This is a genomic window from Williamsia sp. (genome assembly GCF_036566845.1).
Classification (GTDB): domain Bacteria; phylum Actinomycetota; class Actinomycetes; order Mycobacteriales; family Mycobacteriaceae; genus Williamsia.
Window position 1 is genome coordinate 1 of sequence record NZ_DATCVM010000097.1, and the last position, 47,696, is coordinate 47,696.

Here is a 47,696-nt window from a genome sequence, read left to right on the forward strand (position 1 = left end):
CCGCAGTGGGTCGGGCCGGCCGCTGCCCTCGGGGTGGCGCAACCTCGCATCGCGCTCGCAGTCCAAGAGTTACTTCTACGGCGAGCGTGAGATCCCGGTGAACTACCGCCACACCCGCGACGGCGTCGTCCTGCCGGACGACCCGGATGTCGCGGTGGCCCGAGTCGGCAGCGATGCAGTGACCCTCACCGTCTCCGGTGTGGATCGGAAGTACACCGTCGTCCGCAGTGGTGAGAACCGGTGGTCCGATTTCGCCGGTGGCTCGGTGGCGCTGGTCCGTAAGGCCAGGTTTGTCGACCCCGCCGAGATCAATGCACCGGGCTCGTTGCTGGCGCCGATGCCGGGTTCGGTGATCCGCGTCGCGGTGACACTCGGCCAACAGGTCACCCGCGGCGAGCCGCTGATGTGGCTCGAGGCGATGAAGATGGAACACACGATCGCCGCGTCCGCGGACGGGATCGTGGAAGCACTCCCGGTCGCGCCGGGACAACAGGTGTCGGTGGGCGAAATCCTTGCCGTCATCGCCGAAAGTAACTGAGGGAGAAGACGTCGTGAGTTTCGTGGAGACAGACGAGCAGAAGGCGCTGCGTAGTTCGGTGGCCGCACTCGGAGGCCGGTTCGGGCATGAGTACTTCCTGGATTGTGCCCGCAATGGCCGCAAGACGGACGAACTGTGGTCCGAGGCGGGCAAGCTCGGCTTCATCGGTGTGAACCTTCCCGAGGAATACGGCGGTGGTGGTGCCGGGATGTACGAACTCGCGATCGTGATGGAGGAGCTCGCAGCGATCGGGAGCGGTCTGCTGATGATGGTGGTGTCACCGGCCATCTGCGGCAACGTGATCGCCCGGTTCGGCACCGACGAGCAGAAGCAGACGTGGCTGCCGGGGCTGGCCGACGGATCGATCACGATGGCGTTCGGGATCACCGAACCCGACGCCGGTTCGAACTCACACAACATCACGACCACCGCCCGCCGTGATGGTGGCGATTGGTTGCTGTCGGGACGCAAGATCTACGTGTCGGGCGTCGATCAGGCGCAGGCCGTGCTCATCGTGGCGCGCACCGACGACGCCAAGACCGGACGACTCAAGCCGGCCCTGTTCATCCTTCCGACCGATGCACCGAACTTCGAGTTCAATCAGATCGAGATGGATCTGGTCAACCCGGAGAAGCAGTTCCTGCTGTTCCTCGATGACGTCCGGCTCCCCGCCGATGCCCTGGTCGGATCCGAGGACGCGGCGCTCAGTCAACTGTTCGCCGGTCTCAATCCGGAACGCATCATGGCGGCGGCGAGCGCGGTCGGCATGGGCCGGTACGCACTCGGCCGTGCGGTGGAATACGTCAACGAGCGGACCGTCTGGAAGACACCGATCGGCGCGCATCAGGCCATCGCGCATCCGTTGGCAGTGGGCAAGATCGAGATGGAACTGGCCAAGCTCATGATGCAGAAGGCCGCGACGTTGTACGACGCCGGAGACGATTGGGGCGCCGCCGAGCCGGCGAACATGGCCAAGTACGCCGCTGCCGAGGCGTGTGTGAAGATCGTCGATCAGGCAGTGCATTCGCTGGGAGGCAACGGATTGTCGACCGAGTACGGGCTGGCGCCGCTGCTGAATCTCTGCCGTATCGCGCGGGTTGCGCCGGTGAGCCGGGAGATGATCCTGAACTTCGTGGCACAGAACAGCCTCGGCCTCCCCAAGTCGTACTGACGCCGATGAGTCCCACAAACGAGGTTGTGCGGTACCGGGTCGATTCCGCGATCGCCACCATCACGCTGGATTCGCCCGCCAACCGCAACGCCATCTCCGCGGTACTGACGGAGCAGTTGGGCAGCCGGTTGCGCGATGCGGCCTCAGATCCGCAGGTTCGGGCCGTCGTCCTGACGCACACCGGTGGAACATTCTGCGCCGGAGCAGATCTCAGCGAAGCGGGCACAGCTCGTCCCGAGGTGATGATCGACCTGATGCGGTCGATCCTGGAACTGCCCAAGCCCGTGATCGGCCGGATCGACGGGCATGTGCGAGCCGGAGGATTCGGATTCGTCGGTTCTTGTGATCTGGTCGTCGCGGGGCCGGCGAGCACGTTTGCACTGACCGAGGCCCGCATCGGCGTGGCACCTTCGATGATCTCGCTGACCGTTCTCCCGCGCCTGACCTCGCGGGCCGCCGGGCGCTACTTCCTCACCGGTGAGAAGTTCGACGCGGGCACCGCGAAGGAGATCGGACTGATCACCGTCGCCGCCACAGATCCTGCCGCCGTCGATCAGGTGGTGGGGCAGTGGTGTGCCGAGCTGCGCAAGGGGTCACCGCAGGGTCTGGCGGCGAGTAAGGCATTGACGACTCGCAGCATCCTGGCCGGATTCGATGCGGATGCCCAGAGGTTGGCGTCGGAGTCTGCCGCGCTGTTCGGTTCGGACGAGGCCAGGGAGGGTATGACGGCGTTTCTGAACAAGCAACCGCCACCGTGGATGGTGGACCAATGACCCGGGGCGCCACGCGGTCGCCGCAGCAGGATCGCAGCCGTGCCACCCGTCAGCGGCTTCTCGATGCGACCATCGATGTACTGGCGACCGATGGATGGGCCGCCTGCAGTGTGGGTGTGGTGGCCTCGCGCGCCGGGGTCTCTCGTGGTGCGGCCCAACACCATTTCCCCACCCGGGAATCCCTGATCACCGCGGCGCTCGAGCATGCCTTCGAACTGCTCACGCTGCGCGCCGGCGAGGAGACCAATCGGCTACCTCAGGGTGAGGGGCGGATCGAGGTCGCGGTGTCGACCGCGGTCGAGTTCTACACGGGTGTGGAGTTCAAGGCGGCACTCCAGGTGTGGTGCGCGGCGGCATCGGACCAGGCTCTCAAGGAGCTGATCCTTCCGCTGGAGGGCAGATTCGGTGTTGCGGCACATCGGATGACGGTGCAGATGCTCGGCGTCGACGGGAGTGATCCACGCATACACCGCCTGGTGCAGGCCACCCTCGACTTCGCGCGCGGCCTGGGGCTCGCCGACACACTGTCCGATGACTCGGCCCGACGCAAACAGGTGGTGGCCACCTGGGCTCAGGTGTTGCACGAATCGTTGTCGTGAGCGGGGCCGTACCGACGACATGCAACCTATCGGTTGCAGGGCCGCGGTTCCATATGCAATCATTGGGTTGCAGTAAAAACACCGTCGAACCCGAGGAAGCCATGACTGTAGAACTTGATCGCATCGAAAAGCGGATCGACATCAATGCACCGGCCGGGCGCGTGTGGGCGCTGATCTCCGAACCGGGCTGGTTCATCAACGACGAACACATCACCGAACACCGCATCGAGAGGTCGGGGGACGTCAGCATCGTCCACGATCCGAAGCACGGCGCGTTCGCCTTCCGGACCGTGACACTCGACCCGCCGAAGTACGCGGCATTCCGCTGGCTGGCGGACGTGGACGACGCCGCCAGTGCATCGACCCTCGTCGAATTCTGGATCGACGAGACATCAACCGATTCGGTGACTCTCAGGGTTCTCGAGAGCGGCTTCGCCTCGCTGCCCGGTGATGCCGCCGAGCGACGCAAGAGGCTCGACGAGAACACCGAGGGCTGGAACTTCGAGCTCCGTGTCGCGAAAGAGCACGTCGAGAGTGTGCACGCCGATGCCAATGGCTGACGCTGCTCTGCCAGTTGTTTTCGCGGCCCTGGCCGATGACACCCGCTGGAACCTGTTGGTGCGGTTGGGCAGATCGTCCGCGTCGGCCTCCGCGCTGGCGGCGGAGTTTCCGGTGTCGCGGCAAGCGATCGCCAAACACCTTGCGGTACTGGAGGAAACCGGTCTCGTGTCATCGGGCAAGGTGGGCCGCGAAGTACGGTTCACCGCAGTCGGTGCCCGGCTGAGTACCGTTGCCCGCGAGCTGGAGGGAATCGCGTCGGGCTGGGATCGCCGACTGGCAGCGATCAAGGAACAAGCCGAAAACCCCTGACCGTGCCGACAACACCGCCGATCGTGCCGACAACACCGTCGATCGTGCCGACAACACCGTCGATCGTGCCGAACGGACCGTTGACCGTGCCCTGGTTGCACATCGAGGGTCGTGCCGTTGCTTCTTTGGCACGCTCGCCGGTGTTGTCGGCACGCTCGACGGCTTCTGGCCGGGACGGTCCGTTCGGCACGCTCGCGGGTGATGTGGGCACGCTCGACGGTTGGTTCGGCACGCTCGACGGCTGGTAAGCGTGCTGGTCTGGTAGGAACGATTCATGACGCAAACCCCGAACGCACAAGCCTTGGTGACCTGCGACGTGAATGATGGGGTCGCGCAGGTGCGGCTCAATCGCCCGGAGAAGATGAATGCGCTCAACGGGGCGATGTTCGAGCAGCTCGCAGCGGTGGGTCAGGATCTGATCGGTCGGACCGACATCTCGGCGGTGGTGCTCGCCGGTGAAGGTCGAGCATTCTGCGCCGGGCTGGACACGGCGGAGTTCGAGCGGATGGCATCGGGAGCAGATGCCGTGGTGATCGATCGCCCACGGCTCGGAGCGGCCGCCGCGCTGGGCCAGCAAGCGGTGCATGTCTGGTCGCTGGTCCCGGTTCCGGTGATAGCCGCCGTGCACGGTGTGGCTTTCGGCGGTGGATTGCAGCTGGCCCTCGGAGCCGACATCAGGATCGTCGGGCCGGAAACCAAACTTTCGGTGATGGAGATCGTCTGGGGATTGATCCCGGACATGACCGGAACCCAGATCCTCCCCGAACTCGTCGGCCGGGATGTGGCGAAGGAACTGGTCTTCACCGGACGCCAGATTTCCGGAACCGAATCTGTGACACTGGGTTTGGCCACCCGGACGAATGCGAACCCCGTGGTCGCGGCAACCGCCCTGGCCACCGAGATCGCCGGCAACTCTCGGAACGCCTTGGTGCATGCCAAAGCGCTGCTGGACCTGGCCGGGCGTACCGATCTCGCGTCGGGGTTCGACGCGGAGCAGGTCGCGATCCGGGAACTCATCGGCTCCCCGGAGCAGGTCGCCGTGGTCCGCGAACGCCAAGAAAGCCTGGCCCGCAACAGGTAGTGACCAGGCCCGCAACCCCCACCGAGCTCCGAGGGGTGAGAGCTGATGGGGGTTGTCGGCGGCCCGTAGGGGCCCGGCTATGCGGCGTGGTGGATCACACCGCGAATGTTCTTGCCGTCACGCAGATCCTGATAGCCCTCGTTGACCTCTTCGAGGGTGTAGGTCTTGGTGATCAGCTCGTCGAGCTTGAGCTGACCGGCGTCGTACATCCGGAGCAGTTTCACGATGTCGTACTGCGGGTTCATCGATCCGAACAGGCTGCCCTTGATGGTCTTCTGATTGAGGGTGAGGTCTGTACCCGAGACCTGCACGGTCAGTTTCGTCGGATCGGCCAGACCGGTGATGACCACCGTGCCGCCCTTTCCGATGACCGCGGTCGCGGCGGACACGACTTCCTGATCCACCGTTCCGACCAGGATCAGCGCGGCATCCGCTCCCTGGCCCCAGGTCAGCTCGTTCACCTTCTCGGCGGCGCTGGCCGCGTCGGCAAACGCATGTGTCGCACCGAACTTCAACGCGGTCTCCCGCTTCAGCGGAACCGGATCGACCACCACCACGTACTTGCAGCCGGCGCCGACGGCGCCCTGGACGGCGTTGATGCCGAGTCCGCCGATTCCGTAGATGACCGCGGTGTCACCGTTGCGCAGATTGCCCGCGTTCACAGCGGTACCCCAGCCCGAGGGGACGCCACACCCGACGAGGACCGCGGTCTCCAGGGGTAGCCAGTCATCGACCTTGACCACGGAGTGCTGCGATATGGTGGCGCGTTCGGCGAAGGTGCCAAGCATGCACATTGCGCCGAAATCCTTTCCGCCGCCATGGAATCGGAACGATCCGTCGGGCATCGAACCCTCCAGGATGGTGGCGCCCATGTCGCAGAGATTCTGGCGGCCGGTGGAACAGTAGCGGCAGGTGCCACAGTTCGGGATGAAGCTGCAGACGACGTGGTCGCCGGGCTTGACCTTGGTCACTCCGGGCCCGACCTCCTCGATGATGCCCGAACCCTCGTGCCCACCGACGATCGGATAGCGCGGTGGCAGGTCCCCGTCGGTCAGGTGTAGGTCGGAATGGCACAGACCTGCGGCGGTGTACTTGATGAGGACCTCACCAGCGCCCGGACCGTCGAGTTCGAGTTCCATGATCTCGAAGGGCTTGCCGGCTTCGAGTAATACTGCTGCTTTGGTTTTCATTGTTCTTACCCTCTCGTGGAAGTGATCAGCCGAATGTGAAACTCTGTGTCAGAGAGCGATGTTGACGGCTTTGGTCTCGGTGTAGAGATCGATCGCCGAGCTGCCGAGCTCGCGTCCCCACCCGGATTGCTTGTAGCCGCCGAAGGGCATCGCGGTGTCGAAGCCGTTGTACTGGTTGACCCAGACCGACCCGGCCTTGACGGCCCGCGCGGTCTTGTGCGCCTTGGACAGGTCTGTGGTCCAGATGCCGGCGGCAAGACCGTAGATCGAATTGTTGGCGGCAGCCACGACGTTGTCGCCGTCGAAAGGCATCGCTGCCACGACAGGCCCGAAGATCTCCTCTTCGACAATCGAGAAGCTTGGGTCGACATCCACGAACACGGTCGGTTCGACGAAGTAGCCCTCTGTGCCGTGGCGCTTTCCGCCGGTGAGTGCCCGTGCGCCATCGGCGAGGCCCTGCGCCAGGTAGCCGCTCACCTTGTCGAACTGTTCTTGTGAGATCAGCGGTCCGAGTTCGGTGGTCGGATCGAGGCCCGGCCCGATCTTTGCCTTCGAAGCGGCTTCGGCCACAGCGGCGGTGAAGTCGTCGAAGATGGGACGTTCCACGAACAGTCGGGTGCCGGCCACACAGCACTGGCCGTGATTGAACATCCAGGCCGCCACCGAACCGGCCACGGCCTTGTCGAAGTCGGCGTCGGCGAACACGATGTTGGGGCTCTTCCCACCCAGTTCGAGCGACACCTTCTTCAGATTGCCCTGCGCCGCCGCGACAATCTTCTTGCCCACCTCGGTCGACCCGGTGAAAGCGATCTTGTCGACGTCGGGATGCGCGGAGAGCGCGGCGCCCGCGTCACCGAACCCTGTGACGATGTTGACCACACCCGGCGGGAACCCGGCCTCTTCGAAGACCTCACCGAGCAAGAGTGCGGTCAATGGTGTCTGCTCGGCCGGTTTGAGGACCACGGTGTTGCCGGCGGCCAGCGCCGGGGCCAATTTGAACGTGGCCATCAGCAGCGGGAAGTTCCACGGCACGATCAGACCGCAGACACCCAGCGGATCGCGAAGTGTGTACGCGTGGAACTCGCCGCCCGGGACGAAGGGCATCGACACATTGACCGTCGAGCCGGTGATCTTGGTGCACAGTCCCGCGTTGTACCGGAAGATGTCGGCCGACCACTGCGTGTCGACGGCGGCTGCGATCCCGGCTGATTTGCCGTTGTCGAGCGCTTCGAGCTGACCGAACTCCTCTGCGCGCTCAGAGAGGATGTCACCGACGCGCCAGATCAGACGTTCACGTTCGTTCGGCTTCATCCGCGCCCACGGACCGGAGTCGAAGGCCTTTCGGGCGGCCCGGACTGCTCGGTCCACGTCGGTGGCGTCGCCGTGGGCGACATCGGTGATCGGGGCAGCGGTCGCCGGATCGTAGGTGGTGAACGTCTTGCCGGACGCGGCGCCGGTCCATTCACCACCGATCAGCATCTGGCGATCGCGCGATACGAAGTCCCTGACCTCGGGCCGCAGACGGGGGTCGGCTGTTCGGGCTTCGGTACTGGCGGTCATACACCCTCCTCGTTGAACATGCGCTGTCACGAATATGTGACTGCCGTCATAGTCCCAACAATTTGTGGTGCCTAACTGTCCGGAATTTGAACACCGCCCCGGACACCCGGAAGTGGTGGGTTCTGGCGAGGCTGACCTGGGGAAATGGTCGCCAAAAGCCACCAGTTTCGGGGGTGGGGATCAGATGTCGAGCGCTCGCAGGCGGGTGTAGAGCGTGCTGCGGCTGATGCCCAGCATCTTGGCGGCATGGACCTTGTTGCCGCCCGCGGCATTCATCGCCTCGACGATCGCCTGCCGCTCGGCGCGGTCGCGGCCGGACAGCCGATGGGCGCGGGTGGTGGTCTGATAGTGCTCGGGCAGATCGGCCATCGAAATCAGCTGATCGGCACGCCGCGCGGCATTGTCGGCGGCCGTTTGCAGGACCATCGTCAGCTCACTGAGGTTGCCCGGCCAGTCGCAGGCGAGCAGTGCCTCACCGGCCGCGGCGCCGAGGGTGGCCCGCGGCGCCACCCGGGACAGGACGTCACCGGCGAGTGCCGGTAGTTCGATGGTCCGGTGACGCAGGGGAGCGATATCGATCCGGTTCGGGCACAACGAGATCAGTGCGGCCACCGGGCCGGGCACCTCGGACAGCGGGGGAGCCGTCAGGACAACGGGGACAGAGCTTTTCAGCACCGCCGACCGTAGAGCCGACAGACTCACCGGATCGAGGAGGTGGACGTTTTCGATCAGCAGGGCCTTCTGGTCTGGCTCGGCGAGGATGCCGGCCAGGGCGGCCCCGCCCGAGCCGGTCAGCAAGGCGGCGGCGTCGACGGTTCGTACCGGCCGGCCGGCGATGAGCGCGGCGGCGGCGGTGGTCCGTCCCGTGCCGGGCTCTCCGGTGATCGCCGTGTTCTGCCACGTGGTGTGTGCTGCGGCCGGCCTGTCGTCGGCGGGCGTGGTCCGAGGTTTCCGCGGTATCGCCACGCGGGGCAGATCGATCGGGCGGACCCGGAACAGCGCCCCTCCGCAACTGCCGGGCACCTGGTGGCCGATGGCATCGACGATGTTGCCCGAGACCAGGGTGAGCTGCGTGTGACGTTCTTGTTCACCGAGATCGGCCGCCAGCGCCCGCAGCGTGCCGAAATCGGCGGATGTGAGGATGTCCGACGCCAGCGCATTGGTCAGCAGCAGATCGTCCCCGACCGCCACCACCGCCACATCACGCCTGGGCGCCACTCTCTGGAACGCCTCGACCACCGCCCGCTGTCGCGCGCGGGAGTTGTCGAGCAAACGCTGCTCGATGTCTCCGGCGATCCGGTCGACAAAGGGCGCGAACAGGGGATTGACCGTCTGCTCGAGGTTGCTCATGCAGATGATGCCCTCGAGTCGGCGCGACACCGGATGGAGGATCGGCCTGCCGTAGCAGCTGATCGCCCGGAACTGTTCGAGGAAGTGGTCCGGGGCGTTGATGACGATGCCGCCACGGATCTCCAGCGGGGTGCCCAGCGCGGTCGTCCCCATCAGATCTTCGGTGAACTGCGCACCGGTCACCGCACCCACCGATTCCAGAATGTGTTCGACCCGGACACCGCCGAACGTCCGCGAGATCAGTCGGGCGTTGGCGTCGACAAGCAAGATGGCGGTGTCGGACTCGGACAGCTGGTGCGCGACCTGGTCGAGGACCGGATCAGCGGCACGGAGCAGTGGATGGTCGCGGGCCGAGATCGCGACCGGTCGCACATCCGGCGAATCGTCCGGGCGCAGGCCGCTGCGGACCGACCGTTGCCATGATTGTGCGATGACGGGACGGTCGATCGGATACTCGGATCTGGGGTTCACTGCCTTCCGACGCTACCCCCGCCGGGGTGTGGGATCCATGGACATCGTCGTCTCGGCCCCGACCCGCTGCGATCTAATCGCGAAATCGCGCTCCGCCAGGCGGGTTCGGGTGAGAATGAGCGAACGACCCGACCGGGTCTGAAGCCATCGGACGTTCGGGGACAGAGCCTTGCGAAATATAGTGACGGACGGCCTTGCGCGGTTACCAGGAATCGCGACCGCACGAGCGTACAAACGGGAATGGCTGCGCCCGGACATCACCGCCGGCCTGGTTCTGACCGCACTCCTCATCCCCGCCGGGATGGGTTATGCAGAAGCGGCCGGATTGCCCGCATACGCGGGCCTGTACGCCACCATCGTCCCCTTGCTGGCGTATGCATTGGTGGGTCCGTCGAAAATCCTTGTGCTGGGGCCTGACTCGTCGCTCGCGCCGCTCATCGCCGCGGCCGTCCTGCCGTTGGCGCTGACCGATGATCCCGAGGACGCACTGGCGCTCGCCGGCGTGCTCGGTGTCCTGGTCGGTCTCATCCTCCTTCTCGGCGGCTTCCTTCGCCTCGGATTTGTCACCGACCTCCTGTCCAAACCCATCCGCCTCGGCTACCTCAACGCGATCGCGCTGATCGTGGTGGTCGGCCAGCTGCCCAAATTGCTCGGCTTCTCGGTCGACGCGGACAGCCTGATCGGCGAGATCCGGGAGACGGTGAAGGCCATCGCGAACGGCGACATCGACCTCACCGCCGCCGCAATCGGTTTCGGCTCGCTGGCCATCATCATCGCGTTCCGGGTCTGGATACCGAAGGTCCCCGGAGTTCTTGTCGCGGTGGTCGTTGCGATCATCGTCTCGGCGGCACTGGGTTTGACCGATGACATCGGGATGGTCGGTGCCCTTCCGGAAGGTATGCCGCTGCCGTCGTTCGGCGGCGTCGACTGGGGGGACGTTGCCGAACTCATCGGACCCGCGGCCGGTATCGCGTTGATCGCGTTTGCCGACACCGGTGTTCTCTCCCGCACCTTCGCCGCCCGCCACGGCGAGGACGTGAACGGCAGTACCGAGATGAAAGCGATCGGCTTCGCCAACATCGCCGGCGGAATGTTCAGCGGATTCCCCATCTCCGCGAGTGGATCCCGGACGCCGGTGGCAGAACAGAGCGGTGCCAAGACCCAGCTCGCCGGCGTGGTGGGTGCACTCGCGGTGCTGGTGTTCATCCTGGTCGCACCGGGTGTCACCGAATACCTGCCCGACGCGACGCTGGGAGCCGTGGTGATCGTGGCCGCCACCGCCCTGGTGGACGTCAGCGGGATGATCCGGATGTGGCGGATGAGCCGGATCGAATTCGGTCTGGCCGCGGCAGCATTCCTCGGAGTCGCGCTGGTGGGTGTCCTGCAGGGCGTCCTCGTTGCCATCGGGCTGTCCTTCGTCGCTGTTGTTGCCCGGGCCTGGCAGCCCTACCGCACCGAACTCGTCCAGACGTCCGACCGCCCCGGGTTCCACGACATCGAACGCCATCCGGACGGACAACGCATCCCGGGTCTGGTGCTGGTCCGGTTCGACGCCCCGCTGTTCTTCGCCAACGGCGACATCTTCGACAACTACGTGCGATCGGTGGTCGCGGCCTCCGAGACTCCCGTGGAATGGGTGGTGATAGCCGCCGAAGCGCTCACCGGGCTCGACACCACCGCGGTCGACGAAGTCGTCGACCTCGACACCTATCTGGACGGCAAGGGCATCCACCTGGTGTTCGCCGAGATGAAGGGGCCCATCAAGGACCGCCTCATCCGGTTCGGACTGAGCGAACGATTCGACGCCCGACACTTCTACCCGACCATCGAGGCGGCCGTGGCCGCCTTCCGCAGCCGGGACCGCGACTGAGCGGACTGGCGGAGGTCAGCCCAGGACCACGTCGGATGTGGGCGTCGGTGGATCCGGCTGCCTGATCATCCGCACCGAGTTGAGCAGGCCGAGCAAGCCGGCGATGATCGGGACCAGCAGGGCGATCTGGAGGGCGATGGGCCGGGCGTCGGTGTTGATCCGGATGATCTCGGCCTTGATGTCCGGCGGTTGGTCGACGAGCAGCGCATCGAGCGCGGTGTTGCTCATCACCTCGGCGTCTTCCTCGAGTACCTGCGCCACCTGCTGCTGTTCGGCCTCCGGCAGCACCGTGCTCGATTCCGACATCGACGTGAAGGTGATCGACAGCGTCGCGAGCATGATCGCGCCGGCAAACGCCAGCCCGAAGGACAGTCCGAATGACCCGGCGGCCGAGTTCGTCCCGGCGGCCTCGCTCACCCGCTCATCCGAGACGGGGCCGAGCGTGTAGTTGTTGAGCTGAGACACGAGTAGCCCCATGCCTGAGCCGGCCACGATCAGCGGGAGAACCAGTGCCCACCCGAAATCGGCACGCGGCACGATCGGTTCGAGTACACCGATGCCGGCGGTGAGCAGAGCGAATCCCCAGCAGACGATGACACTCGGACGGCGGTTCGCCAGTTTCTTCCCGGCGAGCAATGCCACCGCGAACATGCTCAGGGACAACGGTGCGAGCGACAGACCGGCCTGCATCGCGTTGTACTCCAACACCATCTGCAAGTAGATGGGCAGCGCGATCATGACGCCGCCGAGCGCGATCTGCTGGAGCATCTGCTGGGTTATGCCGAGGCGAAAGACCTTGGACTTGAACAGTTCTGGATCCAGGAGCGGGGTCTCGCCGCGCTTCTTGCGGCGCACGAGCCAGTACGCGAGGCTGCCCAGGGCAACAGCTCCGGTCGCCAGGAGGGCGCCGACTGCTTCGCCGCCTTCCTGCCACACCAGGATTCCGAGCACGATGCCGCCCATGCCGAGCACCGAGAGGGCCGCGCCGACGGTGTCGATCTTGCGGGGGCCGGTGTACGGCACGTCTTTGACGAGTTTGATGCCCGACAGCACCACCGCGATGATGACCACTTCGAGGACGAAGCCGAGGCGCCACGACAGGAACGTGGTGATGAAGCCGCCGAGAAGAGGTCCCACGGCGGCGGCGATCGCGGCGGCCGCACCGACGAGGGCGTAGACCTTCTTCTGTGCGGCACCTTCGAAGTTGCCGTGGATCAGCGACTGCATCGCCGGCAGTAGCAGTGATGCGCCGATGCCGCCGAGGATCGCCCAGAAGATGATGACGGCAGTCAGGTTCTGCGCCAACGCCATCGCTGTCGCACCCACGGCGTAACCCAGCAACCCGAGCACGTACGCGCGCTTGCGGCCGATGAGATCACCGACCTTGCTGCCGATCAGGATGAACGCGGCCGACACCAGCGCCTCGAGCGCGATGGCGGACTGGACCCCGCTGACGGTGGTGTCCAGGTCCCGGACGACGTAGGAAATCGACACATTCATCAGCGAGGTGTCGACAACCAGCACGAACATGGCCATGGCCAAGAGCAGGGGGAGCAGGCGTTTGCCGCCGGTCGCCTTCTCGGAACTCGGTACGTCGGTCATCGGCTTCCCAACCCTCACGCCAGTGCTGCATCGGTCTGTACAGCATCAGTTGGCGGGCACAACCGTCCTGCCCACATGAACCTAATCCCAAAGCCGGGTTCAGATCGGGCAATCGACTCCCCGGTGTGACGGGGATCATCCGGTGGGCGAATCGTCGGGAATAGAACTCGCTAAAGGGCGGTTGACCACATCGAATCCACCCACTGCCCAGCGATCCTCGCTGTGTGTCGAGACCGCCATCGACCTGCAGAATTGCGCCGATTCGCGATCGTCCGGGGCGATTTTGACCTGCGGTCGCCTGGTCGGTAGAGTTGACCGCTGGTGCTCGGCCTCCGCTAATTCAGATTAGGTCGGGTTCCATCTGCGTGCCTTCACCTGCCGCGCTGGGCAATTTCGACACGCCCGATAGCGGGGTAGGGGATGGCTCACCTGACCAGGGCTTTTAGGCCTGGTGGGGCGTACTGCGGAGGCTTCGATGTTTCATCGAAGGCTTGCCCGGAGCAGAAACCGCAGCAACAGCAAGAAGAATCGCCAACCAAAGGAAGAACTCTCAGTGCCAACTATCAACCAGCTGGTCCGTAAGGGCCGCCATGACAAGCCTGCCAAGCAGAAGACGGCAGCGCTGAAGGGCAGCCCGCAGCGACGCGGCGTGTGCACTCGCGTCTACACCACGACCCCGAAGAAGCCGAACTCCGCGCTCCGGAAGGTCGCCCGCGTCCGCCTCACCAGTTCGGTTGAGGTGACCGCTTACATCCCCGGTGAAGGTCACAACCTGCAGGAGCACTCGATGGTGCTCGTTCGCGGTGGTCGTGTGAAGGACCTCCCGGGTGTGCGTTACAAGGTCATCCGCGGCTCGCTCGACACCCAGGGTGTCAAGGCTCGCAAGCAGGCCCGCAGCAAGTACGGCGCGAAGAAGGAGAAGGGCTGATGCCACGTAAAGGACCCGCGCCCAAGCGCCCGCTCATCAACGACCCCGTCTACGGCAGCCCGCTGGTCACCCAGCTGGTCAACAAGATCCTGCTGGACGGCAAGAAGTCGACCGCTGAGCGCATCGTGTACCAAGCCCTCGAGCAGGCCCGTGAGAAGACCGGCACCGATCCGGTCGTGACCCTCAAGCGCGCGCTGGACAACGTCCGCCCCGCACTCGAGGTCAAGAGCCGTCGCGTCGGTGGCGCCACCTACCAGGTGCCGATCGAGGTCAAGCCCGGCCGTGCGAACACCCTCGCGCTGCGTTGGCTGGTCACCTTCAGCCGTCAGCGTCGCGAGAAGACCATGGTCGAGCGTCTCGCCAACGAGCTCCTCGACGCGAGCAACGGTCTGGGCGCTGCAGTCAAGCGTCGCGAGGACACCCACAAGATGGCCGAGGCCAACCGGGCGTTCGCGCACTACCGCTGGTGACATTCAGCAACAGCTGCAACAACTTTCAATTCAGAGTGAGGAATTAAGTGGCACAGGAAGTGCTCAGCGACCTCAACAAGGTTCGCAATATCGGCATCATGGCTCACATCGATGCCGGCAAGACCACCACCACCGAGCGAATCCTCTTCTACACCGGCGTCAACTACAAGATCGGCGAGACCCACGACGGGGCCTCGACGACCGACTGGATGGAGCAGGAGAAGGAGCGGGGTATCACCATCACCTCCGCTGCGGTGACCTGTTTCTGGAACAAGAACCAGATCAACATCATCGACACCCCCGGGCACGTCGACTTCACCGTCGAGGTGGAGCGAAGCCTGCGTGTGCTCGATGGCGCGGTTGCTGTGTTCGACGGTAAAGAGGGTGTGGAGCCGCAGTCCGAGCAGGTCTGGCGGCAGGCCGAGAAGTACGAAGTCCCGCGTATCTGCTTTGTCAACAAGATGGACAAGCTGGGCGCCGACTTCTACTTCACCGTGCGCACCATCGAAGAGCGCCTCGGTGCCAAGCCGCTGGTTCTCCAGCTGCCCATCGGCGCAGAGGACGACTTCGACGGTGTTGTCGACCTCCTCGAGATGAAGGCCATCACCTGGCGGGGCGTTGTCCCGACCGGTGCCGAGCCGACCATCGAAGAGATCCCCGCGGATCTGCTCGAGAAGGCACAGGAGTACCGCGAGAAGCTGATGGAGACGGTCGCCGAGACCGACGAAGCGCTGCTCGAGAAGTACTTCGGTGGCGAAGAGCTGACCGTGGCCGAGGTCAAGGCCGCGATCCGCAAGCTCACCGTCACCCGCCAGCTGTACCCGGTGCTGTGCGGTTCGGCGTTCAAGAACAAGGGCGTTCAGCCCATGCTCGACGCGGTCATCGACTACCTGCCGAGCCCTCTCGACGTCCCCTCTGTCGAGGGTCACGCGCTCGGGAACGAAGAAGAGATCCTGTCGCGTAAGCCGGCGGCCGACGAGCCGTTCGCCGCGCTGGCGTTCAAGATCGCTTCACACCCGTTCTTCGGCAAGCTGACGTTCGTGCGGGTCTACTCGGGCCACATCACGGCCGGCACCGGCGTGCTCAATGCCACCAAGGGCAAAAAAGAGCGCATCGGCAAGCTGTTCCAGATGCACGCCAACAAGGAAATGCCGGTCGAGGATGCCACGGCGGGCCACATCTACGCGATGATCGGCCTCAAGGACACCACCACCGGTGACACCCTGTGTGACCCGAGTGCGCCGATCGTCCTGGAATCGATGAGCTTCCCGGACCCGGTCATCAACGTCTCGATCGAGCCGAAGACCAAGTCGGACCAGGAAAAGCTGGGTGTCGCCATCCAGAAGCTGGCCGAAGAGGATCCGACGTTCTCGGTCAAGCTGGACGACGAGACCGGCCAGACCGTCATCGGCGGTATGGGCGAGTTGCACCTCGACATCCTTGTCGATCGCATGAAGCGCGAGTTCAAGGTCGAGGCCAACGTCGGCAAGCCTCAGGTTGCCTACCGCGAGACCATCCGCAAGACGGTCGAGAAGCACGACTACACCCACAAGAAGCAAACGGGTGGTAGTGGTCAGTTCGCCAAGGTCATCGTCAAGCTCGAGCCGTTGGTCGACGCCGAAGACGGCGCGACCTACGAGTTCGTGAATGCCGTGACCGGCGGTCGCGTTCCGCGCGAGTACATCCCATCTGTGGATGCCGGCGCGCAGGATGCGATGCAGTACGGCGTTCTGGCCGGTTATCCGCTGGTCAACTTGAAGTTCACTCTGATCGACGGCGCGTACCACGACGTCGACTCGTCTGAGATGGCCTTCAAGATCGCCGGATCGGCTGCCATGAAAGAGGCAGCCAGGATGGCGGGTCCGGTAATCCTCGAACCGTTGATGGCCGTAGAGGTCACCACGCCCGAGGACTACATGGGCGACGTGATCGGCGACCTCAACTCACGCCGTGGTCAAATCCAGGCCATGGAAGAGCGCAGTGGCGCCCGTGTCGTGAAGGCACTGGTTCCGCTGTCGGAGATGTTCGGCTACATCGGCGACCTCCGGTCGCGGACCCAGGGCCGGGCAAACTACTCCATGGTGTTCGACTCGTACGCCGAAGTTCCGGCGAACGTGGCGAAGGAGATCATTGCCAAAGCAACGGGCGAATAATTCACCCGTCGTCTCGGCAATAGCGCCATCGGCGCACAGCAGTTAAGAAAAACGCTTGTGCGGGGAAGGGCTTCGAAAAGCTCTTCCCCGACCAAGAACTAAACACACAGTGACCGGGATTGCCCCGGTTGCTCGAGAAGTCCAGGAGGACAATCAAGTGGCGAAGGCGAAGTTCGAGCGGACCAAGCCGCACGTGAACATCGGCACCATCGGTCACGTCGACCACGGCAAGACGACGCTGACGGCGGCGATCACCAAGGTGTTGCACGACAAGTACCCGACCCTCAACGAGAGCTTCGCGTTCGATCAGATCGACAAGGCTCCCGAAGAGAAGGCTCGTGGTATCACGATCAACATCTCGCACGTCGAGTACCAGACCGAGAAGCGCCACTACGCGCACGTTGATGCCCCTGGTCACGCTGACTACATCAAGAACATGATCACCGGTGCTGCGCAGATGGACGGCGCGATCCTCGTGGTTGCCGCCACTGACGGCCCGATGCCGCAGACTCGCGAGCACGTGCTGCTCGCTCGTCAGGTGGGTGTTCCTTACATCCTCGTCGCGCTGAACAAGGCCGACATGGTTGATGACGACGAGATCATCGAGCTCGTCGAGATGGAGGTGCGTGAGCTCCTCGCTGCACAGGAATTCGATGAGGATGCTCCTGTCATCAAGGTCTCGGCACTCAAGGCTCTCGAAGGCGATGCCGAGTGGGTCAAGACGGTTGAAGAGCTCATGGACGCTGTCGACGAGAGCATCCCGGAGCCGGTTCGCGAAACCGAGAAGCCGTTCCTGATGCCCGTGGAGGACGTGTTCACGATCACCGGTCGTGGCACCGTTGTCACCGGTCGCGTGGAGCGTGGCGAGGTCAAGGTGAACGAGGAAGTCGACATCGTCGGCATCCGGGAGAAGACCACCAAGACCACCGTCACCGGCATCGAGATGTTCCACAAGCTGCTCGACTCGGCACAGGCCGGCGACAACGCCGGACTGCTGCTGCGTGGCCTCAAGCGTGAGGACGTCGAGCGTGGACAGGTCATCATCAAGCCGGGTACCACCACCCCGCACACCGAGTTCGAGGGTCAGGCTTACATCCTGTCGAAGGACGAGGGTGGACGCCACACCCCGTTCTTCAACAACTACCGCCCGCAGTTCTACTTCCGTACGACTGACGTGACGGGCGTTGTGACCCTGCCTGAGGGCACCGAGATGGTCATGCCCGGTGACAACACCGAGATGGTCGTCAAGCTGATCCAGCCGGTCGCCATGGACGAGGGCCTGCGCTTCGCGATCCGTGAAGGTGGCCGCACCGTTGGTGCCGGTCGCGTCACCAAGATCAACAAGTGACGATTTCGACTCCGTCGAACTGCGTCAGGATCAACAAGTAGTACCCAGCTAGAACCGGAAAGCGCCCGATCCCCTTGGGGGTCGGGCGCTTTTGTCTGTCCTGAGCCGGCGAAGTATCTGTGACGTGGTTTACAAGTACCTCCTCCAAAGATACGCTAATGGGAAATCGTTCCAATGGAGGTCTAGCGCAATGCCCACCAAGTTCTCGGAGATTCCCGTCGGCAGCGAACTCAAGGAGATCCCGTTCTCGACACGCAACGGTGCTCTCGAGGTTCTGGCCATGCGCCGCGATCCGTTCAAGCACGCTGACGAGCGCCACGCGAAGTACGGCCGGATCTCCGGAATCAATGCGTTCGGCCAGAAGATGGTTGTGGCGTCGGGGCCGGAGGCGGCCGACGAACTGCTGATGAACAAGAAGAAGGCCTTTGCGAACGGTCCGGCATGGTCATACCTGATCGGTCCGTTTTTCAACCGGGGCGTGATGCTCCTCGACTTCGATGAACATCGCCATCACCGGCTGATCTTGCAGCAGGCCTTCAACACCAAGGTGCTCAAGGGCTACATGGACGCGATGCAACCGATGATCCGTCGGCGGATGGAGCAATTCCCCACCGGAGAAGTGTTGTTGTTCAAGGAGTTCAAAGCACTGACGCTCGACGTCGCACTCGAAGTGTTCCTTGGTCTGGAACTGTCGAAGGCGGAGGCGGACCGGCTCAACAAGGCATTTCTCGAGACGGTGCAGGCGGGTTCCTCGGTGATCCGTACGCCGATTCCCGGTACCCGGTGGTGGCGCGGGGTGCGCTCACGCAAGGTGCTCGACGCGTTCTTCTACAAGCACATCCCCGCCAAGCGAGCCGTCGAGACGTCGGACCTGTTCTCGCAGCTCTGTTTTGCGGAAAGTGAAGAGGGGCACCGGTTCACCGACGAGGACGTTGTCAACCACATGATCTTCGTCTTGATGGCCGCTCACGACACGTCGACGATCACGATGACCCAGATGTGTTACCGGATGGCAAAATCGCCGCGTTGGCAGGAACGGGCCCGAGCGCAGTCCCTCGATCTGGGACCCGAACTGTCGTACGAGGACCTCGCGGCGCTCACGGACCTCGATTACGTGATGAAGGAATCGTTGCGGATGTGTCCGCCGGTGCCGGTTCATCCACGAACTGCCCTCGTGGACACCGAAATTCAGGGATATTTTGTACCCAAGGGCACGATGGTTGCGATCCCGAGCCTGGTCAATCATCTGGATGCGGAGTACTGGAAGGATCCGTGGACCTTCGATCCGGAGCGGTTCAGCAAGGAACGTGCCGAGGACAAGGTCCACCGGATGGCATGGAGTCCGTTCGGCGGTGGCGTGCACAAGTGCATCGGCCTGTACTTCGGTCAGATGGAGATCAAGACGATCATGCATCACCTGCTGCGTGACTTCGAGTGGTCGGTCCCGGCCGACTACGAGATCCCGATGGACTACAGCGCCCTCCCGATTCCGAAGGACGATCTACCGGTGACGTTGCGCCGCAGGTGAAATGCCCTGCCATCAATAGAGTTGCGGGGGCGGAGCTCTGCAGCGGGGTCTAGACGCGACGCCGCCACCGCGCGAGCACTCGATGCCGTTGACCCGTTCGATCGCAACGAACATCCGGGCGTTGCGCAAGTGGCAAGTGGCAGTTACGAGTAGTGGAGGAGTGCGTCGCATTCCCGGTGCCGTATGCCAAGTCGTGCTGACTGTTGATGACGTAGAAACCGCCGGTTGGGGCAGGAGTCACGACCAGCATCTGGGTGGCCATCGCTTTGTCGGATTTCTACTTGGGAAGAAGTCCTCTCGACAGGTGACGACGCAAGGACCACTCGACCTGCGCCGTACTCGTGGGCAATACTTACTTCACATTCGACGGGGCGTTTCACACTCGAGGGGACAGGACGCAGATGAGCTTGTTCGGACACGGCAGTACCGACACCGAGCCGGGTTTCCTGCGAACGTTCGTCCCGATCCTCTTGTTCACGCTGCTCTGCGGGATCGTCGGCCCGATCTTCCTCGTCGCGTACTACATCATCGACGACCCGACGGTGGGCTGGATGTTCTATACCGGCCTCGGTATCACGATCCTCGACGTCGTCATCGCGTTCTTCGTCGCCCGGTTCACCTATCAGGGCAAGCGACGTCGGTTCGAACTCGAGCAGACCGGCCGGCTCGGTGTTGCCGACGTGGTGTCGGTGGAACAGACAAATGTGCAAGTCAATGACCAACCGATGATGAAACTCAAGTTGCGCATCCACGGTGATGGCATCGCGCCCTTTGAAGCCGACAAGCGGCTGGTGGTCCCGATGATGCATCTCGCGGCACTCAACTCCCGCCGACTTGCAGTGCTTGTCGACCCCTATTCCGGTGAGTTCGAGATCGATTGGGAGCGTACGGCGTTGCTGTCCGGTTACGCCCCGGCCAAGTTCACCGATACCGACACCGGCCGCGAATTCGACCTGTCGGGGCAGTCCGAAGCCCTCATGGAGATCATGACTGTGCTCAAGAACAACAACGTTCCGCTGGGTGGAGCGGTGGACCTCCGGTCCAATCCCGTTGCACGTCAACAGGTGATGGACATCGTCCGACGATTCGGGGAGTCCGGGGCCGGAATCGATCTGGGTAAATCCGGCGGCTTCGCACCGCCACCGCCGCCGGCGGCAGCACCACGAAGCCCGAGCCAGCGGCTCGCCGAACTCGAGACCTTACGTGGCGCCGGCAACATCAGTGACCCCGAGTACCAGGCGGTGCGCAACCGCATCCTCGACGACCTCTGACCCACCGCGAATCGACGCACCACTGACCGGGCCCCACCATCAGAACTGCTCTGGGCAGCAACCACTTTCGTGCGCCGGGCGCCGTCGGGCACGCTGGCGTCCATGAACAGCATTCCGGAAAACGTGAACAGCACGATCGACGACGAGTTGGTGGTCCGGCTCTTTCACCAGCGTGTGGTTGTGCTCGGTGATCAACTGGATCAGTCACTGGGTAGCCGCCTTTGCAGCCAACTGCTCCTGCTGTCCGCAGACGACTCGCACAAAGACATCAGTTTCTGGATCAACTCGCCGGGTGGGTCCCCGTCGGCGATGCTCGCCGTCTACGACACCATGCGTTTCATCAGCTGCGACGTCGCCACCACGTGTGTCGGCCAGGCGGTCGGCGCGGCAGCCGTGTTGTTGGCCGGGGGCACGGCCGGCCAGCGGGGCATTCTCCGGCACGGGCGGGTTGTGTTGCACCAGCCCGCGATCGAAGGCAAAGGAACCATCCCAGACCTGATCATCCATGCCGATGAGGTACTGCGAGTGCGGGCCCTGGCCTCCAGAATTCGCTCCGCCTGCCTGCGTTCGATCCGGTTGCAACTGGATCGAACGGCGGCAGGCGGAGCGAATTTTTGTGCCACGCCGCGGGTGATCTGGAGGAGAGTGAGTCCGAGGGCGCCGCCGACCGCGGCGAGAATCTCGGATGACGGTTCTTTGCGGCCTCGTTCGATCTCGGACAGGTATTGCGGCGACACGCCTGCCTGCGCAGCGATGTCGGTCAGGATGCGTTGTTGTTCCGTCCGCATCAACCGCAGGAATGCGCCGAGCGCTTCACGCCACAGCAGGTCCACCGACGCGGGGTCGGCCTCGGCAACGCGCGTGAGATGTGGCCCATGGGTTCGACGATAGTTCGCACCTTCGCTGTGCAGTGGCCGGATCTGCTGGGGGCAGAATGCGGATCATTTCGCGAGTGCACACTCTCTATGTTAGATTGGATGCATTGAGAGTGATGGAGGTCACAGGTGGGTGTTCATCTCGACGATACTCGCGAGACCGAGAATGTCGGCGGCAAGCCCTACGACCTGGTCATACGGGGAGGAACCTGGTTCGACGGCACCGGGGCGCCGGGTTTGACCCGTGATCTCGGGATCCGTGACGGCCGTGTTGTGGAGGTCTCGGCGAAGCGGCTGTCCGCCGGTCCGGGTACCCGGGTGATCGATGCGCACGGTCAATGGGTGATGCCCGGATTCATCGACGTCCACACCCACTACGACGCCGAGTTACTGGTCGCGCCGGGACTCGGCGAGTCGGTGCGACACGGGGTCACCACGGCATTCGTCGGCAACTGCTCACTGTCGACGATCTACACCACCCCGATCGATTCGGCGGATCTGTTCAGCCGCGTCGAAGCGCTGCCACGGGATCACGTCATCGCTGCTCTCGAGGGCGGTAAGACCTGGACCGATCCGGCGTCGTACATCGACGCGATCGAACAATTGCCACTGGGCCCCAACATCGCGGCGTTCCTCGGACACTCCGACATCCGCACCGATGTCATGGGGCTGGGACGGTCGACCGATCGCGCACATCGGCCGAGCCGGGCGGAGATGACGAGGATGCTCGACGCCGTCGAGGCGGCGATCGACGCCGGCTTCCTCGGGGTGTCGGCGATGACCAACCCGTGGGACAAACTCGACGGCGATCGGTACCGGTCGCGGTCGCTGCCGTCGACGTATGCCCGCTGGAGCGAGCGCCGCCGAATCAACCGGGTGTTGCGCCGCCGGGACCGCGTGCTGCAGACCATCCCCAATCTCAACACCAAATACGACATCCTCTTCTTCCTCGCCTCGAGCACCGGGCTCGGCCGAAAGCCGCTCAAGACCTCGGTGTTGGCGGCGGCCGACCCGAAGTCCGATCGGTGGGTGCGGCGGATCTTCGGCCCGATCGCCACCGTCGCGAACAAGTGGGGTCGCGGTGCACTGCGTTGGCAGCATCTGCCCGTCCCGTTTCAGGTGTACAGCGACGGCATCGACCTGGTGGTGTTCGAGGAGTTCCCGTCGGGCCGGGCAGCGCTGCACCTGCGAGAGGAGATGGGGCGCAACGATCTCCTGGAGGATCCAGAATATCGGCGTTGGTTCCGCGAGGACTTCGAGAAGAAGTTCAGTTCACGGATCTGGCACCGCGACTTCGACGACGCCGAGATCACCGAATGTCCCGACGAATCGGTGGTCGGTAAGTCGGTGGAACAGGTGGCCCGGGAACGGGGCATCCACAGCACCGACCTGTTCCTCGACCTCGTTGTCGAGTACGGCACGGCATTTCGTTGGCGCACCGTCATCACCAACGACCGCCCCGACATAGCCGATTGGTTGATCAATCAGAACGGTGTGACCGTCGGCTTCTCCGACGCCGGCGCGCACCTGCGCAATATGGCGTTCTACAACTACGGCATCAGATTGCTGCAGCGTGTGAAGGAAGCGCAGGGCGGCGCACGGACCCCCTTCCTCACGGTGGAGGCCGCCGTTCACAAGCTCACCGGCGAACTTGGGGAGTTCTACAACCTTGACGCCGGATTCCTGCGTGTGGGTGACCGTGCCGATCTCGTGGTCGTCGACCCAGCCGGGCTGAACGATCAGACCAAGGAATATGCTGAAGCTTCCATGGCCGAGTTCGGGGGGATCAAGCGCATGGTGAATCGAAATGACGACGCGGTGAGCGCGGTCGTGGTATCCGGTGAATATCTGTACGGCCGCGGCAAATTCGCGCCGGGATTCGGCACCACGACGCGTAGCGGGCAATTCTTGCGGGCCGGTGCCACCGGTGACAAGACGCCGACCGTGGTGAAGGTGGTTTCGTGAGTTCGACCGCGAACACCGAAAGCGAGGCCGTCCATCCACCGCGGCGCACCCAGGAGCAGCGGCGCAACGCCACCAAGGCGCGGCTTGTGCAGGCCTGTGTGGATTCATTGTGTGAACTCGGCTACCAGCGCAGCACCATCAGCGAGATATGTACCCGCAGCGGTGTGTCGCAAGGCGGTCTGTTCCGGCATTTTCCGACCCGACTCGACCTGGTGATCGCTGCCGCCGACGACGTACGGCACAAGCAGTTCGAGGCCTTCTCCCAGTCTCTGGCTCTGCTCGATGCGGGAACTCTCGAGGACTGCCTGCGGCTCGTGCGGGCGGCGTGCCGGGCCCCGATGAACGGTGCCTGGTACGAGTTGCTCGTCGCCGCGCGTACCGACGCCGCGTTGCGGGAACGCCTCGCGCCCTTGACATCCGAGTACCACGACCAGATCGCTGCCTTTGCACGCACACTGCCCGCCGTGCAGTACCTTCCCGAAGGGCAGATCGAGCTGGTCGCATTGACGGTTGTTCATCTGTTCGACGGTGAATCGGTTGCTGCCGCGGTGAATCCGCAGCCGGCTCGCGATGATGCCCGGCTCGAACTGGTACTGCGATGGCTGTCGGGTGAATGATGGTCTGATGACCTCTCTTCCGTCCTATGCGGAACTGGCCGACACGGCCCTCGTCGTTTCGCTGCCGATGAACGTGGAGTTCCGGGGCATCACCACCCGCGAAGTGCTGCTGTTCCGGGGTCCGGCGGGCTGGGGTGAGTTCGGTGCCTTTCCGGAGTACGACGACGTCGAGTCGTCGGCGTGGTTGGCGGCGGGTATCGAGTCCGCGTATCTCGGTCCGCCGGAGCTGATTCGCGACACCGTTCCGGTCAATGCCACGGTCCCGGCGATTCCGGCGGACGATGTGAAGGCGCTGCTCGAGCGTTTCCCCGGGGCGACCACCGCCAAGGTCAAGGTCGCGCAGGAAGGCCAGACCCTCGACGACGACGTCGCACGGGTGGCCGCCGTTCGCGAACTCATCCCTACCGTCAGGGTGGATGCCAACGCCAAATGGACTGTTCCGCAGGCGATCACGGCTCTGCGTGCGCTGGGGGAGCTGGAGTATGCGGAACAGCCGTGCGCCACGCTGGAAGAACTGGCGGAGGTGCGGTCGGCGGTCAGCACCCCGATCGCCGCCGATGAGAGCATTCGCCGTGCCGAGGACCCGTTGCGGGTGATCGAGGCCAAGGCGGCCGATGTGGCGATCCTGAAGGTGGCTCCGCTGGGTGGAATACGCCGGGTCCTCGATCTGGCCGCCCGGATCCCGATCCCCGTGGTGATCTCCAGCGCGCTCGATTCGGCGGTGGGAATGTCCGCCGGTGTGGCAGCCGCAGCGGCACTGCCGGTGGCGCCCCCGGCCTGTGGCTTGGGAACCGGCGGCCTCTTTGTCCTCGATGTCGCACCGCCGTTCGTCCCGGACGGGGGCCTGCTGAGGCCTCGGCGCATCGACGTCGACGTTGCCTCCGCCCCGCTCGCCTCGGATGAGCGTCGGCGCTGGTGGCTGGACCGCCTGCGCAGGTGTCACGCGGTGCTGGCAATCCGCTGATCGCAGCCCGCTCTGGATTGCAGCTCGGATTGAAGATACAATTTCTTCAAAACGTTCCATTAGCGGAGGTTGTTCCAATGACGGCCATCCTGGCGCCGGCGCCACCCGACAGCGATCTCAAGCCTGTAGCGGGTTCCACCACCAATGGCGTGATCCAGATTCTGCGGATGCGCCGCGATCCGTTCGCGTTCTCCGCCGCGCAGCAATCCGAGTTCGGCAACATCTCGTTCATCAATGCCTTCGGGCAGCGGATAGTCACGTGCCGTGGCCCCGTGGCCGCCGATCAGATCTTGATGAACAAGCAGAAGGCGTTCGCCAACGGACCCGCATGGAGCTTCTTCATCGGTCCGTTCTTCAACCGTGGTGTGATGCTGCTCGATTTCGATGAGCACCGGCATCACCGGCTGATCTTGCAGCAGGCCTTCACCCCGCCGGTGCTCAAGGGTTACATACAGGCCATGCAGCCGATGATCGCCGAACGCATCAAGCAGTTCCCCGTCGGTGATGTGTTGCTGTTCAACGAGTTCAAGGCCCTCACGCTGGACGTGGCACTCGAGGTGTTCATGGGACTCGAACTCCCGCAGGACGTGGCCGACAAGATCAACAAGGCATTCATCGAAACGGTGCGGGCCAGCACGTCGATCGTTCGCCGGCCGGTCCCAGGCGGTCGCTGGTGGAAGGGGCTGAGGTCACGCAAGATCCTCGAGGAATTCATGATGAGCCATATCCCGGCCAAGCGCGCGACTCAGACACCAGACCTGTTCTCGGTCCTGTGTCACGCGGAAAGCGAAGAGGGACACCGGTTCACCGATGAGGACGTCGTCAATCACATGATCTTCGTGTTGATGGCCGCGCACGACACATCCACGATGACCATGACCCAGATGGCCTATCACATGGCGAAATCGCCGCAGTGGCAACAGCGGGCCCGCACGCAGTCGCTCGAACTCGGACCCGAATTGGCCTATGACGACCTGGCCGCACTGACCGACATCGACCTGATCATGAAGGAGTCGCTGCGGATGTGCGCACCGGTTCCGGGACAGCCGCGGATGGCGGTGAAAGACACCGAGGTGATGGGGCACTTCATTCCGAAGGGTGCGATCGTCTCGGTGCCCGGCCTGACGAATCACTACGACCCCGAATACTGGAAGGAGCCGTTCACATTCGACCCCGAGCGGTTCACTTCGGAGCGGGCAGAAGACAAGTCGCATCGAATGGCGTGGCATCCATTCGGCGGCGGCGTGCACAAGTGCATCGGGCTGTACTTCGGTCAGCTGGAGATCAAGACGATCATGCATCACCTGCTCCGTGGATTCGAGTGGTCTGTTCCGGACGACTACACGATGCCGATGGACTACAGCGCTTTGCCGGTTCCCAAGGACAAGCTGCCCGTCACGATGCGGCGGGTGTGATGGCGCGACAGTCGCCGGGCACATCACTCCCTGTGGGTGCCCGGAAGATCCGCAACACGGAGTCGCCGAAGGAGCAGGAAGACGCCATTCTGGCAGCGGCCCGAAAAGAGTTCGAAGAGAACGGGATCCGCAAGACCGGGGTCGACGATGTTGCCAAGCGGGCCGGAGTGAGCCGGAGCACGCTCTATCGACGTTTTCCGAACAAGGAAGCGCTCCTGATGGGTGTTGCCGAGCGGGTGTACGTCGACGGGATGCGCATGCTCGAAGCCGCCACCGTCGGTTGCGGACCGCAGGACAGCGTGGTCGAGGCGTTTGTCGCCGGAGCGAAGATGGTCAACGACGATCCGCTGATCCGCCGGATGATGCTCGACGAACGTGATGCCCTGCAGGGGATCACCAAGTCGGTCACCGGCCTGTTCATCGAGATCGTCACGGCACGGATCATGCAGACGCTGCGTGGTGCCGGTGCCGAGATGCCCGACGATGACCTCCACGCCGTCACGGAAATCCTTGTTCGCCTGGTCATCTCATTCCTCGATACGCCGCCACTCGATGAAGAGCGGCAGTCCCCGGATTCGGTGCGTGAGTTCGCGCAGCGCTACCTCGCACCCATGGTCAGGTGAATCGCCACATGTCGAAACTTCAGAAGATCCGGACCGAGTCGTCGGCGGCCCGCGAGTTGTGGCGTGCCGGCGCCCTGCCCGGCCCGAGACAGCTGCCACAGATCGCCAAACTGCGTCGCACCGGAGGTGAGGCCGCGAGTCCGTCGATCTACGCGCTGATGTACGGCGACCGGGTGGCCATCGTCGATCCGGACCGATCGCTCACGTACGCCGAGCTGGCGCGCACCTGCAACGGGGTGATCAACGGTCTGCGGGCGGTGTTGCCGCCCGGCAAGCATCCGACCGTGGGTGTCATGTGCCGCAACAGCCGGTACGCGGTGATCGGTCTACTCTCCGCCACCGGCCTCGGCGCCCGAGTGGTGTTGCTCAACACCGACCTCGGTGCCAAACAGATGGCCGAGGTCGTCGGGCGTGAACATGTGGACGTGATCCTCCACGATGCCGAGTTCGCACCGGTTCTGGAACTGATCGAGCCGACCGTCCTGCGCTACGTCGCATGGACCGATGGCAACCTCGGCACCGAACTCGCCGGAACCCGGACAATCGACGAGCTCGTTGCCGGCGCCTCGACGGAGTTGCCGGCCTCCCCGGCGTACTCGTCGTCGTTGGTCATCCTGACCAGCGGTAGCACCGGTGCCCCGAAAGGTGCGCCGCGTGATGGTGCACCGGCGATGTCGTTGCCCGCCGGGTTCGTCTCGAAGATCGCGGTCCGGGGCACCGACCGTGTGCTGATGTCTGCTCCGGCCTTCCACGGCTGGGGCCTGCTGGCAACGATGGTCTGTCTGCTGACCGGTGCCACCGTGGTCATGGACCGGCGCTTCAAGGCCCCGAACTCGCTCGCGATGCTCATCGAACAGCGTTGTACCGCAGTGATGATGGTCCCGACGATGTTGCGGCGGCTGATGGATCTCGATGCCGACGAGTTGTCCGGGGTCGACCGCTCCACCCTGCGCATGATCGCATCGGGCGGAGCCAAACTCGATGAGTCCCTGGTGCGTTCGGTTCAACGGCAGTTCGGGCATGTGCTGCACAATCTGTACGGTGCCACCGAGGCCTCGTACATCACGATCGCCACGCCGGAAGACCTCGCGGTGGCTCCCACCACTGCCGGACGACCCCCACTGGGCGTCGAGGTGGCCATCGTCTCGGGAGGTGTCCGGGTGCCCGAGGGGCAGACGGGTCAGATCTACGTCCGGTCGGGCAGCCAGATCAGCACGTACACCAACGGCACCTCCAAGGAAACGCTCGACGGGATGCTCAACACCGGCGATACCGGCCGGTTCGACGCCTCCGGCCGTTTGTTCGTCGAGGGGCGCAGCGACGGGATGATCATCTCGGGCGGCGAGAACGTCTTCCCCGAAGAGGTCGAACTCGCGCTCGGCCGTCATCCCGACATCTCCGACGTGGCGGTGGTGACCGTCCCCGATGACGACTTCGGTCAGCGCCTACGCGCCTTTGTTGTCCCGCGTGAGGGCGCGACCCTGGATGCGGTTGATGTGAAAACGTATGTCAGCACCGAACTCTCGCGCTCACGGGTTCCCCGGGATGTGCTGTTGGTGCCCGAGTTGCCGCGCGGTGCGCAGGGCAAGGTCACCAGGTTGACGCTAGATGCTCTGGTCGCGAGGTACGAGTCCCGGGTCCCCCAGGGGCTCGGGGGTGTCGTTGAGGAGTGAGTGCTTGCGGCCGTAGACGAGGTAGTAGGTGAGCACGACCGCGACCCACAGCAAGAAGAACACGTATGTGTACCAGTGCAATCCGTACAGGATGTAGAAGCATGCGGCGATCGACAGGACGGGTGTGATCGGATAGAAGGGCACCTTGAAGGGCCGTTCGAGGTCTGGTTCACGCCGGCGCAGGATGATCACGCCGACACTGACCACGGTGAACGCGATCAGCGTGCCGATCGAGACCATGTCGATGAGGTAATTGAGCGGGACGAATCCGGCGAGTAGCGCGACGATGATCGCAACCACGACGGTGTTGTTGACCGGGGTCATCGTGCGCGGGTCGACCCGGGTGAAGAACTTCGGCAGCATGCCGTCTCGACCCATCGCGAACAGGATGCGGGTCTGGCCGTACAGGGTGACCAGGGTGACGGAGAAGATCGAGATCACCGCGCCCAGCGACAGGACGAGTGCGGGCCACGACTGGCCGGTGATGTCCTGGAGGATGACCGCGAGGCCGGCCTTCTGATTCTCGAACTTCGAAGCCTGCTGAGCGCCGACCGCAGCGAGTGCAACCAGGACATAGACCAGGACAACGGTGGCGAGGGCGATCATCAATGCCCGGGGCATCGTGCGTTGCGGATCCTTGACCTCTTCGCCGGCGGTGGAGACCGCGTCGAGGCCGATGAACGAGAAGAAGATGACACCGGCCGCCGCGGTGACACCGTTCGCGCCGTCTGCGAAGAATGGGGTGAGGTTGTCGCTGCTGAACGCCGTGAAGGCGATGGTGCAGAACATCGCCAGCACCGCGAGTTTGATGGCCACCAGCACGGCATTCGTCTTGGCGGACTCGCTGGCACCGCGGATCAGGAGCACCGCGCAGAGCGTGACCAGGATGACGGCCGGCAGGTTGACCCATCCGGACTCGTCATCCCACGGTGCGGCCGAGAGCGCCTGAGGGATTGCCGGGATGTGCAGATGGCCGAGCAATTCGTTGAGGTACTGGCTCCATCCCACGGCGACGGCCGCCGTCGACACCCCGTACTCGAGAAGCAGGCAACCGGCAACCGCCATCGCGACGAGTTCGCCGAGGGTGGCGTACGCGTACGAGTAGGTGGAACCGGAAACCGGTACCGACGAGGCCATCTCGGCGTAGCAGATCGCCGCCAGACCGGCTGCGATACCGGCGACGACGAACGCGAGCACCACCGACGGTCCGGCCTTCGGCACGGCCTCGCTCATCACGAAGAAGATGCCGGTGCCGATCGTCGATCCGATGCCGAAACACGCCAACTGCGTTGTGGTGATGGTGCGCTCGAGCCCGGTGTCGGCCTCCCTGTCCGCGCCCCTGGGAATGGGCTTTCGTCGAAGGAGCGTCGCCGCGTTCAGTGCACCGGGTCGGGAATTGCCGTTCGTGTTCATGTGTGCACCTCAGCCTGGGAAGACGATTGCCGGAACGGTCGAAGCGGCAACGATTTTCGCTGCCCGCGAACCCAGAAACACTCGCTTGATCGGATCGCGGGGTGTGGTCCCGATGGTGAGCAGGTCACCATCGGTCCACCCGATCGCATCAAATGCGGTGTCCCAGTCGCCACCGGTGCCGATGGTGGTCGTGGTGGCAGGACCGATGATGTGGTCGGCCACGAGTGCGTTCATCGAGGCAGCCATCTGTTCCTTCCAGGCCTCCATCACGGTGCGTTCGGCGTCCAATCCGACCTCCGGCGGAAACATGTCGGCCGGCCGCACCCCAAAGGTGGCCACCCGCAACGGAACCGACATCTGCTGGGCGAGCTCGCCGGTGGCCAGCACCACGTCGACACCGTGCTCGTCGCCCGAGTACGCACACGTGAGGCGGCTGATGCCCGTGCAGGTGTAACCCTTGGGGGCCAAGGCGAGGGGGACTGCACTCGAATGCGTGAAGCGGCCCGTGGTCGCACCCAACGACATTCGGCCGTCGTCGGTACCGTGACTGGTACCCAGCACCAGGATGTCGGCGTCGTGTTCACCGAGGATCTTGTGCAGCGACTTCGATACCGACCGCTCACGAACCTGGTGAAATGCCGCCGGGATCCCGGGAAATCGTCGCGACAGATGGACATGGGCAGCGGCTTCCGCATCGTCGCCATAGCGCCTCGAATAGGCGCTGAATTCGGCGTCGACCCGCGCCATCGACGGTGTGGTCCAGGGCTTGGGGGTGGCGGTGACCAGGACCAGGTCGGTTGCCAGGGCCACTGCCAGGCCGGCGCCGAGTTCGAGCGCCTCATCGCCGCCGTGTCCCGGCTGATACCCGACAACGATGCTCATGCAAGGTCATTTAACCCTCGGCGGCAGGCTTCGGCAGGCCAACTGGGCGGATCGGCCGCAGACTCCGCGCGCAACACTACGATGAACCGGTGCTCAAAGTTCGCACGCTGCTGACGGCTGCTCCCGCATCCGATCGTGCCCTGATCAAGGCCGACACCGCGGCGCAGGCCGAATTGCGCCACGCCGGCACCGCGTTGGCCGACATGGAGATCGAACTCGGTGAGCGAGAACGGGAAAAACGACCGAAGTGGCTGCTGATCCTTGCTGCGCTCGTGGTCGTCGCGGCCGTGGCGGCGGTGGTGGGGGGAGTGCGGTACGCGCAGTCCGACAGCGGCTACAGCGACGACGACTACATCGCGGCGGCGGCGGCGCGTGTTCAGGTGCTGCTCACCCCGGACGGCCGTGAGCAGAGATCGGCGCAGATCCTGGCCGGCGCGACGGGGGAGTTCGAAGACGAGTTCGCCCAGTCGGTCGACGCTTACACGAAGTTCGTCACGCAGATCGGGGCGGTGGCAACGGGCACCGTCGACGGTGTGGGCATGTCGACAAGATCCGGCGACCGGGCGACACTGATCGTGACGGCCGCGATCACGGTGCGTAGCGATCTCACCGATGCGGGTGCGGACGAGCCGGTGCCACGGCGGTTCCGGGTCCAGGTGGAAATGGTGCCGGATGGCGGTTCCCTGAAGATCTCGGCACTGGAGTTCTTCGGATGAGCCTTCGTAAGCCGATCGTGGCGGCTGTCGTCGCGGTGCTCGTGGTCCTCATCTGCGCGGTGGCGCTGGCCTTATCCTGGCAGCTGCATGCCCGGGACCAGCAGCTGGCCGACAATCGGGACGAGGTCGCCCGGCAGGCGGGTCCACTTGTGGCCCAACTGTTTTCTTCCACGCCGGATCAGAAGGATCGGGAACAGGCCAGAGCGGCGGTGACCGAAGAGTTTGCGCGGCAGTATTCCGCCGTCCTGGACGCCGAGCCTGCTGCGGGCGTGTCCATCGTGTGGAACCCGGTGCACACCGGTATCTCCGACGTGTCGGAGAACCGAGCGGAGGCGGTGGTGTCCGCACACGTCACCGAAACCGTGCCGGATACCGAGCCCACCACCGTCACAAAGGTGGTCGACGTACAGCTCGACCGAACCGATGGCCACTGGAAGATCGCCCGGGCGGATGAGGTGTTGTGAGCGAACAACCAACCGCCGCGGCCTCACACCGGGTCGACAAGGCGCGCCGGCGCGTGGCCCTCGCCGCCGCGGCCGCCAAGCAGGCCCGCGCCGCGGCAGCCCCGGCGTTGGAGGCACGCGCCGAACGCCGTCGAGGCCGCCTGTGGCTGATGGTCTTTGGCAGTGCGCTGGTGGCGCTGGTCCTGGTGGTCCTGACGGTGGTCCTGCTCGTCGCCCATCACGGCGCCGAAGCCGACCGCGATCGGGACCAGACCGTACTCGCCGACACCCGTTCGGCGGTGGAGGCGATGCTGACGATCGATCCGTCTGCGCCCGAGGAGTTCGTCGAGCAGGCGATCGCGGTCACCTCCGGCGAGCAACGCCGGAGACTGGAGGACTCGCGTGAGCAACTGGTCGAGGTGATCGGTGAACTCCGGGTCCCGAGCACCGGGCAGGTGTTGTCCGCGGGGATCGTCGGTGAGGTCGCGGGCGGCAGTGCGCAGGTGCTGGTGGTGGCCGAAGGGACAAATCCAACCGTTCTCGGTGCGGATCCGTCGCAGAGCCGGGTGGCGTTGCTCGTGACCATGAAGGACTCCGTCGACCACTGGACCATCGATCGGACCGAGATCCAATGAGCCGAGATCCAATGAGCCGAGATCCAATGAACCGAGATCCAAAGAACACTGTCTCCGCTCTGCGGGCAATGCCGGTGCGACGCCGGATCGTCGGCGGATTGCTGGTCGTGGCGCTGGTGGTGCTGTCCGTGATCGCAGTTCTCGGGTTCATCGGACCACCCGAGTCCGGGCGCGGCGACGACCGTCAACGTCAACAGGTGCAGGTCGCCACCGCCGACGCGGTGACCGCATTGATGACATTTCGGCCGGACACAAATACCGCCGCACAGCAGTCCGTGGGCGATCGGCTCACCGGACGGCTGCTGCTGGAGTTCCGGAGTCAGGGCCCCGGCGTCGTGTTGCCGACCGCGGTCGAGTCGGGGGCGCAGATGACCGCGCAGGTCCTTGCCACGGGGGTGGCGGACATGGACGACACCAGCGCCCAGGTGTTGGTGTTCGTGAATCAGGACATCACGTTGCCCACGGCACAGCCGCAACAACAGGTGGTGGCTGTCACAAGGTGGGCGGACATGCGTAAGGTCAACGGCAATTGGCTGCTTGCCGGGCTGCAACCTGTCGGGCCGGGCTAGCGCGGGCGGATCAAACTCCAATACGGGATGCGAGGTGCGGCGATGAGCGCTGCAATTGTGATTGTCGGAGCCGGACTCGGTGGTGCGCGGGTGGTCGATGACCTCCGCAGCGAGGGTTACGAGGGCGACCTCATCCTGATCGGTAAAGAGGACTACGCCCCCTATGACCGGCCGCCGCTGTCCAAGGCCGTACTCGTCGGGCAGCAGGACCGGGTAGACCTCAAACCGGACGACTTCTACGTCGAGAACAAGATCGACCTGCGGACCGGAACCCAGGTCACCGCCATCGACACCGCTGCCCACACCGTCACCGTGCGGCCCACCGGCGGCGGCGAATCGGAAACGATCCCGTACAGCTCCCTGATCCTGTCGACGGGCCTGGACCCGCGAAGCCTGCCGTTCGCCGAGGGCCTGGCCGGAGTGCACCTGCTGCGTACCGTCGACGACGCCCACGCGTTGCGCTCGGAGATCGACGCTGCCACCCGCGCGGTGGTCGTCGGCGCCGGATTCATCGGGTGTGAGGTTGCCGCGAGCCTCAAGACCAGGGGCCTCGACGTCACCGTGGTCGAGCCGGCACCGGCTCCGATGGCCGTGGCGCTGGGCGAGAAGGTCGGCAACATGGTCGGCCGCATCCTGATCGACCGCGGCGTCGAGGTCAAAACCGGGATCGGCGTGGCCGGGCTGTCCGGCGACAACGGCAAGGTGACCGGCGTCGAGTTGTCCGACGGGACCGTGCTGCCCGCCGACATCGTGGTGCTGGGCATCGGGTCGACACCGGTGATCGACTACCTGGAAGGCTCCGGCATCGAACTCGCCGACCGTGCCGTCGGTGGCGGAATCGCCTGCGACGGCGAAGGCCGGACCAGCGCCGCCGACGTGTACGCACTCGGTGATGTCGCGAACTGGAAAGACGCGGCCGGCGTGCCGTCGCGGGTCGAACACTGGAACAACGTCGTCGAGCAGGCGAGCAAGGTCGCGGGCGCGATCCTCGGTGTTGTCGTCGAGAATCCGCGGCCCGCTGTTGCGTACTTCTGGAGCGATCAGTTCGAGGTGAAGATCCAGGCCCTGGGGCATCCGTCCGGCGAGGACGACGTACACGTGGTCCTCGACGAGGACGGCAAGTTCGTGGTCTATTACAGCCGCAACGGCATATTCACAGCCGTGGTAGGCGCGGGCAAGCCGGCAGCGGTGATGAAAATGCGCGCCAAACTGCTTGTCGAGACGCAGATCTCGGACCTCTTGGGCTGATGCCGGGGGCCGCGCGGCCCAACCGCAGGTCCGGTGACGCAACCGGCCGAGGGGCCGGCGCCGAGGCGGTGAAGGCGGCCATCGACGCGCTCGGTGACCCGCAGCGCGCGATCAGTTCGGCGGGGTTCTTCAAGACCGGTCCGGGGCAATACGGTGAGGGCGACCGCTTTGTCGGCGTGACGGTCCCGGCGCAACGCCGGGTGGCCAGGGAATTCCGCGGTCTGGATCGGGATGGGATCAGTACCCTGCTGGACAGCGATGTTCACGAACATCGCCTGACCGGATTGTTCTTGTTGCGCAGCGGGTTCGAGAAGGCCCAGACCTCCGAGGACCGGCAGGCGTGGGTGGCTTTCTACCTGCAGGCGGTGTTCGACGGACGGGTCAACAACTGGGATCTGGTGGACTCCTCCGCCGAGTACATCCTGGGTGCGTCGCTCGTCGGAGGTGACCACGCCGCTCTGCTCGATCTCGCCGCCGAGGAAGATCTGTGGCGCCGGCGTGTGGCCATCATCGCCACCGCCGCATTCATCAAGAGCGGCGACGCCGCGCCGATTCTGGATCTGGCGCCGCGGGTCCTCGACGACCACCGCGACCTCATCCAGAAAGCGGTCGGCTGGATGCTGCGTGAGATGGGAAAACGGGTGGACCGGGCGCTGCTCCTCGATTTCCTCGAGGCCCATGCCGCCCAGATGGGCCGCACCGCACTGAGTTACGCGACCGAGCACCTCGAGCGCGAGCAACGGGCTCACTATCGCGGACTCAGGTGACTCGGGTCAGAACTCGATCTTGAGGACCGGTGAGGTCGGCCGTGCCTGACACCCGAGGATGTAGCCGTCGGCCACGTCCTCCTCGTCGAGGGCTCCGATGTGCTCCATCTCGACGGTTCCCTCGGTGAGGGTGCAGGCACATGATCCGCACTCGCCCTCGCGGCACGAGTACGGCACGTCGAGACCCGCGGTGAGCATGATGTCGACCAGCGTCTGGCTCTTGGGCCACGACAACTGGTGGACTTCGCCGTCGAGTTCGACGTCGACGGAGGCGGCGTCGGCGAGCTGCTCGTCGGTGAGTTCCGCGGGCGCGATGTCCTCGAACGGGTCGCCCGACAGTGAGGTGAAGACCTCGGCATGCACTTGGTGGTGCGACATCTCCACTGCGGCAAGGGCTTTGTGTACGGCGTCCATGAACGGCCCCGGGCCGCACATGTAAGCGTGATAGGCCTTGAACGGGCGGAGCAGGGTCGCGAGTTTTTCGGCGGACGGCAGACCCTGAACGGATTCGAGCCAGTGGACGACGGTGAGCCGCTGCGGGTATCGGTGCTGGAGGTCTTTCAGTTCGGACCCGAAGATCACATCGTTCTCGCCGCGATTGGCGTAGACGAGGACCAATCGGCCGCTGCCCTTGGCGAGTGCGGATTTGAGGATCGACATCACCGGGGTGATGCCGCTGCCGGCACCCAGCAGCAGGATCGGTGCGTCGAGGTCGGTCGGTGTGAACACTCCGGACGGGGGGAGGACCTCGATCTGGTCACCGGCGGTGACGTGGTCGCAGATCCAGTTCGATCCGTAGCCTTCGGCCGTCCGTTTGACGGTCACCTTGGGCTTCTCTTCGCCGAACGGAGACGACGACAGGGAGTAGCAGCGGGCCACCGACCCGGTCTGCTCGCTCGGGATCCGGAGGGTCAGGAACTGCCCGGGCAGGTAGTCGAACCGGTCGGCGGCATCATCCGGGACGTCGAAGACCAGCGACTTGGCGTCACTCGTCTCGTCGACGACCTCGGCCACGGTCAGCACAACAGTGCGGGTGCTGTGTGGGGTGACTGTCACCGGCGTACCTCCTCAGGTCCACGATTCTCGAGCCGCAAAACGAGAACACGTTCTAGTTTAGATTAGCAGTTGCCGAGATCGACCCCAACGCACTGTTGAGGCCGTCGCTCAACACGCGCGTTCCACGCGTCAGTAGTTCGTCGAGGTCGGACGCGGGGTCGGCGAGCCACTGTTCGTAGGCGGCCAGCGCGGTGGCCAGCAAGCTCCAGGCCACTGTCTGAGGAAGGTGATCGCTGGGCCGCGTCCCGGTGCGGGCGGCCACGAACTCGGCGACAACGTCTCGCCAGCCGGTGTACATCAACATCGAATGTGCCTGCAGTGCAGGGACACCCAGCAGCAGTCGCATCCTCTTGCGGTGGTGATCGCGGTAGTCGGCGGGAACACGGTTGAATGCCAGCAGGGCTTTGCGCAGGGCTTCGGACACGGGCATGTCCGAAGGCACCTCGGCCAGCAGGCGACGCATGTCGTGGAGGTGCTCGTCGAAGTCACCCCAGGCGATGGCGTTCTTGGACGGGTAGTACCTGAACAGTGTGCGCCGCGCGATGCCCGCCGCCGCGGCAACGTCGTCGACACTGGTCTCGTCGAATCCGGCCTCGGTGAACAGGTCGATGGCCGCGTCGGTGATCTTCGACTTGGTGGTCGTCGGACGGCGGCCGATGGGGGCGGTCACGGCAACCGTGATGTGTTGATCAACGCATCATCTCCGTTCGCCTGACCAGCATCTTGCATGGGAGATCCATGGTAGTTCGTCATCGGTCGATGAAGTCGATCACCGCAGACGTGAAGGCGTCGTTGCTGTCGCCGGCCGCGGTATGCCCGGCGCCGGTGAGTTCGGTCACCTCGAGGTCGGGGATGAGCTCGCGGAATGCGTCCACCGATTCCTTGCTCACCACATCGGAGAGCCGGCCGCGGATCAACTGGATCGGGATGGTCAGTCCCACTGCCTGCTTCTCGAACATGTCGCTGGGCAGCACGACGGAGCCGTCGGCGGCGTTCAGGAATGCGGGATCCCAATGCCAGTACCACCGGCCGTCTTCACGGCGGCGAAGGTTTCGCTTGAGACCTTCGGTAGCCCCGGTCGACGGGCGGTGGGGCAGGTACTCGGAAATCGCTGCGGCCGCTTGGTCGAGATCGTCGAAGCCGTCACCGCCGGACGCCATGAAATCTCGGATTCGCGTCGTGCCACGCTCTTCCGGTCGGGGCACCACATCGACGAGAATGAGCCGGTCGACCGTGTTCGGCGGTGCCAGTGCCGCCATTCCGATGCCCGTCAGTCCACCGAGGCTGGCGCCGACGACGGTGACCGGAAGGTGTCGTCCGGTCACGGCGGGCAACTGCTCCAGCACCCCGAGTCCGTCGGCCTGTAGGGCGGTGGCGCTGTAATCTCCGTCGAGTGCCCAATCACTCTCACCGTGTCCGCGGGTGTCGAGGGAGACCACCTCGTGGCCGTGGGCGGCCAGCAGTGCTCCGGTGTTCTTCCATGAGAACCGGGTCTGGCCGCCACCGTGCATGAGCAGGACGATCCGTGGCGATGGCGTGCCCGGCGCGCTCCCGACCGCGCTGTCAGTCGGAGCGGGGGACCAGTGGTCTGCGACCAGTTTGATGCCGCCGGACCCGGTGAACTCGACCTGCTTGGGCTGGGGCGGTGTCGTCGTCTGCACGGATGGAACTCCTCTCGGGGGTCGAATCGACTGTGTCACCCCCCGCGCTCGACTGTTCTGCAGGGGTAATATGTGGACCGCTTCTTACGGGCCGTGGTCGACGGTGAGCTCACGGCGGTGGACGCGGCCAAGGCGAAGTGGTGGACGACCGAGATCATGAAGGATCTCATCGGTCGAGAACTGGGTGTGTTGTACCTGTCCGTTTGGTCAGATTCGACGGATCTCTCAAAGAGATGTGACCGAAGGCTGGCATTAATGCACTCAGTGCCATTATGGTGGTGCTCACACAAACAACAGGAGGTAATCCAGATGACAGCCCAGAATCCTTCCGTGTCAGCCGACAGCACCAACGCAGAGACGGATCTCGTCTCGGAATCGCTGGTCGAAGAGGTGTCGATCGACGGCATGTGCGGCGTCTACTGACATGTCCGCCCCCACAACTGGTCGATCTCCGGTGGAGCAGAGCGATGGTCGAGCTTCGTCTTCTGGCGCCGTGACGTTTGACGTAGACCAAGCGTGGGTTCTGAACTCTTCGGTCGCCCTGCGACCCGAACCGTTCGGCGCGCTGCTGTACCACTTCGGCACTCGTAAGCTGTCGTTTCTCAAGAATCTGACAGTGGTCGAAGTGGTGCAGTCGCTCGGTGACCACGACAACGCAGGTGATGCTCTGGCTGCTGCCGGAATCACCGACAGTGACCGCTCGTTGTACGTCAATGCGCTTGCCGCGCTGGCGACTTCGGGAATGATCGTCCCAAGAACCTGAGTTCGGTGTGATGTTCGGCGCCGCTGCCCTCGGCGTCCGAACCTCCACATCAGGCGTCAGCCCACGCCCCCTGTATCCCCTTGTAGGAGACCCCCATGACTTCCACTTTGGAGCGCCCCGCAGCGCCTCGTCAGCCGGTCGGCCGCCTGGTCGATCAATTCGAGAAAGGCCTCGACGCCCCGATCTGCCTGACGTGGGAACTGACCTACGCCTGCAACCTGTCGTGTGTGCACTGCCTGTCCAGCTCGGGTAAGCGCGATCCGCGCGAACTCGACACCGAACAGTGCAAGGCGATCATCGACGAACTGCAGCGGATGCAGGTCTTCTACGTGAACATCGGCGGCGGTGAGCCGACGGTCCGCCCGGATTTCTGGGAACTCGTCGACTACGCGACGGATCATCAAGTGGGCGTGAAGTTTTCGACCAACGGCCTGAAGATCGACAAGAAGGTGGCGGAGCGCCTCGCTGCCAGCGACTACGTCGACGTGCAGATCTCGCTCGACGGTGCGACCGCCGAAGTCAATGACGAGGTGCGCGGACCCGGTTCCTACGCGATGGCCATCAAGGCCCTCGAGAACCTGCACGAGGCCGGCTTCGCCGACGCCAAGATCAGCGTTGTCGTCACCCGTCAGAACGTGACCCAGCTCGACGAGTTCAAAGCACTGGCAGATAAATACGGCGCCACATTGCGCATCACCCGCCTGCGTCCGTCCGGTCGTGGCGCGGACGTGTGGGATGACCTGCACCCGCTGCCGGAACAGCAGCGCGACCTCTACAACTGGTTGGTCGAACACGGAGACCGTGTCCTGACCGGTGACTCGTTCTTCCACCTGTCGGCGTTCGCCGAAACAGGACAGGGCGCCCTCCCCGGGCTGAACCTGTGCGGAGCGGGCCGTGTTGTCTGCCTGATCGATCCGGTCGGTGACGTCTACGCCTGCCCGTTCGCGATCCACGAGAACTTCCTCGCCGGAAACATTTTGTCGGACGGTGGATTCAAGACGATCTGGCAAGAGTCGGATCTGTTCCTCGAGCTTCGTGAACCGCAGAACGCCGGCGCCTGCACCAAGTGCCAGCACTTCGACGCCTGCCGTGGCGGCTGCATGGCGGCCAAGTTCTTCACTGGACTTCCGCTGGCCGGCCCCGATCCCGAATGTGTGCAGGGCTTCGGTGAATCCCTGCTCGCCGATGAACGCACGGTGCCCTCGGCCAACAAGGACCATTCACGCGGTGTTCCGCTGACCTTGATGACCAGGCCTCCGTCGCGCGACTGCGACGAGAATCCCTTGGCCGGGTTCGCGCCCAGCAGCTGACAAGGCTGCGGGGATCCAACCCCGGCGGCCAAGTAGGCGGGCCGGAGTGATTCACACTCCGGCCGGCCTACTCGACAACCCCAAAAGAAGAACCCCCGGCAGTGCAGCCGGGTGAGCAAAGGATGAAGTATGAACCCCTGGTTCGAGACGGTGCTCGAAGCCCAGCGCCGGGCAAAGAAGCGGCTGCCGAAGTCGGTGTATTCCTCGTTGATCGCGGGTAGCGAAAAGGGCATCACCCTCGCTGACAACGTCGATGCCTTCTCCGAACTGGGTTTCGCGCCCCACGTGGTCGGCGCGCAGGCCGAACGTGCGCTGTCGACATCGATCATGGGGCAAGACATTTCGCTGCCCGTCCTCATCTCGCCGACCGGTGTGCAGGCGGTGGATCCCGAAGGTGAGGTCGCCGTCGCGCGTGCTGCGGCGGCACGAGGCACCGCCATGGGGCTGTCGAGTTTTGCCAGCAAACCCATCGAGGAGGTCACTGCGGTCAACGACAAGATCTTCTTCCAGGCCTACTGGCTCAACTCCCGCGAGGACATCCTCAAGCGTGCCGAGCGGGCCCGCGAGGCCGGCGCGAAGGGCCTGATTGTGACCACTGACTGGTCGTTCTCGATGGGACGTGACTGGGGCAGCCCGGAGATCCCGGAGAAGGTCGACTTCAAAGCGCTGCTCAAACTGGCACCGGAAATCGCGGTCCGGCCCAAGTACGCGTGGGACTGGTTCAACAAGGGCAAGATCAACATCCCGGATCTCACTGCTCCCAACGTCGTTGACAAGGGCGAGCAGGGGCCGACGTTCTTCGGGGCGTACGGGCAGTGGATGCAGACCGCACCGCCGTCCTGGGAAGACCTGGAGTGGCTCCGCAAGGAATGGGGTGGCCCCTTCATGGTCAAGGGCATCACGCGTCTCGATGACGCGAAGCGGGCGGTGGACATCGGTGCCACCGCGATCTCGGTCTCCAATCACGGTGGCAACAACCTCGATGGCACCCCGGCCACCATCCGGATGCTCGGACCGATCGCCGACGCCGTCGGTGGCGACATCGAGGTGCTGCTCGACGGCGGTATCCGGCGTGGCAGCGACGTGGTCAAGGCGCTGGCGCTCGGCGCCGACGCCGTCATGATCGGTCGCGCGTACCTCTGGGGTCTGGCGGCCAACGGCCAGACCGGTGTCGAGAACGTCCTCGACATCCTGCGCGGCGGCATCGATTCGGCGCTGATCGGTCTGGGACGCAAGAGCGTTCACGACCTCACCCGGGACGACATCATCATCCCCGAGGGCTTCGAGAAGCGGTTCGGCGAGACCACCGCATAGCCTCGGCGAACACACCGCCCGTCCCGGCCGGCCCCTCGGGGGCGTGGCCGGGGCGGGCGGTCTTGTGTTTCGCGGACTTACTGGGCAACAAGACTAGAACACGTTACAGTTCGTTCATGGGAGATTTCGACGGCAAGGTCGTCTACATCACGGGTATCGCCCGCGGGCAGGGCCGCAGCCATGCGATTCGCTTCGCAGAGGAGGGTGCGGCAGTCATCGGGCTCGATGTCTGCCGGTCGGTCACCGCCACCGGCTATCCGGCCGCCACTGCCGAGGACCTCGAGGAGACGGTCCGGCTGGTGAAAGCGGCCGGCGGCAGCATCCTGGCGCGGCAGGCGGACACCCGCGATCTTGTTGCCCAGCAACAGCTCGTGGCCGACGGGGTGGCCCAGTTCGGACGCCTCGACCACGTGATCGCCAACGCCGGTGTGCTCACCTGGGGTGGCGTTGCAGACCTCAGTGAGAGTCAGTTCACCGACGTCATCGACATCAACGTGAACGGCACCTGGAAGACCCTCAAGGCAACCATCCCGGCGATGATCGAGGCCGGCAACGGCGGATCGATCGTGATCATCTCCTCGGTGGCCGGGATCAAGTCGATGCCGATGCAGGCCTCATATTCGGCGTCCAAGCACGCGCTGGTCGGTTTGGCGCACACCACGGCCAAAGAGCTGGGGCAGCACCGGATCCGGGTCAACACCGTGCACCCCTACGGGGTCGACACCCCGATGTGCATCGAGGACACCGATGCGCTGGCGGTCTTCGAGATGCCGCAGTACAAAGCGCATTTCGAGCCGATCCTCTCGGGGATGGCCAAGTCCGCCGACATCACCGAGTCGGTGATGTTCCTGTGCTCGAAGAAAGCCAAGTTCATCACCGCGTCGTCGATCGAGGTCGACATGGGCGCCACCAAGGTCTAGTGCTGCGCCCCGGTTACCGCCAACCAAACGCTCCACAAATACGAAGACGCTCCACGTATACGTGGAGCGTCTTCGCACAGGTGGAGCGTTTGCCGGTTGTCAGTCGAGCCAGAGGGTGGCCGGGTCGGTCGCGGTGCGGGCCGGGGCGACCGGCGTGTCGGGGACCGACCGCGAAAAGCGCGGGGCCACAGCGGGTTGTGTGACACCGTCGACCTCGATGAGGGTGCGGCGGGCCACGAGGTGCTTGTTCTCGGTGGCCTCGTCCCAGTCCAGGACGGGTGAGGCACAGGCGTCGGTGCCGTCGAAGATCGCGGTCCACTCGTCGCGGGTCTTGGACTTGAACACCTCCGCGAACCGCACCTTCATCGCGGGCCACTGCGACGTGTCGAGCTGGTGGGGCAGCGTGGTGTCGCCGGACAGACCCATGCCCTCGATCAGGAGCGCATAGAACTGGGGCTCGATGGCACCCACGGCGAAGTACTTGCCGTCGGCGGTCTCGTAGACCTCGTAGAAGGGTGCGCCGGTGTCGAGGAGATTGCTGCCGCGCTGGTCGCCCCAGAAGCCGGTACCGCGCCAGGCCCACATCATCTGGCCGAGCACGGAGACGCCGTCAACCATTGCGGCGTCGATGGTCTGGCCCTTGCCGGACTTCGCGCGCTCCAGCAGCGCCGCCAGGATGCCCTGCACCAGGAACATCGATCCGCCACCGAAATCACCGAAGAGGTTCAGCGGAGGGGTGGGAACCTCGTTCGCACGGCCCACGGCGTGCAGCATGCCGGTCAGCGAAATGTAATTGATGTCGTGGCCCGCGACCTCGGACAGCGGCCCGTCCTGGCCCCAGCCGGTCATCCGGCCGTAGACGATCCGCGGGTTGACCTTCGCGACGTCCTCGGGCCCGAATCCCAGGCGCTCGGTCACGCCGGGACGGAAGCCCTCGATGACCACGTCGGCCTTGGCAATCAGGTTCATGATCGCCTCTTTGTCGACGGGGTCCTTGAGGTTCGCCTCGACGATGGTCCGGTTGCGCAAGAGCTGATCGGCGACCTGACCTTCGGCGGGAAGCTTGCCCGCGCGTTCGATGCGCACGATGTCGGCGCCCAGATCACCGAGCATCATCGCCGCATGTGGGCCCGGCCCGATCCCTGCGAACTCGATCACCCGTGTCCCGCTCAGCGGCCCGTTCTTGGTCATTCGCTGCCCCTCATCGTTGAATGGTCTTGTGCCCGGTGCCGGGCGTATGTCTGGCAACCGGGCACTGTCGGTGTCCCAGTAAACCAGGTACCGAGCGATTGCTCGGGCGGCAAACCCTTCAAGGGTTGCCCGATACGGACTAACATGGTCGGAATGACACCGGCGGGCGAGCTCGGGTTCCGGAGCTGGACCGAGCTGGACGAGCGATCTGCAACGGTTATCGTCCCATTGGGTTCCATCGAACAACACGGACCACACCTGCCACTCGACACCGACGTCCGGATCGCGGTGGCGGTGGCGCAGACGGCGGTGGGATCCGGCGACGCCGAGCTCTCGGGCGGCGACGATCGCGACGTCCTGCTCGCCCCCGCCCTCAACTACGGCGCCGCCGGTGAACACGAGGGCTTTCCCGGCACGATCTCGATCGGCCAGGAGGTTCTGCATTCGGTGCTGGTCGAGTACGGTCGAAGTGCTTGCCGCTGGGCTCGGCGGGTGCTGTTCGTCAACGGTCACGGCGGCAACGGTCGGACTCTGGTGTCCGCGGTGACACAGCTACGTTCGGAAGGACGTGACGTCGCTTGGTTTCCCTGCGCCACGGCCGGTGGCGATGCACACGCGGGCCACACCGAAACATCGCTACTGCTTCACATTTCGCCGCTTGTCGTCCGGTCGGACGAGATGGTTCCGGGGAATGTGGCCCCGGTCTCGGAGCTGATGGCGCCGATGCGTGCCGGGGGTGTGGCCGCAGTGAGTGACAATGGGGTGCTCGGCGACCCGATGGCGGCTTCGGCGGCCGATGGAAGGCGTATGTTGAACGAGATGGCCGCGAGACTCTCCGAAGCTCTCGAGCTGTGGCAGGCCGATGCGAACGGAATGCTGCGATGATCTCGGAGCAGGACAAACCCACGGACGAGCGTGTGATCGCCGCGTCGGTGGATCCGGCTGTCCAGTTCCCGCCGGTCGGATTCCAGGTACAGATCGATTCGCACTGCACGGTGTCATCCGACCGGCGCCATATCGTCGGTGGTTCACCGTTGCGGTTGCTGAACCTGTCCGAGGTCGCCGGCAACCTGCTCGATGCGGACGGTCGCCTGACGGTCCGTGATCAGCTCACCTCGCGGCTGGCCCGCAAACTCCTCGATGCCGGCGTGGGACATCCGCGGCCGATGTTCGGGCCTGCCGACTCCACGGTCACCGTGGTTATCCCGGTGCGAGACAACCAGTCCGGCATCGATCGGCTGATGTCGGTGCTCGAAGGTCACAAGGTGATCGTGGTGGACGACGGATCCGCGGTGCCCATCACGGCGCCACGCGCCACAGTGCTGCGCAATGAGACGAGCTGCGGCCCGGCCGCGGCCCGTAACCGCGGTGCCGCCGAGTCCGACACCGAGTTGGTGGCATTCCTCGACTCGGATGTGGTTCCGGAGCACGATTGGCTGACCAAGCTCCTCGGCCACTTCTCCGACCCCAAGGTGGCGTTGGTGGCCCCGCGGATCGTGGCACTCGAGTCCGGCGGTGGCGCGATGTCGCGGTACGAGGCACTGTGCTCATCACTCGACATGGGCTGGCGCGAAGGTCCGGTTGCGCCCCGATCACGTATTCCGTACGTGCCCAGTGCGGCGATGGTCATGCGGCGCAGCTGTTTTGACGGCTTCGACGAGGCGATGGAGGTCGCCGAGGACGTTGACCTGTGCTGGCGAATCCATCAGCGGGGCTGGGCGCTGCGGTACGACCCGGTGGCCACTGTGGCGCATGATCACCGGCAGCGGCTCTCGACCAGCCTCGATCGCAAGCGCTACTACGGCACCGGCGCGGCACTGCTGTCCGGGCGCCATCCCGGGATGGCGGCTCCGCTGGCATTGACCGTGCCGATGGCCGCGGCGATGGCTGCGTTGGTGACCGGCACCGGCTGGGGCGTGCTGGTGGCACTGGCCGTCTTCGGTGTGGTCGGCGGGCGCCTGCACCGCCGGGTGTCGTCGTTGCCCGATGCGGCCCGGATGGCCGCCAAGCTGACCGCGCAGTCGGTTGGCTTCGGACTCCTGCAGTCCGCGTCGGCGATGTGCCGGCACTACTGGCCGCTGTCGTTCCTGCTCGCCTTGGTGTCCAAGCGATTCCGGACGTTGCTCCTCGCGGTGGCGGTGGGGGAGGCCGCATACGAATGGGTGCGCCTCGAACTGGTGAACCCGGAACCGGGAGCCAGGGTCGGTTGGTGGCGGTTCATGGTTCTCAAACGTCTGGACGACCTCGCCTACGGAACCGGGCTCTGGCAGGGAGCACTGACCGGGCGCAGCATGGACGCGCTGTATCCGCAGATCGGGAATTCGGCCGTCCCTTCGCCACGACCGCAGGGCGCACCCAGCGCCGTCGGGTGAGCGCGACTCCCGCCGGGCGATCTCGATCGGACCCGGGCGGCGCGGACGTGATCCTCGTCGGTGCCGGTAGTAGCGGATGTGTGGTGGCCGAACGCCTCTCGCGAGATCCCGGTCGCCGGGTGCTGTGGCTCGAAGCGGGGGGTGGCAGGCCCTCTGTGGCCACGTTGCGGCTCGATCGATTGCCTGTTGAGGCGGGATCGCAGCGCGCAGTCCACTATCCGAGCCGCCAGGGTTTCGACCTGCCCCGCGGACGGGGACTCGGTGGATCGTCGGCCGTGAACGGCGGGTATTTCATGCGCTGGCACGAGTCAGATCTTGTGGGATGGCCCTGGCCGAAACCGGAGATCGCGGCCACCTACGACCGGCTCGACGGCGGCGCCGCGGGTGGTGGCAGCATGCATGTGAGCGCCTTTGCCGATGACGAACTCCACGGGTATGCGCGGGCCTTCGAAAATCATTGGCACGATCTGGGTTTCGGTGATGCTGCGGCGCCCTGGCCGGACGTGGGTGTGGTTCGCGTTCGATCGAACCGTGATGGTGGGCTTCGCCGGACCGCCGCGGCATCGATCGCCGCCGATATCGCGGGGCGGCCCAACCTCGAGTTCCGTTCGGACTCCGAGGTGATCGGACTGCGGCGCGCCGGCGACCGGGTCACGGCGGTGGTGGTCGGCGAGCAGGTCATCGCGGCCGACGAGGTGATCCTCTGCGCCGGCACGTTGGGTACCGCGCGGCTCATGGCCCGGTCCGGCATCGTCGGCGCACAGCGCGTCGGTGTCTGGGAGCATCGGGAGGTGCTCGTCCGGTTCACGCCGACCCCGCACCCGGTCCCGGCCGCGGAGGCGCTGCTGCAGTCGGTGCTGCATACCGAAGATGGCATCGAAGTGCGCTGCTACAACGGCGATTTCGCTGATTTCGTCCCCGGGGTGCCGGCGACCGGACCGGCAATGGGTGTGGCGTTGATGCACCCCGAGGTTCCAGGATCGATCGACTGGGACCTCACCAGCGGGCTGGTTGTCGACCTGGGCGAGGTGAGCCGATCCGACAGCGCGAAACTGACGGTGTGGACCGAGCGTGTCCGGCAGATGCTCGACGGTCCGCGGTTCGCGGAACTGGTCGACCACGGCGGCGGTGGCGCCGTGATCGACCCGGTGGTGCGCACCTCCCAACATGCGTGGGGGACCCTCCCGATGGGAGCTGACACGGATTGGCTCGGCGCGGTCATCGCGGTGCCGGGGTTACGGGTCCTCGATGCTTCGATTCTGCCGTCCGCGGGGTCGAGCGGACCGCATGCGACGGTGATGATGGTGGCCTCGTACATCGCCGGCCAGATCGCCTGAGACATCCGAAGTCACTACTTCACCGGGCCCGCCACCGGTACCGTGGAACCATGACCTCACTAGTGTCCTGCGCCTGAAATATCTTGTTTAATTGTAGAATTGGTTCATGGCACGCACTGGTCGGCCGAAGGCGCCGCTGGATCTGACCCAAGCTGAACGCGACGAGTTGAACCGCTGGGTGCGGCGCAGAAAGA

At 64.7% G+C, this 47,696-nt stretch carries 45 protein-coding genes and 2 pseudogenes; 35 read left to right on the top strand and 12 right to left on the bottom strand.

Going from position 1 to position 47,696, the window contains the following annotated elements; all coding sequences use genetic code 11:
* From VIQ49_RS08345 to VIQ49_RS08370, 6 genes are all read left to right on the top strand, one after another.
* Positions 1-538 (top strand): biotin/lipoyl-containing protein (locus VIQ49_RS08345; protein WP_331883099.1); only part of this gene is annotated, 538 nt, incomplete at its 5' end.
* A 13-nt stretch (positions 539-551) separates the two neighbouring features.
* Positions 552-1,709: an acyl-CoA dehydrogenase family protein gene (locus VIQ49_RS08350; protein ID WP_331883101.1), complete on the top strand. Its 1,158-nt coding sequence runs from the start codon at positions 552-554 to the stop codon at positions 1,707-1,709.
* Positions 1,710-1,714: 5 nt separating this feature from the next.
* A complete protein-coding gene (locus VIQ49_RS08355; protein ID WP_331883104.1) occupies positions 1,715-2,482 on the top strand; it encodes an enoyl-CoA hydratase family protein in 768 nt (255 codons plus the stop codon).
* A complete protein-coding gene (locus VIQ49_RS08360; protein WP_331883106.1) occupies positions 2,479-3,081 on the top strand; it encodes a TetR/AcrR family transcriptional regulator in 603 nt (200 codons plus the stop codon). Before VIQ49_RS08355 ends, VIQ49_RS08360 begins: the two co-directional genes overlap by 4 nt.
* A gap of 101 nt (positions 3,082-3,182) precedes the next feature.
* On the top strand, positions 3,183-3,641 hold the full coding sequence (locus tag VIQ49_RS08365; RefSeq protein ID WP_331883108.1) for an ATPase: 459 nt from the start codon (positions 3,183-3,185) through the stop codon (positions 3,639-3,641).
* The gene (locus VIQ49_RS08370) at positions 3,628-3,951 is read left to right on the top strand and encodes a metalloregulator ArsR/SmtB family transcription factor (protein WP_331883111.1); all 324 of its coding nucleotides are present in this window, start codon (positions 3,628-3,630) and stop codon (positions 3,949-3,951) included. Before VIQ49_RS08365 ends, VIQ49_RS08370 begins: the two co-directional genes overlap by 14 nt.
* Here the strand turns inward: VIQ49_RS08370 and VIQ49_RS08375 are convergent.
* Positions 3,926-4,162 carry a hypothetical protein gene (locus VIQ49_RS08375; RefSeq protein ID WP_331883114.1) on the bottom strand — a complete coding sequence of 79 codons (237 nt, stop codon included), beginning with the start codon at positions 4,160-4,162 and terminating at the stop codon, positions 3,926-3,928. The two genes, VIQ49_RS08370 and VIQ49_RS08375, sit on opposite strands and share 26 nt — an antisense overlap.
* A 63-nt stretch (positions 4,163-4,225) precedes the next feature.
* Here VIQ49_RS08375 and VIQ49_RS08380 point away from each other — a divergent pair, with 63 nt between their 5' ends.
* Positions 4,226-5,032 carry a crotonase/enoyl-CoA hydratase family protein gene (locus VIQ49_RS08380; protein WP_331883116.1) on the top strand — a complete coding sequence of 269 codons (807 nt, stop codon included), beginning with the start codon at positions 4,226-4,228 and terminating at the stop codon, positions 5,030-5,032.
* 77 nt (positions 5,033-5,109) lie between these two features.
* On the opposite strand, the gene VIQ49_RS08385 is transcribed toward VIQ49_RS08380, so the two are convergent.
* From VIQ49_RS08385 to VIQ49_RS08395, 3 genes are all read right to left on the bottom strand, one after another.
* Complete coding sequence (locus VIQ49_RS08385) at positions 5,110-6,222, bottom strand: NDMA-dependent alcohol dehydrogenase (RefSeq protein WP_331883118.1); 1,113 nt, start codon at positions 6,220-6,222, stop codon at positions 5,110-5,112.
* Between the two features lie 48 nt (positions 6,223-6,270).
* Positions 6,271-7,782: an aldehyde dehydrogenase family protein gene (locus tag VIQ49_RS08390; protein WP_331883120.1), complete on the bottom strand. Its 1,512-nt coding sequence runs from the start codon at positions 7,780-7,782 to the stop codon at positions 6,271-6,273.
* A gap of 180 nt (positions 7,783-7,962) precedes the next feature.
* A complete protein-coding gene (locus VIQ49_RS08395) occupies positions 7,963-9,603 on the bottom strand; it encodes a sigma-54-dependent Fis family transcriptional regulator (protein WP_331883123.1) in 1,641 nt (546 codons plus the stop codon).
* Between the two features lie 181 nt (positions 9,604-9,784).
* Here VIQ49_RS08395 and VIQ49_RS08400 point away from each other — a divergent pair, with 181 nt between their 5' ends.
* Positions 9,785-11,473, top strand: coding sequence for a SulP family inorganic anion transporter (locus VIQ49_RS08400; RefSeq protein WP_331883126.1), 1,689 nt, complete (start codon positions 9,785-9,787; stop codon positions 11,471-11,473).
* A gap of 15 nt (positions 11,474-11,488) precedes the next feature.
* On the opposite strand, the gene VIQ49_RS08405 is transcribed toward VIQ49_RS08400, so the two are convergent.
* The gene (locus VIQ49_RS08405; RefSeq protein ID WP_331883129.1) at positions 11,489-13,075 is read right to left on the bottom strand and encodes an MFS transporter; all 1,587 of its coding nucleotides are present in this window, start codon (positions 13,073-13,075) and stop codon (positions 11,489-11,491) included.
* A 553-nt stretch (positions 13,076-13,628) separates the two neighbouring features.
* Between VIQ49_RS08405 and rpsL the strand changes: the two genes are divergently transcribed.
* The 7 genes and pseudogenes from rpsL to VIQ49_RS08440 all read left to right on the top strand — a co-directional run.
* Positions 13,629-14,003 carry a 30S ribosomal protein S12 gene (rpsL, locus tag VIQ49_RS08410; protein WP_331883131.1) on the top strand — a complete coding sequence of 125 codons (375 nt, stop codon included), beginning with the start codon at positions 13,629-13,631 and terminating at the stop codon, positions 14,001-14,003.
* On the top strand, positions 14,003-14,473 hold the full coding sequence (gene rpsG / locus VIQ49_RS08415; RefSeq protein ID WP_020109663.1) for a 30S ribosomal protein S7: 471 nt from the start codon (positions 14,003-14,005) through the stop codon (positions 14,471-14,473). Before rpsL ends, rpsG begins: the two co-directional genes overlap by 1 nt.
* Positions 14,474-14,520: 47 nt before the next feature.
* Positions 14,521-16,626 carry an elongation factor G gene (gene fusA / locus VIQ49_RS08420; protein WP_331883135.1) on the top strand — a complete coding sequence of 702 codons (2,106 nt, stop codon included), beginning with the start codon at positions 14,521-14,523 and terminating at the stop codon, positions 16,624-16,626.
* 157 nt (positions 16,627-16,783) lie between these two features.
* Complete coding sequence (gene tuf, locus VIQ49_RS08425; protein WP_331883137.1) at positions 16,784-17,974, top strand: elongation factor Tu; 1,191 nt, start codon at positions 16,784-16,786, stop codon at positions 17,972-17,974.
* Positions 17,975-18,164: 190 nt separating this feature from the next.
* Positions 18,165-19,502, top strand: a complete 1,338-nt coding sequence (locus VIQ49_RS08430; protein WP_331883140.1) for a cytochrome P450 — start codon at positions 18,165-18,167, stop codon at positions 19,500-19,502.
* 401 nt (positions 19,503-19,903) lie between these two features.
* Complete coding sequence (locus tag VIQ49_RS08435) at positions 19,904-20,773, top strand: SHOCT domain-containing protein (protein WP_331883142.1); 870 nt, start codon at positions 19,904-19,906, stop codon at positions 20,771-20,773.
* Between the two features lie 102 nt (positions 20,774-20,875).
* Positions 20,876-21,262: pseudogene (locus tag VIQ49_RS08440) on the top strand (ClpP family protease); the annotation flags it as partial.
* A 164-nt stretch (positions 21,263-21,426) separates the two neighbouring features.
* Here the strand turns inward: VIQ49_RS08440 and VIQ49_RS08445 are convergent.
* Positions 21,427-21,606: pseudogene (locus VIQ49_RS08445) on the bottom strand (helix-turn-helix domain-containing protein); the annotation flags it as partial.
* Between the two features lie 171 nt (positions 21,607-21,777).
* On the opposite strand from VIQ49_RS08445, the gene VIQ49_RS08450 reads away from it, so the two are divergent.
* The 6 genes from VIQ49_RS08450 (at position 21,778) to VIQ49_RS08475 (ending at position 28,905) form a co-directional block, all read left to right on the top strand.
* On the top strand, positions 21,778-23,613 hold the full coding sequence (locus VIQ49_RS08450) for an N-acyl-D-amino-acid deacylase family protein (protein ID WP_331883144.1): 1,836 nt from the start codon (positions 21,778-21,780) through the stop codon (positions 23,611-23,613).
* Positions 23,610-24,230 (top strand): TetR/AcrR family transcriptional regulator, encoded by a 621-nt coding sequence (locus VIQ49_RS08455; protein ID WP_331883147.1) that lies wholly within the window; start codon positions 23,610-23,612, stop codon positions 24,228-24,230. Before VIQ49_RS08450 ends, VIQ49_RS08455 begins: the two co-directional genes overlap by 4 nt.
* Before the next feature lie 7 nt (positions 24,231-24,237).
* Positions 24,238-25,194, top strand: a complete 957-nt coding sequence (locus VIQ49_RS08460) for an o-succinylbenzoate synthase (protein ID WP_331883149.1) — start codon at positions 24,238-24,240, stop codon at positions 25,192-25,194.
* 77 nt (positions 25,195-25,271) lie between these two features.
* The gene (locus VIQ49_RS08465; RefSeq protein WP_331883152.1) at positions 25,272-26,609 is read left to right on the top strand and encodes a cytochrome P450; all 1,338 of its coding nucleotides are present in this window, start codon (positions 25,272-25,274) and stop codon (positions 26,607-26,609) included.
* On the top strand, positions 26,609-27,232 hold the full coding sequence (locus VIQ49_RS08470; protein ID WP_331883154.1) for a TetR/AcrR family transcriptional regulator: 624 nt from the start codon (positions 26,609-26,611) through the stop codon (positions 27,230-27,232). Before VIQ49_RS08465 ends, VIQ49_RS08470 begins: the two co-directional genes overlap by 1 nt.
* 8 nt (positions 27,233-27,240) lie before the next feature.
* Positions 27,241-28,905 (top strand): AMP-binding protein, encoded by a 1,665-nt coding sequence (locus VIQ49_RS08475; RefSeq protein ID WP_331883157.1) that lies wholly within the window; start codon positions 27,241-27,243, stop codon positions 28,903-28,905.
* Here VIQ49_RS08475 and VIQ49_RS08480 read toward each other — a convergent pair.
* Complete coding sequence (locus tag VIQ49_RS08480) at positions 28,837-30,318, bottom strand: amino acid permease (protein ID WP_331883160.1); 1,482 nt, start codon at positions 30,316-30,318, stop codon at positions 28,837-28,839. The two genes, VIQ49_RS08475 and VIQ49_RS08480, sit on opposite strands and share 69 nt — an antisense overlap.
* Before the next feature lie 9 nt (positions 30,319-30,327).
* On the bottom strand, positions 30,328-31,200 hold the full coding sequence (locus VIQ49_RS08485; RefSeq protein WP_331883162.1) for a universal stress protein: 873 nt from the start codon (positions 31,198-31,200) through the stop codon (positions 30,328-30,330).
* Positions 31,201-31,289: 89 nt separating this feature from the next.
* Here VIQ49_RS08485 and VIQ49_RS08490 point away from each other — a divergent pair, with 89 nt between their 5' ends.
* The 6 genes from VIQ49_RS08490 to VIQ49_RS08515 all read left to right on the top strand — a co-directional run bounded on the left by VIQ49_RS08490 (position 31,290) and on the right by VIQ49_RS08515 (position 35,578).
* Positions 31,290-31,916 carry a hypothetical protein gene (locus VIQ49_RS08490; protein ID WP_331883165.1) on the top strand — a complete coding sequence of 209 codons (627 nt, stop codon included), beginning with the start codon at positions 31,290-31,292 and terminating at the stop codon, positions 31,914-31,916.
* Positions 31,913-32,380 carry a hypothetical protein gene (locus tag VIQ49_RS08495; RefSeq protein WP_331883168.1) on the top strand — a complete coding sequence of 156 codons (468 nt, stop codon included), beginning with the start codon at positions 31,913-31,915 and terminating at the stop codon, positions 32,378-32,380. The genes VIQ49_RS08490 and VIQ49_RS08495 overlap by 4 nt, the downstream gene beginning before the upstream one ends.
* Positions 32,377-32,994, top strand: a complete 618-nt coding sequence (locus tag VIQ49_RS08500) for a hypothetical protein (RefSeq protein ID WP_331883171.1) — start codon at positions 32,377-32,379, stop codon at positions 32,992-32,994. Before VIQ49_RS08495 ends, VIQ49_RS08500 begins: the two co-directional genes overlap by 4 nt.
* Positions 32,995-33,020: 26 nt before the next feature.
* Positions 33,021-33,563 carry a hypothetical protein gene (locus VIQ49_RS08505; RefSeq protein ID WP_331883174.1) on the top strand — a complete coding sequence of 181 codons (543 nt, stop codon included), beginning with the start codon at positions 33,021-33,023 and terminating at the stop codon, positions 33,561-33,563.
* A gap of 42 nt (positions 33,564-33,605) precedes the next feature.
* Entirely contained in the window at positions 33,606-34,811 is a 1,206-nt protein-coding gene (locus tag VIQ49_RS08510) for an NAD(P)/FAD-dependent oxidoreductase (protein ID WP_414731601.1), read from the top strand.
* A gap of 68 nt (positions 34,812-34,879) precedes the next feature.
* Complete coding sequence (locus VIQ49_RS08515; protein WP_331883209.1) at positions 34,880-35,578, top strand: DNA alkylation repair protein; 699 nt, start codon at positions 34,880-34,882, stop codon at positions 35,576-35,578.
* A 6-nt stretch (positions 35,579-35,584) separates the two neighbouring features.
* Here VIQ49_RS08515 and VIQ49_RS08520 read toward each other — a convergent pair whose 3' ends face one another.
* The 3 genes from VIQ49_RS08520 to VIQ49_RS08530 all read right to left on the bottom strand — a co-directional run bounded on the left by VIQ49_RS08520 (position 35,585) and on the right by VIQ49_RS08530 (position 38,295).
* The gene (locus VIQ49_RS08520; protein ID WP_331883178.1) at positions 35,585-36,634 is read right to left on the bottom strand and encodes a ferredoxin--NADP reductase; all 1,050 of its coding nucleotides are present in this window, start codon (positions 36,632-36,634) and stop codon (positions 35,585-35,587) included.
* Positions 36,635-36,686: 52 nt separating this feature from the next.
* A complete protein-coding gene (gene mftR, locus VIQ49_RS08525) occupies positions 36,687-37,304 on the bottom strand; it encodes a mycofactocin system transcriptional regulator (protein ID WP_331883180.1) in 618 nt (205 codons plus the stop codon).
* 79 nt (positions 37,305-37,383) lie between these two features.
* On the bottom strand, positions 37,384-38,295 hold the full coding sequence (locus VIQ49_RS08530; protein ID WP_331883182.1) for an alpha/beta hydrolase: 912 nt from the start codon (positions 38,293-38,295) through the stop codon (positions 37,384-37,386).
* Between the two features lie 309 nt (positions 38,296-38,604).
* On the opposite strand from VIQ49_RS08530, the gene mftA reads away from it, so the two are divergent.
* The 5 genes from mftA (at position 38,605) to VIQ49_RS08555 (ending at position 42,602) form a co-directional block, all read left to right on the top strand.
* Positions 38,605-38,718 carry a mycofactocin precursor MftA gene (gene mftA / locus VIQ49_RS08535; protein WP_331883185.1) on the top strand — a complete coding sequence of 38 codons (114 nt, stop codon included), beginning with the start codon at positions 38,605-38,607 and terminating at the stop codon, positions 38,716-38,718.
* A gap of 1 nt (position 38,719) precedes the next feature.
* Entirely contained in the window at positions 38,720-39,058 is a 339-nt protein-coding gene (mftB, locus tag VIQ49_RS08540; protein ID WP_331883188.1) for a mycofactocin biosynthesis chaperone MftB, read from the top strand.
* Between the two features lie 95 nt (positions 39,059-39,153).
* Positions 39,154-40,368, top strand: coding sequence for a mycofactocin radical SAM maturase (mftC, locus tag VIQ49_RS08545; protein WP_331883191.1), 1,215 nt, complete (start codon positions 39,154-39,156; stop codon positions 40,366-40,368).
* A gap of 129 nt (positions 40,369-40,497) precedes the next feature.
* Positions 40,498-41,682 (top strand): pre-mycofactocin synthase MftD, encoded by a 1,185-nt coding sequence (gene mftD, locus VIQ49_RS08550; protein WP_331883194.1) that lies wholly within the window; start codon positions 40,498-40,500, stop codon positions 41,680-41,682.
* 116 nt (positions 41,683-41,798) lie between these two features.
* The gene (locus VIQ49_RS08555) at positions 41,799-42,602 is read left to right on the top strand and encodes a mycofactocin-coupled SDR family oxidoreductase (RefSeq protein WP_331883197.1); all 804 of its coding nucleotides are present in this window, start codon (positions 41,799-41,801) and stop codon (positions 42,600-42,602) included.
* A gap of 99 nt (positions 42,603-42,701) precedes the next feature.
* Here VIQ49_RS08555 and VIQ49_RS08560 read toward each other — a convergent pair whose 3' ends face one another.
* Positions 42,702-43,793, bottom strand: a complete 1,092-nt coding sequence (locus VIQ49_RS08560; RefSeq protein WP_331883199.1) for a CaiB/BaiF CoA-transferase family protein — start codon at positions 43,791-43,793, stop codon at positions 42,702-42,704.
* 153 nt (positions 43,794-43,946) lie between these two features.
* Here VIQ49_RS08560 and mftE point away from each other — a divergent pair, with 153 nt between their 5' ends.
* The 3 genes from mftE to mftG are packed head-to-tail and all read left to right on the top strand — an operon-like array spanning position 43,947 to position 47,502.
* On the top strand, positions 43,947-44,678 hold the full coding sequence (gene mftE / locus VIQ49_RS08565; protein WP_331883201.1) for a mycofactocin biosynthesis peptidyl-dipeptidase MftE: 732 nt from the start codon (positions 43,947-43,949) through the stop codon (positions 44,676-44,678).
* A complete protein-coding gene (gene mftF / locus VIQ49_RS08570; RefSeq protein WP_331883204.1) occupies positions 44,675-46,165 on the top strand; it encodes a mycofactocin biosynthesis glycosyltransferase MftF in 1,491 nt (496 codons plus the stop codon). The genes mftE and mftF overlap by 4 nt, the downstream gene beginning before the upstream one ends.
* On the top strand, positions 46,162-47,502 hold the full coding sequence (mftG, locus tag VIQ49_RS08575; RefSeq protein WP_331883206.1) for a mycofactocin system GMC family oxidoreductase MftG: 1,341 nt from the start codon (positions 46,162-46,164) through the stop codon (positions 47,500-47,502). Before mftF ends, mftG begins: the two co-directional genes overlap by 4 nt.
* Positions 47,503-47,696: the final 194 nt, after the last annotated feature.

Coding starts and splice junctions, on each gene's coding strand:
- VIQ49_RS08555 (WP_331883197.1), top strand. CDS start 41,799: ATGGGAGATTTCGACGGCAAGGTCGTCTACATCACGGGTATCGCCCGC.
- VIQ49_RS08360 (WP_331883106.1), top strand. CDS start 2,479: ATGACCCGGGGCGCCACGCGGTCGCCGCAGCAGGATCGCAGCCGTGCC.
- VIQ49_RS08505 (WP_331883174.1), top strand. CDS start 33,021: ATGAACCGAGATCCAAAGAACACTGTCTCCGCTCTGCGGGCAATGCCG.
- VIQ49_RS08370 (WP_331883111.1), top strand. CDS start 3,628: ATGCCAATGGCTGACGCTGCTCTGCCAGTTGTTTTCGCGGCCCTGGCC.
- VIQ49_RS08470 (WP_331883154.1), top strand. CDS start 26,609: ATGGCGCGACAGTCGCCGGGCACATCACTCCCTGTGGGTGCCCGGAAG.
- mftC (WP_331883191.1), top strand. CDS start 39,154: ATGACTTCCACTTTGGAGCGCCCCGCAGCGCCTCGTCAGCCGGTCGGC.
- VIQ49_RS08365 (WP_331883108.1), top strand. CDS start 3,183: ATGACTGTAGAACTTGATCGCATCGAAAAGCGGATCGACATCAATGCA.
- mftA (WP_331883185.1), top strand. CDS start 38,605: ATGACAGCCCAGAATCCTTCCGTGTCAGCCGACAGCACCAACGCAGAG.
- mftD (WP_331883194.1), top strand. CDS start 40,498: ATGAACCCCTGGTTCGAGACGGTGCTCGAAGCCCAGCGCCGGGCAAAG.
- VIQ49_RS08560 (WP_331883199.1), bottom strand. CDS start 43,793: ATGACCAAGAACGGGCCGCTGAGCGGGACACGGGTGATCGAGTTCGCA.
- VIQ49_RS08480 (WP_331883160.1), bottom strand. CDS start 30,318: ATGAACACGAACGGCAATTCCCGACCCGGTGCACTGAACGCGGCGACG.
- VIQ49_RS08510 (WP_414731601.1), top strand. CDS start 33,606: ATGAGCGCTGCAATTGTGATTGTCGGAGCCGGACTCGGTGGTGCGCGG.
- VIQ49_RS08460 (WP_331883149.1), top strand. CDS start 24,238: ATGACCTCTCTTCCGTCCTATGCGGAACTGGCCGACACGGCCCTCGTC.
- VIQ49_RS08405 (WP_331883129.1), bottom strand. CDS start 13,075: ATGACCGACGTACCGAGTTCCGAGAAGGCGACCGGCGGCAAACGCCTG.
- VIQ49_RS08355 (WP_331883104.1), top strand. CDS start 1,715: ATGAGTCCCACAAACGAGGTTGTGCGGTACCGGGTCGATTCCGCGATC.
- VIQ49_RS08435 (WP_331883142.1), top strand. CDS start 19,904: ATGAGCTTGTTCGGACACGGCAGTACCGACACCGAGCCGGGTTTCCTG.
- VIQ49_RS08430 (WP_331883140.1), top strand. CDS start 18,165: ATGCCCACCAAGTTCTCGGAGATTCCCGTCGGCAGCGAACTCAAGGAG.
- VIQ49_RS08485 (WP_331883162.1), bottom strand. CDS start 31,200: ATGAGCATCGTTGTCGGGTATCAGCCGGGACACGGCGGCGATGAGGCG.
- mftF (WP_331883204.1), top strand. CDS start 44,675: ATGATCTCGGAGCAGGACAAACCCACGGACGAGCGTGTGATCGCCGCG.
- VIQ49_RS08385 (WP_331883118.1), bottom strand. CDS start 6,222: ATGAAAACCAAAGCAGCAGTATTACTCGAAGCCGGCAAGCCCTTCGAG.
- mftB (WP_331883188.1), top strand. CDS start 38,720: ATGTCCGCCCCCACAACTGGTCGATCTCCGGTGGAGCAGAGCGATGGT.
- VIQ49_RS08475 (WP_331883157.1), top strand. CDS start 27,241: ATGTCGAAACTTCAGAAGATCCGGACCGAGTCGTCGGCGGCCCGCGAG.
- VIQ49_RS08465 (WP_331883152.1), top strand. CDS start 25,272: ATGACGGCCATCCTGGCGCCGGCGCCACCCGACAGCGATCTCAAGCCT.
- VIQ49_RS08380 (WP_331883116.1), top strand. CDS start 4,226: ATGACGCAAACCCCGAACGCACAAGCCTTGGTGACCTGCGACGTGAAT.
- rpsG (WP_020109663.1), top strand. CDS start 14,003: ATGCCACGTAAAGGACCCGCGCCCAAGCGCCCGCTCATCAACGACCCC.
- VIQ49_RS08390 (WP_331883120.1), bottom strand. CDS start 7,782: ATGACCGCCAGTACCGAAGCCCGAACAGCCGACCCCCGTCTGCGGCCC.
- mftE (WP_331883201.1), top strand. CDS start 43,947: ATGACACCGGCGGGCGAGCTCGGGTTCCGGAGCTGGACCGAGCTGGAC.
- VIQ49_RS08495 (WP_331883168.1), top strand. CDS start 31,913: ATGAGCCTTCGTAAGCCGATCGTGGCGGCTGTCGTCGCGGTGCTCGTG.